Origin of the sequence: Streptomyces sp. NPDC059832 (genome assembly GCF_042731715.1) — a bacterium.
GTDB lineage: Bacteria > Actinomycetota > Actinomycetes > Streptomycetales > Streptomycetaceae > Streptomyces.
Map to the genome: position 1 here is coordinate 115,344 of NZ_JBHWIY010000009.1, position 46,890 is coordinate 162,233.

Genomic DNA, 46,890 nt, shown 5'->3' on the forward strand with positions numbered 1-46,890 from the left:
GGTGATGTCGGGGATGTTGCCCTTGACGCGCTCGATGATGCCGTGCGCCACCGGGGAGTCCGCGGCGGCCAGCTCCCTGGCCTCCCGGACGAGCGCGTTGCCGGAGCTGTACTGCTCCCAGCAGCCGCGGTTCCCGCAGGGGCAGCGGTGCCCGCCGGGCACCACCTGCATGTGGCCGAACTCACCGGCGACGCCGTACTTGCCGCGCTTGACCTGGCCGTCCTCCAGGATCGCGCCGCCGATGCCGGTGCCGAGCGTGATCATGACGAGGTGGTCCTCGCCGCGGCCCGCGCCGAAACGCCACTCCGCCCAGGCGGCGGTGTTGGCGTCGTTGTCGACCATGACGGGGACGACGAGGCGGGAGGCGAGGGCGTCGCGCAGCGGCTCGTCGCGCCAGGCGAGGTGCGGGGCGAAGAGCACCTTGGAGCGGTCCGCGTCGACCCAGCCGGCCGCCCCGATGCCGACGGCGTGCACATCGTGCCGGTCGGAGAGGTCCAGGACCAGCTCGACGATGGTGTCCTCGACGACCTTGGGGCTCTTGGACTTGTCCGGCGTCTCGGTGCGCAGCTGCTCCAGGATGTTGCCGTCGGCGTCGACGACGCCCGCCATCACCTTCGTACCGCCGATGTCGATGCCGACGGTGGGTACCCGCGGTGCCGTGAGGTGCGAGCGCCGCTCCCTGGTGCCCACGGTCCGCAGGACGGTGGCGCGGGCGGAGCCGCGGTGTGTGAAGTCGCGGTACGTGCTCATCGTCCCTGCGGGGTCTGGGGGAGCCGGGGGCGGTGCTCCCGGCGGCGGACTGCGCCCGTCGGGCTCGATTCTGCCACTGCCGGGGCACCGGGGCTGGCGGACCGGTGCGCAGGGGGCCGGTCCCGGCCGGGGCTACTCGGGCTTGCCGGGGAGCGGGTGGCCGCCGAGACGGGTCGGTGCGGGGGCCCGTTCCAGCTCGTGGCTGAGCTCCTCCAGCTCGCTGCCGCCCGCCATCTGGCGGGTCAGCTCGTCCAGAGTGATGCTCGCGCTGGTGTGGCTGCCGGACATGGCGCCCCGCTTCAGCAGCACGAAACGGTCACCGACGAGATACGCGTGGTGCGGGTTGTGCGTGATGAGGACCACGCCGAGACCCGCGTCGCGGGCGGCCGCGACGTACTTGAGCACGACCCCGGACTGCTTGACGCCCAGTGCGGCGGTGGGCTCGTCCAGGACGAGCACCTTGGCGCCGAAGTAGACGGCCCGCGCGATGGCGACGCACTGGCGCTCACCGCCGGAGAGGGTGCCGATCGGCTGGTCGACGTCGCGCAGGTCGATGCCCATGCGCAGCAGCTCGGAGCGGGTCGTCTCGCGCATCAGCCGCACGTCGAGGCGCTTGAAGGGGCCGGCGCCGGTGGTCGGCTCGGAGCCGAGGAAGAAGTTGCGCCAGACCGGCATCAGGGGGACGACGGCCAGGTCCTGGTAGACCGTGGCGATACCGCGGTCCAGGGCGTCGCGCGGGTTGGCGAGGGTGGTCTCCTCGCCGTCGATGAGGAAGGTCCCGGCATCGTGCCGGTGCAGCCCCGCGATGATCTTGATCAGGGTGGACTTGCCGGCGCCGTTGTCGCCGAGCACACAGGAGATCTCGCCGGCGTGGACCACCAGCGAGACGTCCGTCAGGGCCTTGATGTTGCCGTAGAACTTGCTGACGTGGTCCAGCTCGACGAGCGCCCGGTGGGGCGCCTCCGGGTCGGCCGGTGCCTTGGGGGCCGTCATTTCGTCGCCTCCGCGCGCTTGCGTACCCATGCGTTGAGCAGGGTGGCCAGGAGCAGCATGGCTCCGAGGAAGAACTTGAACCAGTCCGGGTTCCACTCCGCGTACACGATGCCCTTGCTGGTCATGCCGAAGATGAAGGCACCGACCGCGGAGCCGATCGCGGAGCCGTAGCCGCCGGTGATCAGACAGCCGCCGATGACGGCCGCGATGATGTAGATCAGTTCGTTGCCGACGCCCTCGCCGGACTGCACCACGTCGAACGAGAACAGCAGATGCTGGCCGGAGACCCAGGCGGCGAAGGCGACCCCGAGGTAGAGCCCGATCTTGGTACGGATCACCGGGACGCCGACCGCGCGGGCCGCGTCGGCCTCGCCGCCGACCGCGAAGATCCAGTTGCCGAAGCGGGTACGGAGCAGGATCCAGGTGGCCACCGCGACGAGTACGGCCCACCACAGGATGGTGACCTTGAACTCGACGCCGCCGATGGTCCACTGCGAGGCGAACACCTGGCGGGCCGAGTCGAAGCCCTCCATGTCGCCGATGGCCTTGGTGGACACGGTCCCGCTGATCAGCTTGGTGAAGCCCAGATTGAGGCCGGTCAGCATCAGGAACGTACCGAGCGTGATGATGAAGCTCGGCAGTCTGGTCCGGGTCAGCATGAAGCCGTTGAACGCCCCGATGGCCAGGGTGACCAGCAGCGACACGAAGACGCCGACCCAGACGTTGGCCGTCATCTGATAGCTGAACATCGACGAGACCAGCGCGGAGCTGGTGACCAGCACACCGGCGGAGAGGTCGAACTCGCCGCCGATCATCAGCAGCGCCACCGGCGCGGCCATGATCCCGATCGTCGAGGCCGCGTACAGCACCGTGCCGAGGCTGGAGGCGCGCAGGAAACTGTCGGCGACGATCGAGAAGAAGATGAAGACGGCCGCGGCGCCGACCACCGAGCCGAGCTCGGGGCGGCCGAGCAGTCTGCGCAGCGGCGAGGTGCGCATCAGCCGCTCGTCCGCCCCGGTGGGGGCGGACGGTCCGGCGATCGTGCTCATCGGGTCCCCCGCTTCGTGTACTGGGCGAGTTCGGCGGCGTCCTTCGAGGTGATGATCTGCGGTCCGGTGAGGACCGGGCGTCCGCCACCGAGCACATTGCCGTTGAAGCGGTAGAGCCAGAGCAGGTCGACCGCCTCGTACCCCTGGAGGTACGGCTGCTGGTCGACCGCGAAGCCGAGGGTCTTGTCCTGGAGGGCCGTGGCGACCTTGGCGTTCAGGTCGAAGGTGTCGATCTCGGCCTTGCTGCCCGCGGTCCTCTTCGCCTTGACGGCGGCGTCCGCGAACGGCGCGCCCAGGGTGACGACCGCGTCGATGTTCTTGTCGGCCTGGAGCTTCGCCTCGATGGACGCCTGGACGTCGGGCATGTTGGTGCCCTCGACGTACAGGTTCTGCAGTTGTCCGTCGAAGGTCTTCTTCGCTCCGGCGCAGCGCTGCTCGTGGCCGACGTTGCCCTGCTCGTGCAGGATGCACAGCGCCTTCTTGCGGCCCCGTGCGTTGAGCTCCTCGCCGACCGCCTCGCCCGCGATGGACTCGTCCTGGCCGATGTGGGTCAGCGCGCCGAACCGCTTGGACTCCGCGGAGCCCGAGTTCACCGTGATCACCGGGATTCCGGCCTTGGTGGCCTTGGTCACGACGTCCTTCATCGCGTCCGGCTTGGCGAGGGTGACGATCAGCCCGTCGACCTTCTGGTCGATGGCGGCCTGCACGAGCTGGGCCTGCTGCTGCGCCTCGTCGTTGTGCGAGTACAGGAACTTGATGTTGTCCTTGCCGGCCGCCTGCTCGGCGCCCCGCTGGACGATGTCCCAGAAGGTGTCGCCGTCGCCCGAGTGGGTGACCATGGCGAAGGTCCAGCGGGGTGTGTCCACCGCGGCCCGGCCCTCGGCGGCGGCACGGGCCGCGCGCTCCTCCGCCCGCTTGCCACCGGTGCTGCTGCATCCCACGAGGGAAGCCCCGAGCACCGCCGCAAGCACGGCGCCCATCGCACGTACCCCTGTCCGAACCCTTGCCACGACGCCGTGCCCTTCTTGTGCTGCTCGCTGTGCTGCTTGGAGGGGCCGGGGATGATGCACACCCGGCCCGGCTGGCCAAGTATCCCCGAGCGGTCGACGGCATCGCCCGGCAGGGGCGGGACGCGTGTGTCGGCGCCGGGTGCGCGCGGCGGCGTGCGGGAGGTTCACCGGGTACCGCGCGCGGTGTACTTCTCCAGCTGCGGCACGTCGTCGGCGGTGACGATCGCCGGGCCGGTGAGCACCGGCTTTCCGCCGCCGACGACGTTGCCGTTGGTCCTGTTCAGCCAGAGCTCGTCGACGGCGAGGTAGCCCTGGAGGTAGGGCTGCTGGTCGACGGCGAAGCCCACTTCGTGCGCCTTCAGCCTCTTGACGACCTCGGCGTTCAGATCGAAGGTGTCGACCTCCGCCGTGCTGCCGGAGCCCTCCTTGGCCTTGACGGAGGCGGCGGCGAAGGGGGCGCCGAGGGTGACGATCGCGTCGATGTCCTTGCCGGCCTGGAGCTTCGCCTCGATCGAGGAGGTGGCGGCCGGCATGTTGGTGCCCTCGACATTGAGGTTCTCGACCGTGCCGCCGAAGGTCTTCCGCACCCCGGCGCAGCGCTCCTCCAGCGACACATTGCCCTGCTCGTGGATGACGCAGACGGCCTTCTTGCGGCCCCGCGCGTTCAGCTCCTCGCCGACCGCCTCGCCCGCGACCTGCTCGTCCTGCCCGATGTGCCCGAGCGCGCCGATCTCCTTGGAGAACTGCGCGCCCGAATTGATGGTCACCACGGGTATGCCGGCCTTCACGGCCTTGGCGAGGACATCCTTGACGGCCTCCGGTTTGGCAAGGGTGACGACGATCCCGTCGACCTTCTGGTCGATGGCGGCCTGCACGAGCTGGGCCTGTTCCTTGCCCTCCTTGTTCGCCGAGTACAGGAACTCGACGTTGTCCTTGGCCGCCGCCTGTTTCGCGCCGCTCTGCACGATGTCCCAGAAGGTGTCGCCCTCCCCCGAGTGCGTGACCATCGCGATCTTCATCCGGGCGGTGGTGACGGCCGCGCCCGCGCCGCCGCTTCCTCCCGCGGGCTTCTCCTCGGCGCTCCTGCCGCCGGAGCCGCTGCAGCCGGCGAGAGCGGCACCGAGGGCCGCGACGGTGATCAGGGTTGCTGCCTTGCGAGAGGTACGCATGGTGGGTCCGCCTTCTCTCCCGGCCGCCCGAGTGCGGCTGGAGGAGTTCTAGCGGTGGGCGTACGAGACGTCAACGGGGCCGTGCGGCCGTCGTCACCGTACGAGCAGCTGGAAGTCGAAGGTGTAGCGCGAGGCCCGGTAGATGTGGGAGCCGAACTCGACGGCCCGTCCGGTGTCGTCGAAGGTGGTGCGCTCCATCGTCAGCAGGGCGGCCCCCTCCGGCTCGGCGAGCCCGGCCGCCTCGTCGGCGGTGGCGAGCCGGGCGCCGACTGTCTGGCGGGCGCTGTGCAGGGTGATGCCCGCGCCGCGCATCATCCGGTACAGGCCGGTGGCCTCCAGCCGTCCGGTGTCCAGGTCGACGATCCCGGGCGGCAGGTGGTTGCGCAGGAGTGCCAGCGGCTCGCCGTGGGCGTACCGCAGCCGTTCGACGAGGTGTACGTCGGTGCCTTCGGCGACCGCCAGGGCGTCGGCCACCCCGGGGTCGGCGGGCTCGACGGTGTTGCGCAGGACGCGGGTCGTGGGGTGCCCGCCCGCGGCCTCCAGGTCGTCGTAGAGGCTGCTCAGTTCGAGCGGGCGCCGGACCGTGCTGTGCACGACCTGGGTGCCGACGCCGCGACGGCGGACCATCAGTCCCTTGTCCACCAGCGACTGGATGGCCTGGCGGACCGTGGGCCGGGACAGGCCGAGCCGGGCCGCGAGCTCGATCTCGTTGCCGAGGAGGCTGCCGGGGGCGAGCCGGCCCTGCTCGATGGCCGCTTCCAGCTGCTGGGCCAGCTGGAAGTACAGGGGGATCGGGCTGGTGCGGTCCACGCCGAGTTCGAGTGCGTCGGGGTCGGTGGTGGGTTTGGGCACGCGTGGAGGGTATCCCTCACGTCAGAACCTCCGGTAGTCCGGTCGTCCTGTTGTCCGGACAGCATGACCAATGAACAAGCCGCACCTTGTCAGGACATATGGTTGACAGCGCAGCCGGCGGACGGGCACGTTGGGTCCATGCGTATCGGACTCATCGGCACCGGCCGGATCGGTTCCTTCCACGCGGGCGTGCTGGCCCGCCATCCCGAGGTGGACGCCCTGGTGGTGACGGACACCGACGGGGCGCGGGCCGCCGAGGTCGCGCGGCGCACCGGCGCGACGGCCGTCCCGGACGCCGCCGAGGTGTTCGGCGCGGGTGTGGACGCCGTGGTGATCGCCTCGGCCACCTCGGCGCACGCGGAGCTGATCGGCCGGGCGGCACGGGCGGGGCTCCCGGTGTTCTGCGAGAAGCCGATCGCCCTGGACCTGCCGGGGACCCTGGGCGCGCTGCGCGAGGTCGACCGGGCCGGGAGCGTGCTCCAACTGGGCTTCATGCGCAGGTTCGACGCGGGCTTCCGGGCGGCCCGTACCGCCGTGCGGGCCGGTGCGCTGGGCAGGCTGCACACCGTGCGGGCGGTGACGATGGACCCCGCCCCGCCGCCCGCCGCGTATCTGCCCCTCTCCGGGGGGCTGTACCGGGACTGCCTGGTCCATGACTTCGACATGCTGCGGTGGGTGACGGGCCGTGAGGTGGCGGAGGTGTACGCCGCCGGATCGGATGCCGGGCCCGGGATGTTCCGGGCGGCGGGCGACGTCGACACGGCGGCGGTCCTGCTGACCCTCGACGACGGCACCCTGGCCACGGCGGCGGCCACTCGCTGCAACGGCGCCGGTTACGACGTACGGATGGAACTGGCGGGCGATCTGGACCAGGTCACGGTCGGCCTGGACGGCCGGACACCGGTCACCTCGGCCGAACCCGAGGGCCCGCCGGCTCCCGCCAGCCCCTGGCCCGGTTTCCTGGAGCGGTTCGCTCCGGCGTACGAGGCCGAACTGGACGCGTTCGTACAGGTGGTGCGGGGCGAGCTGCCCAATCCGTGCGACGGCCGGGAGGCGTGGCACGCGCTGCTGATCGCGGAGGCGTGCGAGGTGTCGCGCCGGGAGCGGCGCCCCGTGACGATCGCGGAGATCACCGACGGCACGGCACCGCGGTCCTAGGCCCTGCCGTCGTCCGGTTCAGGAGGACTGCGGGGCGGCCGACAGCACGGTCCCCTGCGCGACCGCGCAGAGCGTCCGCTCCCCGTCCTCCTCCGCGGCGAACAGCTCGCAGCGGACCACCGCCTGGCGGCGGCCGGTGTGCGCGACCTCTGCGTGGGCGACGAGGGTGCTCCCGGTGGCGGGCCGCACGTACTGGATGGAGAAACCACCGGTCAGTACGGCCGGGCCGAGCGTCGTACCGGCGGCGAAGGTGATCGCGTTGTCGGCGGCGTAGGCCAGCACCCCGCCGTGCAGAAAGCCGTTCTGCTGCTGGAGTTCCTGGCGGATGTCCACTTCGAGGGTGGCCGCGCCGTCCCCGAAGGCGGTAATCCGTGCCCCCACGAGTCCGCTGAACGGCTGGCTGTCGAGCACCTTCCGCGCCATCCGCAGGTCAAGTCCGGTCATGACAGAGCTCCTTGTCTCACCAGCGGACGGGCAGCCCGCGTACCCCGCGGATCAGCATCCCGGGAATCCAGTCCAGCTCCCCGCCCTCCGCGTCCGATGCGAGGGAGGGGCACCGCTCCAGCAGCGTACGGATCGCGATCCGGCCCTCCATGCGGGCCAGCGGCGCACCCACGCAGAAGTGGACGCCGTGCCCGAAGGCCAGGTGTCCCTGGGCGTCGCGGCGGATGTCGAAGGTGTCCGGTTCCGGGTAGCGGCCGCGGTCCCGGTCGGCGCCCGCCAGGGACACCAGGACCGGGGCGCCCGCCGGAACGACCCGCCGCCCGATCTCGACCTGCTCGCGGGGGTAGCGGAAGGTGGCGGTCTCCACCGGACCGTCGTAACGCAGCATCTCCTCGACCGCACCGCCGATCAGCTCCGGGTCGTCCCTCAGGGCCGCCAGTTGGCGGGGGTGGTCGAGCAGTGCCCGTACCCCGTTGGCGATCAGGTTGACCGTGGTCTCGTGGCCGGCCACCAGCAGCAGGAAGGCCATGCCTACGAGTTCGTCCGGCGACAGGCCGTCGCCCTCCTCGTCGCGCGTCCGGACCAGGGCGCCCAGCAGGTCGTCGCCGGGCGAGCACCGCTTGTCCTCGATGAGTTCGCGCAGGTACTCGTTCATGGCGCGCACCGCCTCGAACTCCTGCTCCGGCGAGGCGGGGGTGACGACGGCGTTCGACAGCCGGCGGAAGGCGTCGCGGTCCAGGTCCGGCACACCGATCAGCTCGCAGATGACGGTCATCGGGAGCGGGAAGGCCAGCGCGTCGACGAGATCGGCGCGTCCGGCGGGCACCATCGCGTCGAGGAGCTCGTCGGTGATCTGCTGGACGCGCGGGCGCAGGGCCTCGACCCGGCGGGCGGTGAACTCCCGGGCGACGAGCTTGCGCAGCCGGGTGTGGTGGGGCGCGTCCAGCTCCAGCATGTTGAGGAAGATGGGGTCGCTCTCGGCGGGTGCGCCGGGCAGGCCCCGCCAGTCCTTGGCGAACCGCTGGTCGGCAAGGACCGCGCGGGCCTCGTCGTATCCCACCACCAGCCAGACGCGCTCGAACTCGTCGGTGCGGACGGTGTGCACCGGGCCCGCGGCCCGCAGCTTCTCGTAGTACGGATACGGGTTCGCGGTGAAGTCCGCGAACCCGCGCAGATCGACATCGACATCGACCTCGGCACGGCCACTGGCATCGGACATGGGATCGCCCTTCCCGGTCTGACGGCTCCTTCGGCCCGATCGCTTCGGACCGGCCGGTTCACCCTACGTCGCCGGCTCCGCGCCGTCGTCGTCGAGCAGACCCGCGTCGTGCACCAACAGCGCGATCTGGACACGGTTGTTGAAGCCGAACTTGGCCAGGACCCGGGACACCTGCGTCTTCACGGTCGCCACACTGAGGTAGAGCGACGCGGCGATCTCGGCGTTGGAACGGCCGCGCGCGACGGCGATCGCGACCTCGCGTTCCCGCTCGGCGAGTGCGGCGATCCGCTGCCGTGCCCGGTCGGCACGGTCCATCCGGTCGTCGCGGGGACCGGTTCCGGCGGCGCGGGCCATGAGTTGGCGCGTCACCGCGGGCGACAGCACCGGGTCCCCGGCCGCCACCCGTCGTACCGAGTCGACGATCTGTGCCGGCGGGGTGTCCTTCAGGACAAATCCGGCCGCCCCGGCGCGGATGGCCCGCAGCACCTGTTCGTCGGCGTGGAACGTCGTCAGGACGACGACCTCCGGAGCGTCGGGGCGGGTGCGCAGGGACTCGGTCGCGGTCAGCCCGTCCATGCCGGGCATCCGGATGTCCATCAGCACCACGTCGGGGCGCAGCCGGTCGACGAGCTCGGCGACCTCGGTGCCGTCCGTCCCCTCTCCCACGATGTCGATGTCGTCGGCGCCACCGAGCATGAGGGCGAGGCCGGCCCGTACGAGCGGGTCGTCGTCGACGATGAGCAGCCGGACGAGCCGTGCCGCGGGATCCATCGGGGCGGAGGTGGTCATGACGACAACCGTAGCCAGGCCCGGACACCGGACGCGCCGGGGACCGTCGGTCCGGGGCGGTGCGACGGTCAGGCCGGCCACGGCAGCGAGGCCCGGACACGGAAGCCGCCGTCCGGTTCCGGCCCGTGGTCGAGGCTGCCCCCGGCCAGGGTGGCGCGTTCCGTGAGGCCGATGAGCCCCTGGCCGGAACCGGGGACCTGCTCGAAGGGTTCGGTGGGCGCCGGATTGCGCACCTCGACGGTGAGCCCCTCGCCCGGGGCGCCGGTGACCATGACGGTGACCTCGGCGCCGGGCGCGTGCTTGCGGGCGTTGGTCAGGCCCTCCTGGGCGATGCGGTAGACGGTGCGGCCGGTGGCGGCGGGGGCCGTGGCGGGGTCGCCGACCCGGTTGTCGAGGGTGACCACCATGCCGGCCAGCCGGGACTCGTCGATCAGCGAGTCCAGGGTGGCGAGGGTGGGCTGCGGCCGGTCGCCGTCGCTCTCGCCGGGGCTGCGCAGCACTCCGATGATCTCGCGGAGGTCCTGGAGCGCCTCGTGCGCGCTGTCCCGGATGACCCCGGCCGCGCGGGCCACCTCGGCCGTCGGTGCGTCGGGGCGGAATTCGAGGGCGCCGGCGTGGACGCTGAGCAGCGTCAGCCGGTGGGCGAGGACGTCGTGCATCTCGCGGGCGATGGCCTCGCGGGCCAGCCGCTGCGCCTGTTCGGCCCGGAGCTCCGCCTCGGTCTCGGCCCGGTGGGCCCGCTCGCGCAGGGTGACGACGAGCTGGCGCCTGGACCGTACGACCATGCCCCAGCTGATCACCAGCAGGGGCAGCAGCACTCCGACGACCGTGGCCCCGGTGAACGAGGTGTCCGGGTCGGGGCGCAGATACGGCTGTACGGGGGCGAGGGCCAGGGCGAGCGCCCCGACGGCCGCGACGGGCCGGAACGGTCGGTGCACGGCCACGCCGAACAGCGCGACGAGCATGGCCCCCGCCGAGACCGGCTCGACCGTCGCGACCAGAACCAGGGCCACCGCGACGCCGACCGGCCACCGCCGCCGCACCCACAGGGCACAGCAGGCCAGGGCACCGATCACGATGTCGGCGAACAGGACGCCGTCAGGGGTGGTGGGGTCGGCTTCGATCGCCGCCGCCGCGAGCATGCCGACCACGGCCGCGCAGAGGAAGGCGGTCAGGTCGACGGCCCAGTCGCGCACGGTGCGTCGCGAGCGGCCGCGCCGGTCGTCGGGCAGCTCGGGGTCGGCCATCGCCGAGGGCAGCAGCCAGCGGTACTCCGTACGCGTCATGCCACAAAACTACCCAGGCCGGACGGATGCCCCCGGCCGCACGGACACGTCGGGCGACCAAAGTCGCGGAACACGAGACTTTCGGACGGCCGGCCGGTGGCCGCCGGCCGGCTCAGGAGGCGGCCGGGGTCACTGCCCGACGGCCCCAGGCGGTACCGGCCAGGACGAGCAGCGCGCCCACCGCGCCGAGGACGCCGAGCCGTTCACCGCCGATCGCGATGCCCGCGGCGGCGGCCCAGAGCGGCTCCGTGCCGAGCAGCAGGCTGACCCGGGACGGTGAGGTGCGGCGTACCGACCACATCTGTACGAAGAAGGCGAAGAGCGTGCAGAAGACGGAGAGGAAGAGCAGCCCGCCCCACTCCCGGACGCCGAACCCCGCGGCCACCGTCCACGGGGCCTCACCGGTGCCGGGCACGGCCGCGAGCACGGCGAAGACGGCGACCGCGCTGCCGAGCTGGACCGTGGTCAGCGACAGCGAGTCGGCCCCCTGCACGGACTTGATGCGGGCCATCAGCAGCACGTGCACGGTTCGGGCGAGGGCGGCCACCAGCATCAGCAGATCGCCCGCCGACGGGCTGGTGAATCCGCCGCCCTGGGTCAGCAGCACCACGCCGGCGACCGAGAGCGCCGCGGCGGCGAGGAAGGCCCTGGGCGGCCGGACACGTGTCACGGCCGCCTCGGCGAGCGGCGTGAAGATCATGGTGAGGCTGATGATGAGGCCCGCGTTGGTCGCCGAGGTGTGCACGACGCCGTACGTCTCCACGAGGAAGATCGCGCTGAGGACGAGTCCCAGCAGGCCGGCCCCCCGCCACTGTGCCGCGCGGAGCGCCCGCAGCCTGCGCCGTCCGGCCACCACCAGCACGGGCAGCACCACGACGAACCGCAGCACGAGCACGGCGAGGACGGTCTGGGCGGTGGTGATGCCCTTGGCCGCCAGATAGCTCGAACCCCACACGACCGCGACGAGCAGCACGGGCAGATCGGTGAGCCAGGCACGGCGGGACGGGGCGAGTGCGGGCGCGGCGATCGAGGACACCTGGCTGGTTCTCCTGGTTCTCCACAGCGGGAAACGATGTGGAGACCTCGACGGCTCGCACGCGGAACGATCACCGTACCGGGCGTCCCCCGTCCGGAACACCTCTCTCAGACGTCGAAGGAACCGAACCGCGCCCGGCCTGCGGGACGGTAGGTATGGGTCGAGACGCTGCTCGGGGTCTCCCGCGCCCCGATCCGCTCGAAGGCGGCCGGCAGCCCGCCCTCCGGGAAGAGGCGGCCGCCCCGGCCCAGCACGACCGGGGAGCGGAGGAGGTTGTACTCGTCGATCAGGTCGTGCGTCATCAGGGACCGGGCGAGCGCGCCGCTGCCGTGGATCTGGAGCCCGCCGCCCTCCGTGCGCTCCTTGAGGCGGGCGATCTCCTCGGCGACGTCGGTGGAGATGACGAACCGCATCATGGACTCGTCCGCGAACGGCACGGTCCAGCCGCCGTACTCGAATCCGCCGCTGCGGTCCTCGTCGGGGCCGCCCGGTGCCTGCATGACACCGTCGAGCGACAGGAATGCGGTGAGAGTGGCTTCGCCATGGTCCTTCTCCTGATCCGGTCGGTCGTCCTGCTCCTCCGCCCCCGCTGCCACCCGGAACTCATCGGTCCGACCGCGGACGGGCGTCCCGCGTAGGCGTCCGATTCCCGCCGGTGACAGCCGGACGGAAGGGCTTTCCTGGTCCATGTCGAAGCGCACGACGCGTGTCGAAGCGCCCGACGGAACACCGTCGACCTGCAAGGAACCCATCATGACCAGCACCACCACCGGCACGACCCGGACCGCACTCGTCACCGGAGGCAGCCGGGGCATCGGCGCCGCGACCGCCCTGCGGCTCGCCCGGGACGGCGTCGATGTGGCACTGACGTACGTACAGGACGAGGCGGCCGCGCTGGCGGTCGTCGAGAAGATCCGCTCGTACGGCCGGCGCGGCATCGCCCTGCGCGTGGACTCGGCCGACCCCGAGGCGGTCCCGGCGGCCGTGACCGGCGCCGCGGACGCGCTCGGCCGGCTGGACATCCTGGTCAACAACGCGGGCATCGGCGTCCTCGGGCCCATCGGCACCCTCACCCCCGCCGATGTGGACCGGGTGCTGGCGGTCAATGTGCGGGCGGTGTTCCTGGCCTGCCGCACGGCGGCGGAGCTGATGGAGCACGGTGGCCGCATCGTCTCCGTCGGTACGGCCCTGAGCCGGTACGTGGGCGGATCCGGCTCCACCCTCTACGCGATGAGCAAGTCGGCGCTGGCCGGTCTCACCAAGCCGCTCGCCCGTGAACTCGGCCCGCGCGGCATCACGGTCAACCTGGTGCAGCCCGGCCCGGTCGACACGGATCTCAACCCGGCCGACGGCCCGTTCGCCGCCGGCCAGCGCTCGGCGACCGCCCTGGACCGGTTCGGCACGACGGACGAAGTGGCTTCCCTCATCGCCTACTTGGCCGGCGAGGAGGCGGCGTACATCACCGGCACGGAGGTGACGGTGGACGGCGGCCACGCGGCCTGACCGAGCCGCGCGGCCCCGGAGGTGTGCGGGGTCACCGCGAGCGCGGGGTGACCTCCGCCATCCGGGACCAACCCTCGCCCGGCACCTCGACGTTGATGATCTCCGGGGTCTCGGCGACGAGATCCGCCATCAGGTCCATGGCCGAGGCGAAGTGCTCGGACTTCACATGGGCCTCACCGGCCTCGGGGGAGGCGAAGGCCTCCAGCAGGACGAACTGGTCCGGGTTCTCGACGCTGTACGACCACTCGAAGAAGACGTTGCCCGGTTCCTGCCGGGTGGCGAGGGTGAAGGGCTCGACGGTCGGGAGCCAGTTGTCGCGCTCTTCGCTGCGGACGGTGAACTTGACGGCGATGAAGATCATGCGTCCAGGGTCGCATATGCCCTGGACGGGGACTCATCGGGCACACCCGGATGGCGTCGGCCCCGGCCCCGGACTCCTCGTCCGGACCGGGTCCGACGCTAGCCGCCCAGCTCGCGGTGGCGGGCCGCCAGCCGTGCGGCGCCCTCCTCGGTCGGCGAGCCGAACAGCCGCAGCCGGGAGATTCCGCCGTCCGGGAAGATGTCGATCCGGATGTGCGTGGCCCGGACCGGCTCCGGCAGGACGAAGCGGTGGCCGGTGTCGGGCTGCAGCCGGGTCCGGGGCAGCACCTCGGTCCAGTCGCCGCTCTCGCCGTCGCGGGCGGAGAGGCTCGCCCAGCCCGCCGAGTTGCCCTTCAGATACGCGGTGTCGATCTCGACGGCTCGGATCAGTGCCTGCTCGACGAGTTGGTAGCGGATCCAGTCGTTGCCCCGGTCGCGCCGGCGCCGGGTCTCCCAGCCGTCGTCCATCTTGCGGGACCGGCCGGGCCGGATGGTGTTGGTGGCCGGGGAGTAGAAGCGGTCGGAGGCGTCCTCCACCGTGCCGCCGTTCTCCAGGGCGACCAGATCGAAGGTGCCGAGGGCGGCCAGCCAGGCGGGGTCGGGGGCGACCTCGCCGTACACCCGGAGGCGGGCTATTCCGCCGTCGGGGTGCTGGTTGACCCGCAGATGGGTGACGCGCCGCTCGGCGGCTACCACGAAGCCGTTGGCCGCGTGGCCGCCAACGGCCGTACGGGGTACGAGCGTTGTCCACTCGACCTCGGGCGCGAGGAGTTCCTCGGGCGACGGGGAGCCGGGCACGCAGGCCGCCTCGACGGAGACCGCCTGCGGGTAGTTGCCGCGGAAGTGGGCGGTGTCGACGACGATTCCGCGGACGATCCCGGGCGCGCCGAGCCGTATCAGCGCCCAGTCGTGGTCCCCGTCCGCGGGGTGCGGCAGATCCGCGCTCGCACCGCGCCGGCGGCGGGTCTCCCAGCCGTCCATGATCTTGCCCTTGTGGCCGAAGCGCTCGGGGTCGAACTCGGCGGGCTCCGGCTTGAGCAGGTTCTCGCGCTCGGCGAAGAACTCGTCGTTGGCGGCGATCACACCCGCGCCGAGCCGCCGGTCGGCGAGGTCGACGAGATCGGTGAAGGGGAAGTCGGCGGTGCGGTAGTCGGCGTACGGGTCGCCGCCGCCGTACGGGTTCGCGTCACCGGTGAAGCGCTCGGTCGCCGTCATGGTCACTGGTTCCTTTCGAGGAGTCGGCCGGTGGGTCCGGCGACCGTGCCGTCGGCCGCGATCCGTTCGCCGCGCAGCCAGGTCGACTTCACGACGCCGTGCAGGGTCCGGCCGGCGTACGCGGTGACCTGGTTGCGGTGGAAGAGCTCGGCGGGGTCGACGGTGAACGTGTCGTCGGGGGCGAGCACCGCGAAGTCCGCGTCGCGGCCGGCCTCGATGGCACCCTTCCGGGTCAGCCCGGCCAGTTCGGCGGGGGCGGCCGACATCCAGCGGGCGACGTCGTCGAGCGAGTGGCCGCGCTTGCGGGCCTCGGTCCAGATGGCGGGCAGCCCGAGCTGGAGGGAGGAGATCCCGCCCCAGGCGGAGGCGAAGTCCGGCGTCTTCAGGTCGGTGGTGCACGGCGAATGGTCGGAGACGATGCAGTCGATCGTCCCGTCGGCCAGCCCCTCCCACAGCGCGTCCTGGTTGGCGGCCTCGCGGATCGGCGGGCAGCACTTGAACTCCGTGGCGCCGTCCGGGACCTCCTCGGCGGTGAGGGTGAGGAAGTGCGGACAGGACTCCACCGTGATCCGTACGCCTTCTTGCTTGGCGGCGGCGATCATCGGCAGTGCGTCGCCGGAGGAGAGATGCAGGACGTGGACGCGGGCGTTCAGCCGCCCGGCATGCGCGATCAGGCCCTCGATCGCGGTGTTCTCGGCGTCGCGCGGCCGGGAGGCGAGGAAGTCGGCGTACGCGGGGCCGCTGCGCTGCGGGGCGGAGGCCAGGTGGCGCGGGTCCTCGGCGTGCACGATCAGCAGCCCGCCGAACCCGGCGATCTCCGCCATGGACCGGGCCAGCTGTTCCTGGTCGAGCTCGGGGAACTCCTCGACGCCGGAGGGCGAGAGGAAGCACTTGAAGCCGAACACCCCGGCCTCGTACAGCGGCCGCAGGTCCTTGACGTTGGACGGGATCGCACCGCCCCAGAAGCCGGTGTCGATGTGCACCTTGGGAGCGGCCACCTGCTGCTTGGTGCGCAGATGGCCGACGGTGGTGGTCGGCGGCAGGGAGTTGAGCGGCATGTCGAGCAGGGTGGTGATGCCGCCCGCCGCCGCCGCGCGGGTGGCGGTGAAGAAGCCTTCCCACTCCGTGCGGCCCGGGTCGTTCACATGGACATGCGTATCGACGAGTCCGGGCAGCAGGACGTCGTCGCCGAAGTCCTCCAGCCGGACGCCGGCCGGCACCTCGGTGCCGTACGGCAGGACGGCGTCGATCCTCCCGTCGGCGACGGCGACCGCTGCGGGGCGCGTCCCGTCCGGGGTGACGACACGCGTCGAGCGCAGTATCAGTTTCACGTCCGCACCGGACACCCGTGCTCCTCACTTCGGACTTTCGAACGCTGACGAATTCAACGAACTGTTGAAGGAGTCTTCACTCGGGATTCGGGCCCGTCAAGACCCCACTCTCCTCGCCGGACGGCCGGCCGGCCATCCCGCACCCACAACTGGATATTTCCACAAAGTAAAAGACTCATTTCGGAGAGCGGAACGTAACATGGGACCAGTGCGGCCCCGCAGAACTGCCCCGCCGATTGCCGACACCGGGACAAACAGGCTCTGACCGGCCAGGACGCCGCACCCGGAGCAGTGGGCCGATCGGGAACCGCCCGGTAGGCTGCTGGGTGCCTCGCCGGGCGGGGCACCAGCTCTTCCGCCTCGAAAGGACCGTTGACGTGCCGCCGTCCCACGCCAGCACATCCGACTCCAAGCCCGCCGCGTCCAGCGGTGGTGTGCAGTCCCTTGAGCGTGCCTTCGATCTGCTGGAGCGGATGGCGGACGCGGGGGGTGAGGTCGGGCTGAGCGAACTCTCCGCAAGCAGCGGGCTCCCGCTGCCGACCATTCACCGCCTGATGCGCACGCTGGTGCTCTGCGGATACGTGCGCCAGCAGCCCAACCGGCGCTATGCCCTCGGCCCCCGGCTGATCCGGCTCGGCGAGTCCGCGTCCCGGCTCCTCGGCACCTGGGCCCGCCCGTATCTCGCCCGCCTGGTCGAGGAGACCGGCGAGACGGCGAACATGGCGCTGCTCGACGGCGACGAGATCGTGTACGTGGCGCAGGTGCCGTCCAAGCACTCGATGCGCATGTTCACCGAGGTGGGCCGCCGGGTGCTCCCCCACTCCACCGGGGTCGGCAAGGCGCTGCTGGCGCACACGCCGCCGGAGGAGGTGCGGGCCCTGCTCGCCCGTACCGGGATGCCCGCCGCCACCGAGAAAACGATCACCACCCCCGACGGCTTCCTCGACGCCCTGGAGCAGGTCCGCCGGGTCGGCTACGCGGTCGACGACAACGAGCAGGAGATCGGGGTCCGCTGCCTGGCGGTCTCCGTCCCGAACTCCCCCACTTCGGCCGCGATTTCGATCTCCGGTCCGGCGGGCCGGGTGACGGACGCGGCAACGGAGCGGATCGTGCCGATCCTCCAGCAGGCCGCGAAGGAGCTCTCCGACGCGCTGGCGAGCAGCGGCTCCGCCGGCTGAGACACCGGGGACGCGGCAGGAGGGGTGGCCGGGGCCACCCCTCCTGCCGCGTCTCAGACCGGTTTCCCTCCGTGTCTCAGACCGGTTCGGGCACCGTCAGGCGGCCGTCGTCCATCCGGACCGTGCGGTCCACCCGGTCCAGATGGGTCCGGTCGTGCGTGACCAGCACCGTCGCCGTCGACCGTTCCCGGGTCAGCGCGACCAGCAGATCCAGCACCGCCGCGCCCCGCTCGTGATCGAGCGCGCTGGTCGGTTCGTCGACCAGCAGCACCGCCGGGTCGTTCATCAGGGCCCGCGCGATGTTGATCCGCTGCCGCTGTCCGCCCGACAGCTGGTGCGGCCGGCGTCCGGCCTGGTCCGCCAGGCCGACCGCGTCCAGCAGTTCCAGCGCCCGGCCGCGGGCTCCGCGTACGGCGCCGCCCGAGAGGTGGGTCATCACCTGGAGTTGTTCGGCCGCCGTGAGCGACGGCAGCAGATTGGGCTGCTGGAAGACGATGCCGATGTGCTCTCGGCGCAGCTCCGCCTGTTGCGCACGGCCCAGGCCCGCGGTGTCCGTACCGGCGACGATCACCCGGCCCTCGTCCGCGGTGACCAGGGTCGCGGCCACTGCGAGCAGGCTGGACTTGCCGGAGCCGGAGGGGCCCACGACCGCGGTGAGCGTACCCGCGGGCACATCCAGCGAGATCCGGTCGAGGGCGGTGAGCCGGCCGTCGCCGTCCGGGTAGGTGAGGGTGACGTCGGCGAGGGTGAGGGTCATCGGGCACTCCCGAGTGCGGTGAGCGGGTCGACGGCGGTGATCCGCCGGATGGACAGGGCCGCCCCGAGGGCACCGAGGACGATCATGACGGCGGCCGGGACCAGGACGGTCGCCGCGTCGAGGACGAACGGCACGGCCCCGCCGCTGATCAGGGCGCCGAGCCCGGAGGCGAGCGCGGTGCCCACGCCCGTACCGATGGCGAGCATCACGACGGCCTGCCCGAGCGCGTCGCGCAGCAGATACCGGGTGGAGGCGCCGAGCGCCTTGAGCACGGCGACGTCGCCGCTGCGCTGGATCGTCCAGACGGTGAAGAAGGCGCCGATGACCAGGGCGGAGATGGCGAAGAGGAAGCCGCGCATCAGCTGGAGCGAGCCGTTCTCGGCCTGGTAGGAGCCGATGGCGGTGAGGGAGTCGCCGAGCGTGAGCGTGCTGGTGCCGGCCGCCCTGTCGCCCGCGGCGAGATCGGCGCGGTCGGTGGTGGTCAGGGCGACAACCGTGGCATTCCGGGCCCGGCCTTCGCCGGCGCCGCCGAACCGCTGCCAGTCGTCGAGCGAGGTCCACACGACCGGCGTGTGGCTGTACGAGGCGTCCCCCGCGACGGCCGCGACGGTGACCTCGTGGCCGCCGAGCCGCAGCCGGTCACCGGCCCCGGCCGCCAGGTCGTCGGCGGCCTGCCCGGACAGCACCACCTTCCCCGGCCCGACCCGCGCACCGCCGGCGGGCGCCAGGCCCCCGTCCGGCTCGACCCCGAACGCCGACACCGCGGCCGTGCGCCCGCCCCGGACGGCGGCGGCGTCGAGCGTGCGGATACCGAGCGGTTCCGCGCCGCTCACACCGGGCCGCTCCGCCCAGCTCCGCCAGGCACTCTCCTCGACGGACGAGTCGGTGAAGGACACCGACCGGCCGTCGGGCGGGGCGGCGAACGCCAGGTGGTCGGCGTTCAGCCCCGTGACGGCCGAGGTGTTCTCCCGGGCCAGACCGGCGGTGAGTCCGGACAACAGACCCACGAGCAGCGTGATCAGCACCACGACCGTGCCCATGAGTGCGAACCGGCCCTTGGCGAACCGGAGATCTCTCCATGCGACGAACATGCCCCCAGCCTCGCCACCCGGGACGCCGGAAACATCGCTCGGCGGTGGGGCCCGACATCAACCTTTCGATTGACCGGCCCCCACCGCCCCGCGTCTACGCTGGACGAATCATGGATTCCCGCGCCCACCCCCCGGTCACCGCCGCGCTGCGGCTGTGTCTGCACGCGCTGCTGGTGGGGCTGCTCGCACTCGCGGCGGTACGAGCCGTCGGCGACGGCAGCCCGCATGCCACCGCCGTCGTCGTGGTCGCCTGCGTGATGGCCGCCCTGTACGCGGCGGGTGCGCTCGCTCCTGCCGTGCAGCCGCGCACCCGCGCCGCCGCGCTGTGGCTGGCAGCGCTGGGCGCCGTGTGGCTGGCGCTGCTCGTCCTGTCGCCGGACAGCCTGTGGGTGGCCTTCCCGCTCTACTTCCTGCAACTGCATCTGCTGCCGACGCGCTGGGCCCTGCCGGCCGTCGCCGCCACCGCCGTCGCCGCCATCGCCGGCTTCGTGCTGCACGGCCAGGCCGTCAACCCGGGCACCTTCATCGGGCCGCTGCTCGGGGCGGCGGTCGCGGTCGCGACGGTCCTCGGGTACGAGGCGCTGTTCCGGGAGAGCGAACGGCGCCGGGAGCTCATCGAGGAGCTGATGTCGACCCGGGCGGAACTGGCCGAGGCGGAACGCAGCGCGGGCACGCTCGCCGAACGCGAACGGCTGGCCCGCGAGATCCACGACACCCTCGCCCAGGGCCTGTCCAGCATCCAGCTCCTGCTCCGCGCCGCCGAACGCACCCTGCCCGCCGACGACCCCGCCACCGCGCACGTCCGCCGGGCCCGCGAGGCCGCGCAGGAGAATCTCGCCGAGGCCCGCCGCTTCGTCCGCGCCCTGTCGCCGCCGGACCTGGAGAACGGCTCCCTCGCGGCCGCCCTGGAACGCCTCTCGTCCCGCACGACCGGCCCCGGCCTCACGGTGCAGTGCGCGGTGAGCGGCACGCCGGTGGAACTGCCCACGCCGTACGAGGTGGCACTGCTGCGCACCGCCCAGTCGGCGCTGGCCAACACGGTGCGGCACGCCGGGGCCCGGCGCGCGGAGATCACCCTCAGCTTCATGGACACCTCGGTGTCGCTGGACGTCGTCGACGACGGCCGGGGGTTCACCCCGGGGCTCGGCCCGGTCGTCGCGGACCAGGACACCGGCGGCTTCGGGCTGCCCGCGATGCGGGCGCGGGCCCGTTCGCTGGGCGGCACGCTCAGTGTCGAGTCGTCCCCCGGTCAGGGCACCGCCGTCGCCCTCACCCTTCCCCTCCCGATCCCCGACGGCCGGCCAGGACAGGACGCCGCATGACCACTCCCGCCGCCACCCCCATCAGGCTGCTGCTCGCCGACGACCATCCGGTGGTGCGGGCGGGGCTGCGGGCCCTGCTCGACGCCGAGCCCGGCTTCCGGGTGGTCGCCGAGGCGGCCACCGCCGAGCAGGCCGTGGCGCTCGCCGCGACCGGTGGGTTCGACGTCGTCCTCATGGACCTCCAGTTCGGCGCGGGCATGCACGGGTCGCAGGCCACCGCGGCCATCACGGCACAGCCGGGCGCGCCCCGGGTCCTGATCCTCACCACGTACGACTCGGACGCCGACATCCTGGCCGCGGTCGAGGCGGGCGCCGCCGGCTATCTGCTGAAGGACGCCCCGCCGGAGGAGCTGGCGGCGGCGGTCCGCACGGCCGCGGCCGGCCGGTCGGCCCTCGCGCCGGCCGTCGCCCACCGTCTGATGGACCGCATGCGGACGCCCGCGGAGGCGCTGACCAAGCGCGAGCTGGAGGTCCTGCAACTGGTCGGCGAGGGACTGTCGAACCTGCAGATCAGCAAGCGGCTCTTCCTCAGCCAGGCGACGGTCAAGTCCCATCTGGTGCACATCTACGCCAAGCTGGGCGTGGACTCCCGCACCTCGGCGGTCGCGGCGGCGACGGCCCGCAGGCTCATCCGCCGCTGACCCCGGCCGCGTCGTGCCGTCGAACTGCCGTCGTCGCGCGGCAGGCGACAGTCCGGCAACACGACCCGGGCCGCCGGTCAGCCGCGCGGCGGCTCGCCGAAGAGATCGACGGCGACCCGTACGTCCCTGAGCGCGGAGGCCAGGGCGCTCACCGAGCCGATCGCCCCCGCGATCAGCAGCAGCGAACGGCGCAGCCGCGGAATCTCGGGCACACCGCCTGCCGCCATCGCGTCCAGCGCGGCCAGTTCGTCCTCGGCGATCCCCCGGTCCGGGAATTCCGCGGGATGCCCCGCCAGCTCACGGCGGAGCCGGGAGACGGCCGTACGCAGCTCCGTGACCCTCGGATCCTCGCCACTGCCGGTCACCCGCGTCTGCCCCACGCTTCGCAACAAAGCACTCCCCCTCGCACATCCTTGTGCCAGTGTCCCGACCGGCCCCCACGGCATGGTCAAGTATCCGGGCGTGCGCGCAAGTTAACGCCATGAAAGGTGTCGTGCGCCACTCCGCGGACAGAATTCAGGGTGTCCCGTATGGGTGATCTGTTCGTCGCCCGGTGGACGCCGCTCCCGCTCGCGCCCTCTTCCGCTTGCTTGAGCGAAGGGTGCGCTTCCGGGGGCTGCTGGGGTATCCAGACCGCATGACTCCGACAACACCAACCCCCGAGGTCGCCGGACTGCTGCTCGCCGCGGGCGGCGGACGGCGGCTCGGCGGACGGCCCAAGGCGCTGCTCGAACACCATGGCCGGCCGCTGGTCGAGCACGCGGTGCGGGTCCTGCGGGACGGCGGCTGCGGTCTGGTCCAGGTGGTCCTCGGCGCCGCCGCGGACGAGGTCCTGGCCCGCGCCGACCTGAGCGGCTGCACGGTGACCGTCAATCCCGGGTGGACCGAGGGCATGGGCTCGTCACTGCGGGCGGGGCTCGGGGCGCTGGCCGGCACGGGGGCGGACGCGGCGCTCGTCCTCCTGGTCGATCAGCCGGGCATCGGCGCGGACGCGGTGGCACGGGTGCGTTCGGCGTACCGCTCCCGGACGGGTCTCGCGGCCGCCGCGTACGACGGGGAGCGCGGCCATCCGGTGCTGTTCGGGGCGGCCCTGTGGGCGGACATCGCGGCGGGGGCGGTGGGCGACCAGGGCGCCCGCGCCTATCTGCGGGCCCACCGCGATGCGATCACGCTCGTCGAGTGTTCCGATGTGGCTCAGGCGTACGACATCGACACGGTGGAGGACCTGAAACACCTCGGGTGACCGGACTGGCACGCTGCGCCAGCACGGCGCCACTTCTGTCGACCCGGAGAATCTCGACATCAACAAACCATTGAACTTCCACCATGAGGAAACTACTATCCACTGGTCAGAAGCCCTCTGCACCCCGGACGGCGTCCACGCCGGTATCCCGGAGCCCTGGCACGCCGTGCCGTTTCAGGAGACCCGGCGGTCGTGAGAGGCCGCCCGCACCGCCCGCTGAAGGAGTGACAGCTCATGTCCGCACCAGCGCCGTCCCCGCTGGCCATCGTCGATGCCGAGCCCCTGCCCCGGCAGGACGAGGTCCTCAACCACGCGGCCCTCGCGTTCGTGGCCGAGCTGCACCGGCAGTTCACGCCCCGCCGTGACGAGCTGCTCGCCCGCCGCGCCGAGCGCCGCGCCGAGATCGCCCGTACCTCCACGCTGGATTTCCTGCCCGAGACGGCGGCGGTCCGCGCGGACGACTCCTGGAAGGTCGCCCCGGCCCCGGCCGCGCTGAACGACCGCCGGGTGGAGATCACCGGTCCGACCGACCGCAAGATGACCATCAACGCCCTGAACTCGGGCGCGAAGGTCTGGCTCGCCGACTTCGAGGACGCGTCCGCCCCCACGTGGGAGAACGTCGTCCTCGGCCAGCTCAATCTGATCGACGCGTACACCCGCAACATCGACTTCACGGACCCCCGGTCCGGCAAGTCGTACGCCCTGAAGTCCGCCGACGAGCTCGCCACGGTCGTCACCCGCCCCCGCGGCTGGCACCTGAACGAGCGTCACCTCCAGCTCGACGGCACCCCGGTGCCCGGTGCCCTGGTCGACTTCGGCCTCTACTTCTTCCACAACGCCCAGCGCCTCATCGATCTCGGCAAGGGCCCGTACTTCTACCTCCCGAAGACGGAGTCGTACCTGGAGGCCCGTCTCTGGAACGACATCTTCGTCTTCGCCCAGGACTACGTCGGCATCCCGCAGGGCACGGTCCGCGCGACCGTGCTGATCGAGACGATCACCGCCGCGTACGAGATGGAGGAGATCCTGTACGAGCTCCGCGACCACGCCTCCGGGCTGAACGCGGGACGCTGGGACTACCTCTTCTCCATCGTCAAGAACTTCCGTGACGGCGGCTCCAAGTTCGTCCTGCCGGACCGCAACGCGGTGACGATGACCGCCCCGTTCATGCGCGCGTACACCGAACTGCTCGTCCGCACCTGCCACAAGCGCGGTGCGCACGCCATCGGCGGCATGGCCGCCTTCATCCCGTCCCGCCGCGACGCCGAGGTGAACAAGGTCGCCTTCGAGAAGGTCAAGGCCGACAAGGACCGCGAGGCCCACGACGGTTTCGACGGCTCCTGGGTCGCCCACCCGGACCTGGTCCCGATCGCCATGGCTTCCTTCGACGCGGTCCTCGGCGAGAAGCCGAACCAGAAGGAACGCCTGCGCGAGGACGTCTCGGTGGCCGCCGGCGACCTGATCGCCATCGACACCCTGGACGCCAGGCCCACCTACGAGGGCCTGCGCAACGCCGTCGCGGTCGGCATCCGCTACATCGAGGCCTGGCTGCGCGGCATGGGCGCGGTCGCCATCTTCAACCTGATGGAGGACGCGGCCACCGCGGAGATCTCCCGCTCGCAGATCTGGCAGTGGATCAACGCGGACGTGGTCTTCGAGAACGGCGAACACGCCACGGCGGAGCTGGCCCGCAAGGTCGCGGCCGAGGAACTCGCCGCGATCCGCGCCGAGATCGGCGCCGAGGCCTTCGCCGCCGGCAGGTGGCAGCAGGCCCACGACCTCCTGCTCCAGGTCTCCCTGGACCAGGACTACGCGGACTTCCTGACGCTGCCGGCGTACGAGCAGCTGGGCTGAACCCGCTTGCGTATATGACTGCCCCCCCGGTGCCGACGGCACCGGGGGGGCAGCGCCATACCGCGATGAACCCGAAGTCAGAAAGGCGTCAGGAAGGTGTCAGGGTGACAAATCTGACCGGCTCTTCCAGGACGGCCTGTGCGCCCTCAAGGTCGGCAAACCTCGTCGCCAGAGTCGCCTGCGCGAGGCGAGGCGGAAGCGCCTCACCGAACTTCAGCCCCTTTACGGCCCGCTGGTCGACGTCGGGCTGACAGAGCTGGTCCGACACATCGGCCACAGCCTGCTTCCAGTGCTGCCGGTCCACATCCTCCCGAAGCCGAATCCAGCAGTCGTTCACCCGCTGGGCGGGCGCAACAACGGTGCCGAGTGTCGCCGCGAGCGTGGCGTTGGCTCGGTGACCGGCCCAGGTCCACCAGCGGACCTGCCCGCCGGAAGTGCGAGTGATGAGTGTGCCGCCCGAGTGCACAACATCCATGAGACTGAAACCAGCGCTCCTTGCGCGGAGGGCCCGGCTTCGGGGCCGAAGGCGTTCCTGCTGCCGTCACGGTCCGACCTCCGCGGTATCCATCTCGCTCTGTGAACGAACGCACAATCCCGCCCGACCTTACCTCGGGCCTGACCGGCCGCACCCGCCCCCATCGGCTGGGCATCCGGCCTGCGGTGACTTCGCCGAGGCGTTGATTCGCCTCTCCGACCGTGCGATAGCGTTGCTGTGCGCCGCGCGCCCTCCCCGGAGGGTGTACGGGGTACGGTCCTGCGCTGCACGCGATTTCGGTGGTCCGGTGGCCTCACTTCGGTGAGTACGGAGAGTTCCCGGTTGGGAGCCTTCCCTTCCGCCCGACTCCCGAAGGAGATGCTCTCCGCATGCCCCACCCCAAGTACACGCCCGCACGCCGCACCTGGGTACGCGACATCCTCATCGGCGTCGCCGCGAGCTTCGGCTCGGACCTGGTGTGGAATGCCGTGCAGGCGGCAGCGCACCTTCTCGGCTAGCCGAGGGGCGGCGGGTCCGGGGACCCGCCATCACCCGTGTGCCGGGAGCCCGCGCGCGCGGGAGGCGATACAGCAGCGGGACGCGTCCATACAGCGCGCTGCAGGAAACCCGACACGAGGGCCGTCCTCGGATCAATCGATTGTTGTTCACGATCGGCCAAGTCCGGCTAGGGTACGTCGAAAGTCATTGCGGCCCGACGGGCTTCCGTTCAGGAAACGCCCCCACCCGCACGAGATCCATCGTGCCTGTGGGGAACTCCCTATGTTGCTCCGGAAGTCGGCTGCTGAACTGAGCCCGCTCATTACTCCCGTCGGCCGAGAGCATCTGCCTCTCACCGAACGGTTGATCAACGAGTACGTACAGTCCCACCCCAACAAGAAGCAGCCGAACAATGGCCTGATCGCTTCCTGGGACCACAGCCTGCCGGAAGTCATCCACGTACTCGTCGCCCTCGGCCTCCATTCGGTCGAGGTGCTCATCGAGTACTCCACCCCTGGAATGGCCGGTGACGCCGATGTCATCCTTGCCGGGCAGCATCCGACGTCCGAAGATCTGTCGTACGTCGTCATCGAACTGAAGCAGTGGCACAAGGCAGTGGTGTCGTCGACGAACCCGATTGCGGTCGATGCCGGCTACGACAAGCCGAAGCTCCATCCCGTACGCCAGGTGCAGCGCTATTGCGAGTACCTCGTCCAGCACCTCGCACCGCTGCGCGGCGCCCGCCAACGGATCGCCGGCGTCGCGTTGCTCCACAACGCCAGCCATGAGGTCGATTCACTCTTCGACTTGCCACAGAACGACCACGGCCGTCTGTATACGAGAGACCGACTCGGGGAGTTCAAAGCATTCATCGCGTCACGACTGGCTCAAGGATTCTCCGGAAGCCACGCGGCCGATGTGCTGTGTCAGGCCCAGCAGTACGAAGCTCCGTCGTCGAGCGAAGCATTCAGCCGGGTCGGGAGTCCGCACCCAGTTTTCGCTCTCCAGAAGGAGCAGGAGATCGCCTTCCAGGAGGTCCGGCAAAAAGTGCGTGCCGGTGGTTCGAAGAGCGGTCGCAAGAAGGTCGTCATCATCCAGGGTGGCCCCGGCAGCGGGAAGACCGCTGTTGCCGTGGAACTCCTGCGCTCTCTCAAGCAGGAGGGACACCACGTCGTGCATGCCAGTGGTTCCCGTTCCTTCACCAGCAACCTGCGTCAGGCAGCCGTCGACGCCGCGCCTTACGGTAAGCGGGGAGCCGTCGCCAAACAGGCGCGAAAAGACTACCGGTACTTTCAGCAGTTCGGCGAATTGGAGGAGAACTCGCTGGAGGTTCTCATCTGCGACGAGGCCCATCGGGTGCGTGAGAAGTCGGACGGCCGGGACGTCAAGAGATGGGTCAAGGAACGAGGCCTTCCGCAGGCCGACGAACTGATCCGCGTCGCCGAGATGCCTGTCTTCCTGCTCGACGACTGGCAGTCCCTTCGCCCGGACGAGGTCGGCACCGTCGACTATCTCGTTGAGCGGGCCATCGCTTGCGGCTGTGACTACGAGGTTGTCGAGCTGCCCGGAATGTTCCGCGCGGAAGGCAGTATCGCCTTCCGCGAATGGGTGACGAAGCTACTCAGCCTCAAAGCGACCAGCGCCCCCGCGTGGGTACCGGACGGCCGCATCGACGTGCGGTTGGCGGAAAGCCCGGAGGACATGGAGACCTTCCTCATAGAGCGCATGGAGAAGGACGGATCCCGTGCGCGCATGACGGCAGGTTTCTGCTGGGAGTGGAAGACACCCCTGGATGGCCGGCTGCGGGTCGAGGTCCAGATCGGTGACTGGCACAGACCCTGGAACGCCAAGGACGGTGTCCAGCTCGACAACGTGCCGGAGTCGAGTCAATGGGCGACCGATCCGAGAGGTTTCGGACAGATCGGATGCATCTACACCGCGCAGAACTTCGAGTTCGACTGGACCGGCGTCATCATCGGTCCGGACCTCGTCTGGCAGGACGGCCGCTTCACCGTGGACCGGACCAAAACCCATGACGGCAAGCTCAAGCGGAAGACAGTGAGCGACGCGCAGGTGGACCGCTTGGTTCGGCATGCCTACCACGTCCTGCTGACGCGAGCACGGAGCGGGATCGTCATCTATTCCGAGAACGAGGACACCCGTAACGCCCTACGCACTCTGATTTCCGGCACAGTCGCCGACTCGCCTCTGGCCAAACCCAAGAAGAGGAAGCTCCCGCCCCTGGTCACAGAGGCCGAGCAAGCCCTTGCACAGCAGCTCACGATAGAGTTCGACTAATTGCCATTGCGGCCCGACGGGCTTCCGCTCCGCTCCGGCGGGGTCTCGAAGGACACGCCCCCACCCGCACGAGTTCCTTCGTGCTGCCTGGGAGCATCCGTTGCTGTTCCGCGAGTCCGCCGCCACGGTCGCCGCCGAGTGTCTGTCCGGCTCTCTCTTCCTCCGGCTGGCTGAGCAGTTCGTCCACGTGCACGGCTACCGCCCCAGCACTTCCGAGGCACGGTCCTGGGAGCACAGCATCCCCGTGCTGGCCAACGCACTCAACGAAGCCGGTCTCGACCAGGTGGAAATCCTCCTAGAGTACGGATTGCCGCTCAACAGCAAGCGTGCTGACGCAGTGCTGGCGGGTGTGCATCCCAAGACTGGAGAGCCGTCGTACGTTGTCGTCGAACTCAAACAGTGGAGCAGCGCCGAGCCGGATGACGAGGATCCATCGCTGTGCCGCATCGACGCGTACGCCCGTCCCGTGCTCAATCCTGTCGACCAAGTGCGCGCCTACTGCCAGTACCTGGTCTCCTTCAACGGCGTACTGGCCGCGCACCCTCATCGCATCTCCGGAGCCGCGTATCTGCACAACGCGACCGAGTTCGGGGTCAGTGGGCTGTTCGAGGCCGAGCAGGATGCATTCGGTCAACTCTTCATCGGTGCGAGGCGCGGTGAGTTCATCGACTACCTGCGTACGAGGTTGGGGACGGACTCCGGAGCGTCCGCAGCCGACGAGTTGCTGGCCGGAAAAGTCGGCCCTTCCCGACAGCTGATGGCCTTGGCTGCACAAGAGGTGCGCGAGCGGGAACAGTTCGTGTTGCTGGACGAGCAGCAGGTCGCGTACCGGACGGTACTCAACGCTGTGCGCCGGTCAAGGCGGTCCGACCACAAGGAGGTCGTGGTCGTCACCGGTGGTCCCGGCACCGGCAAGAGTGTTATCGCGCTCTCGTTGCTCGGCGAGCTGTATCGCCAAGAAATCACAGCTCTGCACGCGACCGGGTCGAACTCCTTCACCACTACCATGCGCAAGGTCGCCGGGGCCCGGAAGCGCGAAGTGCAGGAGCTCTTCAAGTATTTCAACAGCTTCATGACAGCCGAGCGAAACAGCCTCGACGTGCTGATCTGTGACGAGGCACATCGCATGAGGCAAACCTCGGCAAACCGCTACACCCCAGCAGCAGGCCGTACGGGCAAGGCCCAGATCGAAGAACTCATCGATGCGGCACGAGTGCCGGTCTTCCTGCTCGATGAACACCAGGTTGTACGGCCCGGAGAGATGGGAACCGTTACAGAGATCAGAGCGGCGGCAGCCGCCAGAGGGCTGCAATGCCAGGTGGTGCCTCTGGACAGTCAGTTCAGGTGCGGAGGCAGCGATGCATATCTGCGATGGACTGTCCGTCTGTTGGGACTGGAACCGGGAGGCCCCGTGCGGTGGGAACCGGACGACAAGATGCAACTCATTGTCGCGGATAGTCCATGGGAAATGGAGGAGTTTCTCGAGGCCCGCCGAGCTCAGGGTTTCGGGGCACGCATATCGGCGGGCTACTGCTGGAAGTGGTCCAGGAAGGTTCCGCCCGGGCAGCCCCTGCCCGCGGATGTCGTCATCGGGGACTGGGAACGGCCCTGGAACGTCTTCGGTGAGAGGGCGGTCGCGGGCGCACCTCCGGCCGCGCTCTGGGCAACCGACCCGGCCGGCTTCGGACAGGTTGGATGCGTCTACACCGCTCAAGGATTTGAGTACGACTGGAGCGGTGTGATCCTGGGACCTGACCTGGTATGGCGTGAGGATCGCTGGGTCACTGACCGGACGGCGTCCAAGGATCCCGTTTTCAAGAAGTCCACGCCTGACGCAGATGTGGACCGCCTTATCCGCAACACGTACAAAGTGCTCCTGACACGTGGCATGGTGGGGACGGTGGTGTATTCCACCGACACCGCTACGCGTGCGAAGCTGCGCCAGTTGGTCCGGGCCGGAGAAGACAGCACAGTCTCCACGCACCAATCAGGCGCCGCGCACTACACCCAGCAGGCCTCCTCTGCACCATAACCGGGACGGTGATCATTCGCGGTCCCCAGTTTGTCCTGGTTTGCGCTGCAGACCATCGATTGTCAGCGATCATTGCCTGGCGCTGTCGCCAGCATGCCGTCGGATAATCTCCCGACGTAGTTCCTGGTCCCAGATCTGATCTCCTGCCTCGCGTGGCCGACGCCAGTACTGCACTGGTACCGGGGCAGTCGGCTGACCGTACCCGGGACGGATCAGCGACGCGATCCGCCCGGCCTCACATTCTGCGCACACACCCGCACCAGCCACTTCGCAGCACTTTGCCCCGTCGAGCTCATGCTCGACGGGGCAAAGCAGGACCAGCCTCCGAATTACCCAACAGCGTCCCGCACAGCGCCGGGGGCGGAGGTCCGTCCGCGTCCAGCGACGGGCGTCAGGCGGTCGCCGCCTCCATGTCCGCCTTGACGGCCGACTCGTCCAGCGAGGTGAGTACGGACCGGGGGTCGCCGCCCTTCATCACCGCCTGGCTCATATCGGTGCGGATCGCGCCCCGGACGGCGGGCCAGGAACGCATGTTGACCGGTGCGAACTGGGCGTTCGACAGCTGCTCGATGAACGGCGAGAGCGGCTGTTCGGCGGGCTTCCCGGTCGCCGCGTCGGAGGCGGAGTACGTCACGGGCAGCGCGGACTGGCTGCCGCCGTAGGTCAGGGCGGACTTCCCGCTGTAGAGGAACGAGAGGAAGGTGCCGCACTCCTTGCGGTGGCCGTTGCGCCGGAACGCCATCAGCCAGTCGCTGATCCCCACCGGAGGGGCGGCCCCGCCGTCCTTCTTGGGGAACGCGGCGTGCGCATAAGGGAGTTTGGCCTGGTCGGCCGCGCCCATCAGCATGGGGTGGGCGATCATCATGCCGATCTCGCCCCGCAGGAACCGGGTGTACGCGTCGGTCCGGTCGAGCTGCGCGGGGTCGGCACCGGCCAGTCCCCCGGCGACCAGCTCGTCCCGCAGCCAGGCCAGGGCCTCGGCGTTCTCCGGCTTCATGAAGTCGTACTCCCCGAGCTCCCCCGTGTAGCCGCCGCCGGCCGCGAGGAACCAGGACAAGGCCTCGTCCTCGGCCGCCTCGGGGCCGAACTGGAGCCCGTACGGCGTCTTCACGCCGATCGCCCTCAGCGCCTGGGCGGACGCCCGCAATTCGTCCCACGACGTGGGGGCACCGCTGACGCGGGCCCGCCGGAAGAGCTCCTTGTTGTAGAAGAGCCGGGGCGTGCTGGCCAGGAACGGAATGCCGTAGGTGGCGTCGTCGACCGTGCCCGCGTCGGTGAAGGACCGGATGAAGTCGGCCTGCGTGGCGATGTCGAACAGCTGGGTCATGTCGTGGAGACGGCCGTCCTCGGCGTACGGCGCGAAGACGTTCGACTGCGCGATGTCGGGCGCCCGGCCCTCCTCGACCCGCTGGGCGAGCGTCTTGTCGATCTTGGTGTAGGAGACCCGCTCCAGCTCGATCCTGATCCCGGCGTGCTGCTTCTCGAAAGCGGCGACGACGTCGTCCCACTGGTCGCCGAGCGAAGCGCCGATGCTCTTGTCGTAACTGGCCACGAGCAGGTGGAGCTTCACATCCTTGCTCGTCGAGCAGCCGGTGAGCCCCAGGGCGGCCGTGGCGCCGGCGAGGCCGGCCGTCTGAAGAAGGAATTGCCGCCGACGCACCGCTCTTGCCACCTCTTGCTAGCCCAACACATTCACTTCTGGCAGATTCTGCCACATGGGCAATAACTGCCTTTCGGGCGCGGTGACTCCAGGGCATAACCTGATCCGCATGCAAGGTGGCTCGTTGACGGAGCGGCGCAAGGCCGCGACCCGACTGGATATCGCCCGTACGGCGGCGGCGCTCTTCGTGGAGCACGGCCTGCGGACCACGCGCGCCGAGGACATCGCGCGCGCCGCGGGCGTCGCCCCGCGCACCTTCTACCGCTACTTCGCGACCAAGGAGGAGGCCATCACCCCGCTGCTCGCCGTCGGCGCCCGGCAGTGGGTGGAGGCGGTACGGGACGCCCCGGGCACCCTGTCGGTGCCGGATGCGCTGCGGCACGCGGCGGCGCGCGCGCTGACTCCGGCTCCCGGTGACACGGCGGCCTCGGAGTCCCTGGAGTGGGTGCGGTCGCTGTTGAGGATGGCGGCGGACAGCCCGGCCCTCCAGTCGGAGTGGAACGACGCGTGCCACGACGCGGACGCCACCCTGGCCGTGGTGCTCGCGGCGCGCGCCGGGCTCCCGGACGGGGCGGACTCGCTGGAGATCCGGCTGACGGCCGGGGTCGCCGGCGCGGCGGTGCGGGCGGCGGTGGAGACCTGGGCGGCCGGCGACGCCCCGGCGACGGGGCCGGAGGGGCCCGCGGCGCTGGCGGAGCGCTGCCTGACCTCTGCCGAAGGCGCGTTGAGGGGCACCTGATCCCGGATGCCGTACGACCGGTTCGCGGGGCCCCTCGGAGCTCCGCGAACCGGCCGGTCGTCCCCGGGCCCGCTACTTCAGGCCGGTGTCCAGTGCGTTCATCAAGGTGCCCTGTGACGTGTCACCGGACATCTCCCAGACCATCACTCCCAACAGCCCCTTGGACTTCACGTAGTCGGTCTTCTTGCCGATGGACCAGGTGTCGTCGAAGGACCACCACTGACTGCCGGTGTAGCCGTACGTCGACACCGACTGTTCGTCGTGATGGACCGTCATCGTCGGATAGGCGCCGATGAGGTTGGAGTAGCCGCGGGTACCGGCCTCCTCCGCGAACTGGCCGGGAGCGGCGCCGCCCGCGCTCTGCCACTCGCCGGCGGCGCCGCCGTCGGCGACGTTCTGCCAGCCCCGGCCGTAGAACGGGATGCCGAGGGTCAGCTTGCGGGGCTCGACGCCCGCGTCGGTGTACGCCTTGATGGCGGTGTCGGCGCTGAAGTGGAAGTCGTAGGGGTCCTGGTCGTCCGTATAGAGGTTGGCCTGGTGGCCGGTGCGGTTCGGCTCCCAGGAGTTGTCGCTCCCGGAACCGTGGAAGTCGTAGCCCTGGACGTTCGCCACGTCGAGGGAGTCGAAGACCTTGCTCAGGTCCCAGCCGTCGCCGATCTTCTGCGGGTCGGCCGGAGTGAAGGCGGTGAGGAGGCGGTGGCCGCCGCCGAGGGCGTCCATCTGCTTGCGGAACTCGGCGAGCAGCAGAGTCAGATTTCCCTTGTCGTCGGGCGAGTAGTGGTTGCCGGGGTGCCCGGTGCCCGTGCCCGGCCACTCCCAGTCGACGTCGAAGCCGTCGAAGATCCCGGCGGCGGTGCCGGGGCCGCCCGCGCCGTTGTACTCGGGCAGGTTGCCCTTGATGTACATGTCGATGCAGGAGGAGACGAACTTCTTGCGGGAGGCGTCGGTGGCCGCCACGTCGGAGAAGTACTTGGAGTACGTCCAGCCGCCGAGCGAGACCACGATCTTCAGGTTCGGATGGAGTTTCTTGAGCTTCTTCAACTGGTTGAAGTTTCCGCGCAGTTTGCCCCAGCCGTCGTCCGCGACGCCGTCGACGGACTGGGCGGCGCTGAACGGACGTCCGTAGTCGGCGTCGGCGTCACCGGCGCCGGTGCCCTGCTCGGGGTCCTCGGGGTCGGCGGTGGTGCCCTTGGTGACACCGTTCAGGCAGGTGAGGTTGTTGGGGTCGATGTTGGCGAAGGCGTAGTTGACGATGTCGAGCTTGCCGGCGGCACCCGAGTCATGGAGGTTCTTGACGAAGTACTGGCGGCCGTAGATGCCCCACTGGACGAAGTAGCCGACCTTCGCGTAGTTGCCCGCGCCGACGATGTCGTCGGTCTTGACCGTGAGCGCGTTGCCGGCCGGGGAGGCATTGTCCGCCGCGTCACGGGCCTTGACGGTGAAGGTGTACGAGGTCGACGGCGAGAGCCCGCCGATGGTGGCGGTGGTCGTGGTGCCCGAGACCGTGGCGGCCGGTGCCCCGTCCCGGTAGATGTCGTAGGCGGCGACGCGCTGGTTGTCCGTCGCGGCGGTCCAGGCCAGAGTGACGGACGAGGAGTCGGTGGCAGTGGCGTGCAGCGAGCCCGGCGCGGTCGGCGGGGAGGTGTCGGTGGCCGGGTCGACGGTGGTGACGGCCAGCGGCGCGCTCTCGGCGGAGGTGTTGCCCCGGGTGTCCTTGGCCCGGACCGTGAAGGAGTAGGCGGTGGCCGGGGTGAGACCGGTGACCGTGGCGGAGGTCGTCGCGGTGGCCGAGCCCACTACCTTGCCACCGGCCAGGATGTCGTACGACGCCACGGGGAAGTCGCCGGCCGTCGCCGCCGTCCAGGACAGCGACGCGGTGCGGGCGGTGACGTCGGTCTGCTTCAGCCCGCCGGGCGCACCCGGGGGCGCGTCCGCGGAGCCGTCGCACTTGTCGCCGTTGATCCGGCAGCCGGTCGGCGCGGCGATCGGCCCGGTCGCGACGAACCAGAAGCTGTACGGCTCGGTGGTGCCGTGCGCGGCGACCGTACCGTTGTAGTGGGCGTTGACCGCGGTGATGTGGCTGCCCTGGGTGGTGACGGTGCCGTTGTAGGAAGTGTCGATCGCGACCCCGGCCGGCAGATCGAATTCGAGGTTCCAGCCGGTCACGGCGGTGTCGGTGTCGTTGTGCAGGACGTAAGTCCCTTTCCACCACGACCCGTTGTCGGCCGAGGTGAAGGTGGCCGTCAGCTTGCCCGCCGCGTGCGCGGGCGCGGCCTGCAAGGACAGCAGTGCGAGGAGCAGCCCGAGAACGGCGACGAGGGCGGTCGCCGTTCTCCGTCCGAATGTCATGTGCTCGAACATGGATTTCTCCCTTGCGGCAGGGACCGGTGAGGCGGTCCTGGGGGAGCCGGATTCCTTTGGTGCCATGGAGCACGGGGGAAACTAAGAGGTCTGGACCAACTCGTCAATAGGTACAGACCAATCACACGTAAAGTCCGCCTGCCCGGACCTGGACCGGCAGCAGCCGCGCCCGAGCGCGCCCCGGGCCCGCGAACCCGTCAGTCACCGAGGACGACCGTGCGCTGGGCGGAGAAGTCGCCCCACTTCCCGTCGGGCAGCCTGGCGCGGATCTTCATCGAGTAGCGGGTGCCGCGCGGGTCGTCGACGGTGAGGCGGTAGCTCGCCCGGCCTGCGGGCGGGGTGGCGCCCCACACGATCGTGGTGGTCAGCCGGCCGCCGATGTAGAGCTGGTACGCGGGGATCTCGCCGCCCGTCTCCGGCTGCCTCCAGTCCAGGTCGATGGCGTACTCCTTGCCCTGGACGCGGTTGCTGATCCGCAGGTCGGTGGGGGCGGTGCTCGCCGGTGCTCCCGGGGCGGAGGCGGTGGTGAGATCGATGGCGTTGCTGTCCGGCGAGGAGGTGTCGGCGGCGTCGCGGGCGCGGACGGTGAAGGTGTAGACGGTGCCGGGGCGCAGTCCGGTCAGATGTGCCGTGGTCCGCGTGCCGGGCACGCTGTGGATCCGGGAGTCCTCCTGGTAGATGTCGTACGAGGTGACGCCGATGTCATCCGTCGAGCCTCCCCAGGAGAGGTTCACCGCCCGGCTGCCGTCCACCGTGCCGCGCAGCCGCACCGGGCGGGTCGGCGCCTCGTGGTCGGCGGGGGTCGGGGCGGGTGTGGTGACGCTCGCGGCGGCGCTCGGCGCGGAGAGGTTCCCGGCGGCGTCGCGGGCGCGGACGGTGAAGGTGTAGGCGGTCGACGCGGTGAGCCCGCCGACGTCGGTCATCACCTTGGCCGCCGGGACCGATTCGACCCGCTTCCCCTCGCGGTAGATCTCGTAGCCGGTGACCGCCCTGTCGTCGGAGGCCCGCTCCCACATGACGTGCACGGAGGTGGCGCTGCTCGCCTGCGCCGTCACATGGCCGGGCACCGTCGGTCTGCGGGTGTCGGCCTCGGGAGCGGAATCGCAGGCGGTGAGCGCGGCGAGGAGCAGGGCGGCGGAACAGGCCAACGCGGCGCTTGCGTGGGGGCGTTGCACGGTCGTGCCTTCCATCCGGCAGCAATGGTCCAGACCTGTATCGCATGGTGCGGGGGTCTCCGACAAGGGGGTGGAGCGGAACCTTCCGCAATATGCCGATGTGTGCGTCGGCCGGCGGTGGGGCGGCGCGCCGGTGTGCGTCGGCCGGCGGTGGGGCGGCGCGCCGGTGTGCGTCGGCCGGTCGGCGGGTGCCCGAGATGCCGTACGGTCGGCTGGTGTTGTGCATACGAGGTGTGGTGCTGCCCGAGCGCGAGGAACGCACGTTCTGGATCGACGGGGAGGTGCTCCGCGCGGGCCCTCCGCCCGGCGGGCCCGCCGGCCGGGACGCCGAGACGGTCGTCGACGGCGGCTGGCTGCTGCCCGGTCTCGTCGACGTGCACACGCATCCGGGCGCGTCGGCGCCGGGCGAACCGTTCGACGAGGAGCTGCTGCGCAGGCAGTTGGGCGAGCACCGGGACGCCGGGGTACTCGCGGTGCGCACCCCCGGCACCGCGCAGCGGATGCCGGCCTGGGTGGCGAAGGACCCGGAGCTGCCGCATGTCATGTCGGCGGGACGGTGGCTGGCCACACCGGGCCGGTTCTTCCCCGGTTTCGGACGCGATGTGAGCGAGGCCGAGTTGGCGCGGGCGGCCGTGGAGGAGGCGGCGGCCTCGTCCGGGTGGTGCAAGGTCATCGGTGACTGGGCCGCCGACGAACCCGCCGTTCCCCTCCCGCTGTTGACCTCGGTGGTGACGGCGGTGCACGCGGCGGGCGGCAAGGTGGCGGTGCACTGCCAGACCGCCGAGGGCAGCCGCAATGCCGTACTGGCGGGCGCCGACAGCCTGGAGCACGGCATGCATCTCGACCCGGCCCTGCTGGACCGGATGGCCGCGCAGGGCACGGCGCTCGTGCCGACGCTGAGCGTCTTCGGTGCCAAGGCGGACGCGATGCGGGCGCGGGAACCGGGCGTGCGCCGTGATCTGTGGCTGGCCGGCTGGGACACCATGCTCGACCATGTGCGCGCGGCCCACGAGGCGGAGGTGACGGTGCTGGCGGGGACGGACTCCTTCCCGTGCGGGACGGTCGCGGGCGAGATGGAATGGCTGGTACGGGCCGGTCTGCCGGCCCACGCGGCACTCGGCGCCGCGTCCTGGACGGCACGGGCCTGGCTCGGGCTGCCGGGCCTCGTGGACGGCGCGCCCGCCGACGTGGTCGCGTACGCCACCGACCCGACCCTGGACCCCGGCGCGCTGAATCACCCGAGCCGGATCGTGCTCCGTGGACGCATCGTGCGATGAGCGATGAGTTCGGGATGCGGGAGGAGTCGGCACTGTATGGACACGCACACGAAAACCACTCCCACGATCGATCTCGAACCCGCGGCACGGCACCTCGCCGCCCTGCTCGACGGCATCGACGAGCAGCAGCTGGACGATCCGACGCCCTGTCCCGACTACGCGGTACGCGAGCTGCTCGCCCATGTGGCCGGGCTGAGCGCGGCCTTCTGCGACACGGCGCGGAAGGACTTCGGCCCGATGACCGACACCGCTCCGGACGCGGGGCTTCCGGTCCTCGCCGACGACTGGCGCGAAACCCTGCCGCCGCTGCTGGAAGAGGTGGTCAAGGCCTGGCGCGATCCTGCCGCCCGGCAGGGAATGACCAGGGCGGGCGGCGTGGATCTGCCGGGTGAGGTGGCGCTGGTGATCGCGCTGGACGAGCTGGTGATCCACGGCTGGGACCTGGCTCGGGCGACCGGCCGGCGGTACGAGGCGGACGAGGCGGACCTTCGCCTCGCGCTGGACATGCTGACCCCCGGCGACGGCAAGCCCCGGGCGGACAGCATCTTCGGCCCGCCGGTTCCGGTCCCGGCCGACGCGCCCCTCGTCGACCGGGCCGTCGCGATGAGCGGTCGCCGCCCGGACTGGAGGCCGGGCGACTGAGCTGAGCCGCGCGGCGGGCCGGTGCGCCTTTGAGCCGTACGCCTCCCAGCGGTGACGGTCGGGACAGGCCCGGTCAGGTCAGCCTTCGCGCCGCCTCGCGTGCCTGTTCCCGCAGCCGTTCGTCGGCCGGGGCTATGCCGGGCTCCACGCCCGAGGCCCGCACCCGGAGGTCCCGTTCGGCCAGGGCGGTCAAGCGGCGGTGATGGTCCGCGGTGAGGGCAGCGGGTCCGAGCGCGACCAGTGCCTCCAGCGCGGTCACCGCGTCGTCGTCCTGCTCCGCGGCGCCCAGGAGCAGTTCGGCCGTGCGGGGGCCGTCGAGGGACTCGGGCGCGATCGTGCGGAGGGCGAGCAGCACGGACGGGATCTGCACCCGGTCGGCGAGCAGGCCCTCCAGCGCGGGGACCAGCGGCCGGGCCGCGTCGCCGATGCGGCCCGCCGCCCGCGCGGCACGGCCGAGCGTCCGGCGCAGCCACGTCGGCTCCGCCGCCGCGAGCACACCGGCCAGCACCGGCACCGCTTCCTCCGGGTCACCGGTGATCCGCCACAGGGCCGAGGCGATCTCGACATCGGCGTCCAGCTGCGGGGAGTTGCGGGCGCCCTCGGAATCACTGAGCGCGGACCGCAGAGCGGGCACCAGGCCGAGCGCCGCCGGGCCCAGCTCCGCGGCGAGACGCGCGGCCTCCCGCACGGCCGGACCGCCGGGGGCGAGCCGGTCGGCGACGGCCACCAGCAGCGGGCCCGTGTCCCCCGTCAGCTCGCGCACCGCCGTCGCCGCAGCAAGCCGGCCGTCCACCGGACCGGTGCGGGCGGCGGCGGTCAGGAGCTCCGCGGTCGCCTCCCGGTGCTCCGGCGGGCAGATCGCGGCCAGCGCCTTCGGCACGGCCCTCGGGGATCCGGGCAGCGCGGACCGCAGTTCGGGCAGGGCGGCCGATGCCCGGCTCCCCCACGCGCCGAGCAGGAGGGCGAGCCGGATGGTCTCGTCGGCGCCGAGGTCCTCCGCACCCAGCCGGGTACGGATCGCGTCCAGCAACGCCGGGTCGTACGGGAGAGACGTCCCGGCCGTCCCTCCGTTCAGGAGGCCGCACGCCGCACCGAGTGCGCGTGGACGCCGCCCCAGGTCACGGGCCAGGAGCGGCGCGGCCCGGTCGGGGGCCACGGCGACGAGTACTTCCAGCGCGCGATCCGCCGGATCGCCCTCGCCCGCGGCGAGCCGGGCCAGCACCGGGACGGCCGGCTCGGATCGGGCACCCAGCTTCGCGAGCAGCGCATACGCCTCGGGCACAGCGGCGGGGTCGGCGATCAGCGCCTCCACGGCGCCGGCCAGGCGCTCCGGCGCGCTGCGCGAGAGCAGGCAGGCCGTCTCGGCCGCCCACGTCGCCTCCTCCCGCGCCTCGGGGACCGCACTGCGCAGGGCGGCATCGAGCAGGGTGTACGCGGCGTCGCGGTCCGCGGCGGTGTCGCGGAGCAGCAGCGCCTCGACCACGTACTGCAGCGGTTCGTTGCGCTCCAGGTCCAGCCGGCCCTCGACGAGGACGTTCGCGGGCAGGAGGGACAGCATCGCCCCGTGGTGCGCGGGTCCCCAGGGCAGTCCGCCGTCCACGCAGGCCAGCAGCGCCGCGATCCGGACCTCGCCGGGCTCGTCCGCGCCGATGGCCCCGGTCGCCTCGGCGGCCGCACCCGGCGGGTCCAGATGCGCCGTCGCCCCCAGGAGTTCGGCCCGTACCAGAGGGTCCGTCTCGGTCCTCCCGCGCAGACGGAGCACCGGAAGCACCCGGTCCGCCGCGCCGGTCATCGCGGCGGCCCAGACCGCGGCCCGCCGGAGCCCCGGATCCTCGGCGTCGACCGTGGCGAGAATCAGTGGCAGCTGACCGACGACGGCTGCCCGGCAGGCGGCTTCGTCGCTGTCGCCGTCGTCCGCCCCGCCCTCCGCTATGCCGCCGAGCAGCACCAGCAGGTCCTCCGTGCGGTACCCCGCTCCGGCGAGCCGGGCGAGGCACGGAACGGCGCGGGCCGTGGCCCCGTAGACCGAGCCCTGGTGCAGGATGCTGCCGTACAGCTCGGAGATCGCCTCGGACGCGGCCTCCTCGCTCTCCCCGGCGAGCGCCCGCAGGTGGCCGGGGACGTCGGCCGCGCTCCCGTAGGCATGCCGCAGATCCGCCCACGGCTGGGCGTCGACTTCGGCGAAGAACCGTGTGAGATCCATGAGCGGATCATGGCATCCGGCACTGACAGCGCCCCGGGCCGTCGGCCCGCAACCGGCCCCGGACCGGCTTCGGCCGGCCCCCGGACGGCCCGAGCCGGTCCTCGGCGGATCCTCCGGCAGGCCCACAGTTGGCCCTCAGCAGGTCCTCAGCAGGTCCTCAGCTGGTGAAGAACTCCGTGATCTGCTGGGCAACCTGGTCGGGGTGGATCTCGTGCACCCGGTGGCCGCCCCCGATCGTGATCAGCCGGCAGTCCGGGATCAGCGAGGCCATGTCCTGCAGGCGCCCCTGGGGCATGGTGGACTCCGGGCCGCCCGAGATCATCAGCGTCGGCGCGACGATCTCGCCGAGGCCGGCCGCCCACTCGGGGTCGGGGTCGGCCACCTCGGCCCGGATGGGAGCGACGGCAGCCCAGTCGTAGTCCACCGGCCCCTCCGGCTCCGCGGCCGGCTTCGGCTCGCTCGGGAACGGCGGCGGGGTCTCCACCAGCACCAGTCGCTCCACCCGGTCCGCGTGCTCCTGGGCGAGCAGACGGGCGACGACACCACCCATGGAGTGGCCGACCAGGCCGACCCGGTCGAGCTCGCACTCGTCCAGGAAACCGAGGACGTCGTCCCGCATCAGCTCGAAGGAGTATTCGTCCGGCCAGTCGCTCTCGCCGTGACCGCGCAGGTCGAGGGCGTACACCCGCCACTCCTCGCCGAGCAGGCCGGCGACCGCCTCCCAGCTCGCGGCGGAGCCGCCGAGGCCGTGCAGCAGGACCACGGGCGAGCCGAAGGGGTCGCCCCAGGTCCGGTACGCGAGCCGTACGTCGCCGACATCCACTACAGACTGATCTTCCATACCCATGACGCTACAGGCGCACGGGCGTAGATCGTTCCGCCGCCTCCGCGGTGGCCGCCGTCCGGCTCGGGTGCGACGCGTGTCCGACGTACGCCCGGCGGCGGTTACCGGATCCGGTCCTCCTCAAACCCATGACCGGCGGGCGCGGGAAGCGTCCGCCCGCTGCCTGCGCACGCCGGTGCGCACGTCATATGACCTGCGCTTTCACTCCTGTTCGAAGACCGGTCCGGACCCGTGACCGGCCGGTCGGCAACTCCGTTGGGGCTGGCGGACGGCTCACGCCGACGTGGGCCGGATTACGGAGGAGAGATTCGCATGATCAAGAAGATGATGCTGGCCGCGATGGTGCTGACCGCCGGTCTCGGGCTGGCCATGAGCCCCGCCGCCCAGGCCGCGCAGAGTCCCGCCGCCGCGCAGGCCGCGAAGGCACCGGCAGCGGTCTGCACCGTCAACGACAACGGGGTGAACTTCCGCGGCGGGCCGGGCACCGAGTTCCCGGTCCTGGGCCAGGTGAACAAGGGTCAGAACCTGAACGCCCGAGGTCAGCAGGGAAACTGGATCATGGGTGACCTGTGGGGCGGCCCCACGGGCGTCTGGATCCACGTGGCCTACCTGAACTGCTGAGGCCGCAACGCCCGGGGAGGCCCCGCATCGCGCGCTCCGCGCGGTGCGGGGCCTCCCGCGTTCCGGGAGAACTTCTCAACTCCCCGGCGCCGGAGGGGTGTACGACACCCTCCCACTCTGATAGGAAAGCTTCCTAACAGACCGATGGAACGAAGAACTCCCCTTGGAGGACTGGTGCACGCTCCCCATAAGCGCGCCGCACGTCGCAGTACCCGCCCCGTGCGCATCACGGTCATCGCGGTCGGATTGGCCCTCACGGCGATTCCCGTCGCCGCCTACGCCGGTGGCCCCACGCACCAGGCGGCCCCTCAGTCGGCGGCAGCGGCTGCGAAGGCCGCCGCCGCGACCGGGCTGGACGATCCGGCGAAGAAGGAGATCGCCATGCAACTGGTCTCCAGCGCCGAGAACTCCTCCCTCAACTGGAAGTCCCAGTACAAGTACATCGAGGACATCGACGACGACCGCGGCTACACCGGCGGCATCATCGGTTTCTGTTCCGGAACGGGCGACATGCTCGACCTCGTCGAGCTGTACACCGAGCGCAAGCCGGACAACGTCCTCGCGAAGTACCTCCCCGCGCTGCGGAAGGTCAACGGCACCCCCTCGCACAGCGGTCTCGACCCGAACTTCACCAAGGACTGGGCGAAGGCCGGCTCCGACTCGGCGTTCAAGAAGGCGCAGGACGACGAGCGGGACCGGGTGTACTTCAACCCGGCCGTCAAGCAGGGCAAGGCCGACGGCATCGGCACGCTGGGCCAGTTCGCGTACTACGACGCCATCGTCATGCACGGTGACGGCGACGACAGCACCGGCTTCAGCGCCATCCGCAAGCGGGCCCTCTCGAAGGCGAAGCCGCCGTCCCAGGGCGGCAACGAGGTCACGTACCTCAACGCCTTCCTCGACGCCCGCGTCTGGGCGATGAAGCAGGAGGAGGCCCACGAGGACACCAGCCGGGTGGACACCGCCCAGCGGGTCTTCCTGCAGAAGGGCAACCTGAACCTGGACCCGCCGCTCGACTGGAAGGTGTACGGCGACAGCTACCACATCGGCTGACGCATCCGGGCGACACGACTGCGGCGCGTACGGCAGCACCCGCGAGGGTCGCCGTACGCGCCGCGGTGCCGACCCGCCCGATACCGGCCGGGTCGGGTCAGTGCGCGGCCACCGGGTCCGCGGCCGGGCTGTTCTCCCGCTCCGACGGTTCCGGATCCGGCTTCCTGCCGAGGTGGTTGAAGGCCAGGTTGAGCACGATCGCCACCACGCAGCCGGTCGAGATCCCGGAGTCGAGCACCACGAGCAGATCCTTCGGGAACGAGTGGTAGAACTCCGGCGCGGCGATCGGGATCAGGCCGATGCCCACGGCCGCGGCCACGATCAACGCGTTCTCACCCTTCTCCAGCGCGGCGGTCGCCAGGGTCTGGATGCCGCTCGCGGCGACCGAACCGAAGAGCACGATGCCCGCGCCGCCGAGGACCGGCAGCGGGACCAGCGCGATGACGGACGCCGCGACGGGGACCAGCCCGAGCACGATCAGGATGCCGCCACCGGCGGCCACCACGAAGCGGCTGCGGACCTTCGTCATCGCGACAAGGCCGATGTTCTGGGCGAAGGCACTGCACATGAAGCCGTTGAAGAGGGGGCTGATGGCACTGCCCAGGGTGTCGGCGCGCAGACCGCCCTCGATGGTCCGTTCGTCCGCCGGCCGGCCGACGATCCGGCCGAGGGCGAGCATGTCCGCGGTGGACTCGGTCATGCAGACCAGCATCACGATGCTCATGGAGACGATCGCGGCGATCTCGAACTGCGGCGCCCCGAAGTGGAACGGCGTCGGGAAGCCGACCGGGTCGGCGTCCTTGATGGCGCCGAAGTCGGTGATGCCGACCGGAATCGCGATCAGGGTGCCGACGATCAGCCCGAGCAGGATGGCGATCTGCTGGAGGAACCCGCGCAGCAGTTTGCGCAGCGCGAGGACGATCACCAACGTGACCGCGGCCATGGTGATGTTGGTCGTGGAGCCGTAGTCGGCGGCCTTGGCGTTGCCGCCCTGGGACCAGTTGAAGGCGACCGGCAGCAGCGAGACACCGATCAGGGTGATCACGGTGCCGGTGACCACGGGCGGGAAGAAGCGGACCAGTTTGCAGAAGTACGGGGCCAGCAGGAAGCCGAGCAGGCTGGCGACGATGATCGCGCCGAAGATGACCGCGATGCCGTCGTGCCCGCGGTCCTTGCCGATCGCCACCATCGGCGTGACACCGGCGAACGAGACGCCGTTGACGAACGGCAGCCGGGCGCCTATGCGCCAGAAGCCGAGGGTCTGGAGCAGGGTGGCTATGCCCGCGGTGAACAGGCTCGCCCCCATCAGGAAGGCGGTCTCCTTGGCGGTGAGGCCCACGGCGGGCCCCACGATCATCGGCGGGGCCACCACGCCCGCGTACATCGCGGCCACGTGCTGGAGGCCGCTGGTGAACATCTTCAGTGGGGGGAGCGTTTCGTCGACCGGGTGTTTCCGGTCGGCCGAGGCCGAGTCGGTGGCGGCGCCGGGAAGTCGGGCGGCGTCGGGATGCGGGTCGGCATCGGATGCTGCGTCTGCGTCGTTGCGAAACCTGGGCGTAGCTGCCACGGCGGTTCCTCCGGTCGGGTACACGTCTGCGGTGACGTGGGTGTCAGGGAGGTGGTGCAAGTGGGGCGTTGGTGCAGGTGGGGCAGGTCGTGCAGCTGGTGCGGGCAGCTTCGGTCACCGGTGCGGGGGCGCATGCGTCCAGGCGCGCGCTCCCGCACCGGTTGCCGTGGACCCCGCTCGGGTCCACGGCGGCCGGCCGAGGGCCGTCCCCCTCGGCCGGCCGGTATCGGGGGTACCGCGGAGCGTCAGGCCCCGGCGGCGATCTGTGCGAGGCGGCGGGCCTCGTCGCGGGTGGCGCGGGCGATGGCGTCCTCGTCCGCGGTGATCAGGTGGTTGTCCTCGACGACCGGCTCGCCGTTGACGAGGGAGAGGGTGACGGGGGCCGCCGCGCCGAAGACGAGTGCGGTCACCGGGTCGGCGATGGAGGCATGGGCGAGGGTGTCGAGCTTCCAGAGCACCAGGTCGGCGAGTTTGCCCGGTTCCAGGGAGCCGATCTGGTCGGCGCGGCCGAGGACCTGGGCGCCGCCGTGCGTTCCCAGGCGCAGGGCCTGACGTGCGTTCAGGGCCTTCTCCCGGTGGGGGCCGAGGCGGTTGATGAGGAGGGCGTTGCGCAGCTCGGTGTGGAGTTCGCCGGACTCGTTGGAGGCGGTGCCGTCGACACCCAGGCCGACCGGGACGCCGGCCGCGAGCATGTCGGGGACCCGGGCGATGCCCGCGGCGAGCCGGGCGTTGGAGGAGGGGCAGTGCGCGACGCCGGTTCCGGTGCGGGCGAAGGCGGCGATGTCGGAGTCGTTCATGTGGACGCAGTGCGCCATCCACACGTCGTCGCCGAGCCAGCCGGTGGACTCGAAGTAGTCGGTCGGTCCCATCCCGAACAGCTCGTGGCAGAACTTCTCCTCCTCCACGGTCTCCGAGCCGTGGGTGTGCATGCGCACTCCCTTGCGACGGGCCAACTCCGCCCCCTGCCGCAGCAGTTCGGTGGAGATGGAGAACGGGGAGCAGGGTGCGGCCGCGACCTGGGTCATCGCGTCGAACGACGCGTCGTGGTGTGCGTCGATGGTCGCCTCGGTGCCGGCGAGCGCCCCGTCAAGAGTCTCCACGGCGAAGTCCGGCGGCAGTCCGCCGTCCTTGACGCTGCGGTCCATGGACCCGCGGGCGAGGGTGAACCGTACACCCATGTCACGGGCGGCCCCGATGATGGCGCCGGACAGATCGCCGGAGCCCCGCGGGTAGACGTAGTGGTGGTCCATGGCGGTGGTGACGCCGCCGCGGGCCATCATGGCGAGGGAGCCCTGGGCGGCGGCGCGGACCATCGGTTCGTCGATGCGCGCCCACGTCGGGTAGAGGGCGACCAGCCAGTCGAACAGGTTGTGGTCGGTGGCGAGGCCCCGGGTGATCCACTGGTAGAAGTGGTGGTGCGTGTTGATCAGGCCGGGGGTGGCCAGGTGCCCGGTGCCGTCGATGCGGCGCACGACGTTCTCCAGGCCCTCGGGGGCCCGGCCTGCGCCGATGGACTCGATCTTGTTGCCTGCGACGACGACGTGACCCGAGGCGTACTCGGTGTCGTGGGCGTCGACCGTGGCGATGGCCACGTTCTCGATGACGATGCGGGATACGGGGTCTGCCGAAGGTGCCATGGTGCTTCCTTCCGGAGTGAGTGGCGATGCGGGCACGGCAGGACCCTAGGAGGATTTGAGTGCCGGGGCGGACGCGCCGCCACGGGTGCCGAGATGGTGGAAGAACAGGTTCAGCGACACGGCTACCAGGGCGCCCGCGCTGATGCCGGAGCCGAGCACGGTCTGCGCCCAGGCCGGGAAGTCGGCGTAGAAGGTGGGCGCGGCGAGCGGGATGATGCCCGCGCCGAGCGAGACGGCGACCAGGATGATGTTGGAGCTGTCGTCGAGACCGGCCTCCGAGAGCGTGCGGATGCCGCTGACCGCGATGGAGCCGAAGAGGACGATGCCCGCACCGCCGAGTACCGGCATCGGCACCGCGGAGACCACCGCCCCGAGCACCGGGAAGACGCCGAGGACCAGGAGAGCGCCTCCCGCGGCGGCGACGACGTAGCGGCTGCGGACCTTGGTCAGCGAGACGACGCCGACGTTCTGGGCGAAGGCGGAGGTGGGGAAGCCACCGAAGACGGGGCCGAGGAGCGTGGCGATGCCGTCGGTGCGCAGGCCCCGGGTGATGGTCCTGCCGTCGGTCTCGCGTTCGCAGATCTCGCCGATGGCGAGCATTCCGGCGCTGGACTCCGTCATCAGGACGAGCGTCACCAGGCAGAGCGAGACGATCGCGGCGGGCTGGAACTCGGGCGCCCCGAACGCGAAGGGCGTCGGCAGCGCGGCGACCGGGGCCGAGCCGAGCGCCCCGAAGTCCGCCATGCCGAACGGGATCGCGGCGAGTGTTCCGGTCAACAGCCCCAGAAGCAGGGCGACTTGTTTGACGAAGCCGCGGCCGAAGCGCTGGATCAGCAGGATGACGACGAGCGTGAAGGCGGCGAGTGCCAGGTACTTCATGTTCCCGAAGTCGGCGGCGGTCCTGTCGCCGCCCTGCGCCCAGGCGACCGGCACCGGCATCAGGGTCACCCCGATGAGGGTGATGACGACGCCTGTGACGAGCGGCGGGAAGAAGCGCAGGAGCTTGCCGAAGAACGGTCCGATGGCGAGACAGAAGAAACCGGCGACCATCACCGCGCCGTAGATGGCCGGGAGCTGGTCGCCCGTGGCGTTGGTCTCGGCGATGGCGAGCATCGGCGCGATTCCGGCCGAGGAGGCGGCGTTGACGAAGGGCAGCCGGTTGCCGACGAAGCCCTTGACCCCGAGGGTCTGCAGGAGGGTGGCCACACCGGCGATGAGCAGACTCGCGGCGATGAGCCGGGTCCGGCCCGCGGTGTCGAGGCGGACGGCCTGGCCGATGATGAGCGGGGGCGTGACCACGCCCGCGTACATGGCGGCAATGTGCTGGAGCGCGGCGGGGACGAGCCGCGAGGGGTGGAGCTTCTGGTCGACCGGGTGGACCTCGGGTCCTTCCGGTGGGGTGGAACACGGGCCTTCTGCCGGCCCTTTTGCAGGCGTTGCCATGGCTAGCTGTTCCCTCCGGTGTGGCGGACCCCCCCCCACCCCCGGCGGGGGGGGGGGGGCCGGCCCCGTTTCCGTACCGCCGTGATCATGGCCGGCCGTCAGCCGAAGAGCAGAA

Annotated in this window: 42 protein-coding genes (1 of these 42 cut by a window edge); 15 read left to right on the forward strand and 27 right to left on the reverse strand. The window is 71.0% G+C overall.

Features of this window, described 5'->3' with window-relative positions; translation table 11 throughout:
* The 6 genes from ACFV8T_RS17980 to ACFV8T_RS18005 form a co-directional block, all read right to left on the reverse strand.
* Positions 1–750: the 5' portion of an ROK family glucokinase gene (locus ACFV8T_RS17980; RefSeq protein WP_376216758.1), read on the reverse strand. It extends 414 nt beyond the left edge of the window; the window shows 750 of its 1,164 coding nt (coding positions 1–750); its start codon is at positions 748–750; its stop codon lies off the left edge, out of view.
* 132 nt (positions 751–882) lie between these two features.
* Positions 883–1,743 (reverse strand): ATP-binding cassette domain-containing protein, encoded by an 861-nt coding sequence (locus tag ACFV8T_RS17985; RefSeq protein WP_385328492.1) that lies wholly within the window; start codon positions 1,741–1,743, stop codon positions 883–885.
* Positions 1,740–2,792: an ABC transporter permease gene (locus ACFV8T_RS17990; protein WP_385328494.1), complete on the reverse strand. Its 1,053-nt coding sequence runs from the start codon at positions 2,790–2,792 to the stop codon at positions 1,740–1,742. The genes ACFV8T_RS17985 and ACFV8T_RS17990 overlap by 4 nt, the downstream gene beginning before the upstream one ends.
* The gene (locus ACFV8T_RS17995; protein ID WP_385328496.1) at positions 2,789–3,772 is read right to left on the reverse strand and encodes a sugar ABC transporter substrate-binding protein; all 984 of its coding nucleotides are present in this window, start codon (positions 3,770–3,772) and stop codon (positions 2,789–2,791) included. The genes ACFV8T_RS17990 and ACFV8T_RS17995 overlap by 4 nt, the downstream gene beginning before the upstream one ends.
* A 194-nt stretch (positions 3,773–3,966) precedes the next feature.
* Entirely contained in the window at positions 3,967–4,971 is a 1,005-nt protein-coding gene (locus ACFV8T_RS18000) for a sugar ABC transporter substrate-binding protein (RefSeq protein ID WP_385328498.1), read from the reverse strand.
* A 93-nt stretch (positions 4,972–5,064) separates the two neighbouring features.
* Positions 5,065–5,823, reverse strand: coding sequence for a GntR family transcriptional regulator (locus ACFV8T_RS18005; protein WP_385328500.1), 759 nt, complete (start codon positions 5,821–5,823; stop codon positions 5,065–5,067).
* Positions 5,824–5,961: 138 nt separating this feature from the next.
* Here ACFV8T_RS18005 and ACFV8T_RS18010 point away from each other — a divergent pair, with 138 nt between their 5' ends.
* Positions 5,962–6,981, forward strand: coding sequence for a Gfo/Idh/MocA family oxidoreductase (locus ACFV8T_RS18010; RefSeq protein WP_385328502.1), 1,020 nt, complete (start codon positions 5,962–5,964; stop codon positions 6,979–6,981).
* 18 nt (positions 6,982–6,999) lie between these two features.
* On the opposite strand, the gene ACFV8T_RS18015 is transcribed toward ACFV8T_RS18010, so the two are convergent.
* The 6 genes from ACFV8T_RS18015 to ACFV8T_RS18040 all read right to left on the reverse strand — a co-directional run bounded on the left by ACFV8T_RS18015 (position 7,000) and on the right by ACFV8T_RS18040 (position 12,255).
* Positions 7,000–7,425, reverse strand: coding sequence for a PaaI family thioesterase (locus tag ACFV8T_RS18015; protein ID WP_266428834.1), 426 nt, complete (start codon positions 7,423–7,425; stop codon positions 7,000–7,002).
* A 16-nt stretch (positions 7,426–7,441) separates the two neighbouring features.
* On the reverse strand, positions 7,442–8,644 hold the full coding sequence (locus tag ACFV8T_RS18020; RefSeq protein ID WP_385328504.1) for a cytochrome P450: 1,203 nt from the start codon (positions 8,642–8,644) through the stop codon (positions 7,442–7,444).
* A 63-nt stretch (positions 8,645–8,707) separates the two neighbouring features.
* Entirely contained in the window at positions 8,708–9,433 is a 726-nt protein-coding gene (locus tag ACFV8T_RS18025; protein WP_385328506.1) for a response regulator, read from the reverse strand.
* A gap of 68 nt (positions 9,434–9,501) precedes the next feature.
* Entirely contained in the window at positions 9,502–10,719 is a 1,218-nt protein-coding gene (locus ACFV8T_RS18030; protein ID WP_385328508.1) for a sensor histidine kinase, read from the reverse strand.
* 112 nt (positions 10,720–10,831) lie between these two features.
* Positions 10,832–11,755: a DMT family transporter gene (locus tag ACFV8T_RS18035; RefSeq protein ID WP_385328510.1), complete on the reverse strand. Its 924-nt coding sequence runs from the start codon at positions 11,753–11,755 to the stop codon at positions 10,832–10,834.
* 107 nt (positions 11,756–11,862) lie between these two features.
* Positions 11,863–12,255, reverse strand: coding sequence for a dihydrofolate reductase family protein (locus ACFV8T_RS18040; RefSeq protein ID WP_385328795.1), 393 nt, complete (start codon positions 12,253–12,255; stop codon positions 11,863–11,865).
* Between the two features lie 253 nt (positions 12,256–12,508).
* Between ACFV8T_RS18040 and ACFV8T_RS18045 the strand changes: the two genes are divergently transcribed.
* The gene (locus tag ACFV8T_RS18045) at positions 12,509–13,258 is read left to right on the forward strand and encodes an SDR family NAD(P)-dependent oxidoreductase (RefSeq protein ID WP_385328512.1); all 750 of its coding nucleotides are present in this window, start codon (positions 12,509–12,511) and stop codon (positions 13,256–13,258) included.
* A 31-nt stretch (positions 13,259–13,289) separates the two neighbouring features.
* Here the strand turns inward: ACFV8T_RS18045 and ACFV8T_RS18050 are convergent, their stop codons facing one another.
* The 3 genes from ACFV8T_RS18050 to allB form a co-directional block, all read right to left on the reverse strand.
* Positions 13,290–13,619, reverse strand: coding sequence for a putative quinol monooxygenase (locus ACFV8T_RS18050; RefSeq protein ID WP_385328514.1), 330 nt, complete (start codon positions 13,617–13,619; stop codon positions 13,290–13,292).
* A 98-nt stretch (positions 13,620–13,717) separates the two neighbouring features.
* Positions 13,718–14,833 (reverse strand): allantoicase, encoded by a 1,116-nt coding sequence (gene alc, locus ACFV8T_RS18055; RefSeq protein ID WP_385328515.1) that lies wholly within the window; start codon positions 14,831–14,833, stop codon positions 13,718–13,720.
* 2 nt (positions 14,834–14,835) lie between these two features.
* On the reverse strand, positions 14,836–16,179 hold the full coding sequence (gene allB / locus ACFV8T_RS18060; protein ID WP_385328517.1) for an allantoinase AllB: 1,344 nt from the start codon (positions 16,177–16,179) through the stop codon (positions 14,836–14,838).
* Positions 16,180–16,541: 362 nt separating this feature from the next.
* Between allB and ACFV8T_RS18065 the strand changes: the two genes are divergently transcribed.
* The gene (locus ACFV8T_RS18065; RefSeq protein WP_266428814.1) at positions 16,542–17,342 is read left to right on the forward strand and encodes an IclR family transcriptional regulator; all 801 of its coding nucleotides are present in this window, start codon (positions 16,542–16,544) and stop codon (positions 17,340–17,342) included.
* Positions 17,343–17,418: 76 nt separating this feature from the next.
* On the opposite strand, the gene ACFV8T_RS18070 is transcribed toward ACFV8T_RS18065, so the two are convergent.
* Together ACFV8T_RS18070 and ACFV8T_RS18075 are read right to left on the reverse strand one after the other, a co-directional pair.
* Positions 17,419–18,099: an ABC transporter ATP-binding protein gene (locus ACFV8T_RS18070; RefSeq protein ID WP_385328520.1), complete on the reverse strand. Its 681-nt coding sequence runs from the start codon at positions 18,097–18,099 to the stop codon at positions 17,419–17,421.
* Positions 18,096–19,190, reverse strand: coding sequence for an ABC transporter permease (locus ACFV8T_RS18075; RefSeq protein WP_385328522.1), 1,095 nt, complete (start codon positions 19,188–19,190; stop codon positions 18,096–18,098). Before ACFV8T_RS18075 ends, ACFV8T_RS18070 begins: the two co-directional genes overlap by 4 nt.
* A gap of 110 nt (positions 19,191–19,300) precedes the next feature.
* On the opposite strand from ACFV8T_RS18075, the gene ACFV8T_RS18080 reads away from it, so the two are divergent.
* Both ACFV8T_RS18080 and ACFV8T_RS18085 read left to right on the forward strand, forming a co-directional pair.
* Positions 19,301–20,512: a sensor histidine kinase gene (locus tag ACFV8T_RS18080; RefSeq protein WP_385328524.1), complete on the forward strand. Its 1,212-nt coding sequence runs from the start codon at positions 19,301–19,303 to the stop codon at positions 20,510–20,512.
* Positions 20,509–21,153, forward strand: a complete 645-nt coding sequence (locus tag ACFV8T_RS18085) for a response regulator (protein ID WP_385328525.1) — start codon at positions 20,509–20,511, stop codon at positions 21,151–21,153. The genes ACFV8T_RS18080 and ACFV8T_RS18085 overlap by 4 nt, the downstream gene beginning before the upstream one ends.
* 77 nt (positions 21,154–21,230) lie before the next feature.
* On the opposite strand, the gene ACFV8T_RS18090 is transcribed toward ACFV8T_RS18085, so the two are convergent.
* A complete protein-coding gene (locus ACFV8T_RS18090; RefSeq protein WP_266428800.1) occupies positions 21,231–21,533 on the reverse strand; it encodes a DUF5955 family protein in 303 nt (100 codons plus the stop codon).
* Between the two features lie 257 nt (positions 21,534–21,790).
* On the opposite strand from ACFV8T_RS18090, the gene ACFV8T_RS18095 reads away from it, so the two are divergent.
* Positions 21,791–22,396, forward strand: coding sequence for an NTP transferase domain-containing protein (locus ACFV8T_RS18095; protein ID WP_385328527.1), 606 nt, complete (start codon positions 21,791–21,793; stop codon positions 22,394–22,396).
* A gap of 234 nt (positions 22,397–22,630) precedes the next feature.
* Positions 22,631–24,250: a malate synthase A gene (aceB, locus tag ACFV8T_RS18100; protein ID WP_385328529.1), complete on the forward strand. Its 1,620-nt coding sequence runs from the start codon at positions 22,631–22,633 to the stop codon at positions 24,248–24,250.
* A gap of 88 nt (positions 24,251–24,338) precedes the next feature.
* On the opposite strand, the gene ACFV8T_RS18105 is transcribed toward aceB, so the two are convergent.
* A complete protein-coding gene (locus ACFV8T_RS18105) occupies positions 24,339–24,716 on the reverse strand; it encodes a hypothetical protein (protein WP_385328530.1) in 378 nt (125 codons plus the stop codon).
* A gap of 398 nt (positions 24,717–25,114) precedes the next feature.
* On the opposite strand from ACFV8T_RS18105, the gene ACFV8T_RS18110 reads away from it, so the two are divergent.
* From ACFV8T_RS18110 to ACFV8T_RS18120, 3 genes are all read left to right on the forward strand, one after another.
* Positions 25,115–25,243, forward strand: a complete 129-nt coding sequence (locus ACFV8T_RS18110) for a DUF6408 family protein (protein ID WP_329831903.1) — start codon at positions 25,115–25,117, stop codon at positions 25,241–25,243.
* A 262-nt stretch (positions 25,244–25,505) separates the two neighbouring features.
* The gene (locus ACFV8T_RS18115; protein WP_385328531.1) at positions 25,506–27,521 is read left to right on the forward strand and encodes a DNA/RNA helicase domain-containing protein; all 2,016 of its coding nucleotides are present in this window, start codon (positions 25,506–25,508) and stop codon (positions 27,519–27,521) included.
* Positions 27,522–27,621: 100 nt separating this feature from the next.
* The gene (locus tag ACFV8T_RS18120) at positions 27,622–29,553 is read left to right on the forward strand and encodes a DNA/RNA helicase domain-containing protein (RefSeq protein WP_385328533.1); all 1,932 of its coding nucleotides are present in this window, start codon (positions 27,622–27,624) and stop codon (positions 29,551–29,553) included.
* Between the two features lie 391 nt (positions 29,554–29,944).
* Here ACFV8T_RS18120 and ACFV8T_RS18125 read toward each other — a convergent pair whose 3' ends face one another.
* Positions 29,945–31,213 (reverse strand): extracellular solute-binding protein, encoded by a 1,269-nt coding sequence (locus tag ACFV8T_RS18125; RefSeq protein ID WP_385328535.1) that lies wholly within the window; start codon positions 31,211–31,213, stop codon positions 29,945–29,947.
* 109 nt (positions 31,214–31,322) lie between these two features.
* Between ACFV8T_RS18125 and ACFV8T_RS18130 the strand changes: the two genes are divergently transcribed.
* Complete coding sequence (locus ACFV8T_RS18130; protein ID WP_385328536.1) at positions 31,323–31,952, forward strand: TetR/AcrR family transcriptional regulator; 630 nt, start codon at positions 31,323–31,325, stop codon at positions 31,950–31,952.
* 72 nt (positions 31,953–32,024) lie between these two features.
* Here the strand turns inward: ACFV8T_RS18130 and ACFV8T_RS18135 are convergent, their stop codons facing one another.
* Complete coding sequence (locus ACFV8T_RS18135) at positions 32,025–34,313, reverse strand: glycosyl hydrolase family 18 protein (RefSeq protein ID WP_385328537.1); 2,289 nt, start codon at positions 34,311–34,313, stop codon at positions 32,025–32,027.
* Between the two features lie 197 nt (positions 34,314–34,510).
* Positions 34,511–35,503, reverse strand: coding sequence for a fibronectin type III domain-containing protein (locus tag ACFV8T_RS18140; RefSeq protein WP_385328539.1), 993 nt, complete (start codon positions 35,501–35,503; stop codon positions 34,511–34,513).
* Positions 35,504–35,703: 200 nt separating this feature from the next.
* Here ACFV8T_RS18140 and ACFV8T_RS18145 point away from each other — a divergent pair, with 200 nt between their 5' ends.
* Both ACFV8T_RS18145 and ACFV8T_RS18150 read left to right on the forward strand, forming a co-directional pair.
* Positions 35,704–36,765, forward strand: coding sequence for an amidohydrolase family protein (locus ACFV8T_RS18145; protein ID WP_385328541.1), 1,062 nt, complete (start codon positions 35,704–35,706; stop codon positions 36,763–36,765).
* A 36-nt stretch (positions 36,766–36,801) separates the two neighbouring features.
* On the forward strand, positions 36,802–37,407 hold the full coding sequence (locus tag ACFV8T_RS18150; RefSeq protein ID WP_385328542.1) for a TIGR03086 family metal-binding protein: 606 nt from the start codon (positions 36,802–36,804) through the stop codon (positions 37,405–37,407).
* Positions 37,408–37,480: 73 nt separating this feature from the next.
* Here ACFV8T_RS18150 and ACFV8T_RS18155 read toward each other — a convergent pair whose 3' ends face one another.
* Positions 37,481–39,610, reverse strand: a complete 2,130-nt coding sequence (locus tag ACFV8T_RS18155; RefSeq protein ID WP_385328544.1) for a hypothetical protein — start codon at positions 39,608–39,610, stop codon at positions 37,481–37,483.
* A gap of 157 nt (positions 39,611–39,767) precedes the next feature.
* A complete protein-coding gene (locus ACFV8T_RS18160) occupies positions 39,768–40,451 on the reverse strand; it encodes an alpha/beta fold hydrolase (protein ID WP_385328546.1) in 684 nt (227 codons plus the stop codon).
* Between the two features lie 315 nt (positions 40,452–40,766).
* Here ACFV8T_RS18160 and ACFV8T_RS18165 point away from each other — a divergent pair, with 315 nt between their 5' ends.
* Together ACFV8T_RS18165 and ACFV8T_RS18170 are read left to right on the forward strand one after the other, a co-directional pair.
* The gene (locus ACFV8T_RS18165) at positions 40,767–41,075 is read left to right on the forward strand and encodes an SH3 domain-containing protein (protein ID WP_266428771.1); all 309 of its coding nucleotides are present in this window, start codon (positions 40,767–40,769) and stop codon (positions 41,073–41,075) included.
* Between the two features lie 174 nt (positions 41,076–41,249).
* A complete protein-coding gene (locus ACFV8T_RS18170) occupies positions 41,250–42,128 on the forward strand; it encodes a chitosanase (protein ID WP_385328547.1) in 879 nt (292 codons plus the stop codon).
* A gap of 97 nt (positions 42,129–42,225) precedes the next feature.
* On the opposite strand, the gene ACFV8T_RS18175 is transcribed toward ACFV8T_RS18170, so the two are convergent.
* The 3 genes from ACFV8T_RS18175 to ACFV8T_RS18185 form a co-directional block, all read right to left on the reverse strand.
* Positions 42,226–43,695 (reverse strand): nucleobase:cation symporter-2 family protein, encoded by a 1,470-nt coding sequence (locus ACFV8T_RS18175; protein ID WP_385328549.1) that lies wholly within the window; start codon positions 43,693–43,695, stop codon positions 42,226–42,228.
* A 245-nt stretch (positions 43,696–43,940) separates the two neighbouring features.
* Complete coding sequence (locus tag ACFV8T_RS18180) at positions 43,941–45,332, reverse strand: 8-oxoguanine deaminase (protein WP_385328551.1); 1,392 nt, start codon at positions 45,330–45,332, stop codon at positions 43,941–43,943.
* A 45-nt stretch (positions 45,333–45,377) separates the two neighbouring features.
* Positions 45,378–46,775 carry a nucleobase:cation symporter-2 family protein gene (locus tag ACFV8T_RS18185; RefSeq protein WP_385328552.1) on the reverse strand — a complete coding sequence of 466 codons (1,398 nt, stop codon included), beginning with the start codon at positions 46,773–46,775 and terminating at the stop codon, positions 45,378–45,380.
* Positions 46,776–46,890 lie beyond the last annotated feature (115 nt).

Excerpts from the sequence above, each read along its gene's own strand:
- ACFV8T_RS17985 (WP_385328492.1), bottom strand. The coding sequence starts at position 1,743 with ATGACGGCCCCCAAGGCACCGGCCGACCCGGAGGCGCCCCACCGGGCG.
- ACFV8T_RS17990 (WP_385328494.1), bottom strand. The coding sequence starts at position 2,792 with ATGAGCACGATCGCCGGACCGTCCGCCCCCACCGGGGCGGACGAGCGG.
- ACFV8T_RS17995 (WP_385328496.1), bottom strand. The coding sequence starts at position 3,772 with ATGGGCGCCGTGCTTGCGGCGGTGCTCGGGGCTTCCCTCGTGGGATGC.
- ACFV8T_RS18000 (WP_385328498.1), bottom strand. The coding sequence starts at position 4,971 with ATGCGTACCTCTCGCAAGGCAGCAACCCTGATCACCGTCGCGGCCCTC.
- ACFV8T_RS18010 (WP_385328502.1), top strand. The coding sequence starts at position 5,962 with ATGCGTATCGGACTCATCGGCACCGGCCGGATCGGTTCCTTCCACGCG.
- ACFV8T_RS18015 (WP_266428834.1), bottom strand. The coding sequence starts at position 7,425 with ATGACCGGACTTGACCTGCGGATGGCGCGGAAGGTGCTCGACAGCCAG.
- ACFV8T_RS18020 (WP_385328504.1), bottom strand. The coding sequence starts at position 8,644 with ATGTCCGATGCCAGTGGCCGTGCCGAGGTCGATGTCGATGTCGATCTG.
- ACFV8T_RS18025 (WP_385328506.1), bottom strand. The coding sequence starts at position 9,433 with ATGACCACCTCCGCCCCGATGGATCCCGCGGCACGGCTCGTCCGGCTG.
- ACFV8T_RS18030 (WP_385328508.1), bottom strand. The coding sequence starts at position 10,719 with ATGACGCGTACGGAGTACCGCTGGCTGCTGCCCTCGGCGATGGCCGAC.
- ACFV8T_RS18040 (WP_385328795.1), bottom strand. The coding sequence starts at position 12,255 with ATGCAGGCACCGGGCGGCCCCGACGAGGACCGCAGCGGCGGATTCGAG.
- ACFV8T_RS18045 (WP_385328512.1), top strand. The coding sequence starts at position 12,509 with ATGACCAGCACCACCACCGGCACGACCCGGACCGCACTCGTCACCGGA.
- ACFV8T_RS18050 (WP_385328514.1), bottom strand. The coding sequence starts at position 13,619 with ATGATCTTCATCGCCGTCAAGTTCACCGTCCGCAGCGAAGAGCGCGAC.
- alc (WP_385328515.1), bottom strand. The coding sequence starts at position 14,833 with ATGACGGCGACCGAGCGCTTCACCGGTGACGCGAACCCGTACGGCGGC.
- ACFV8T_RS18070 (WP_385328520.1), bottom strand. The coding sequence starts at position 18,099 with ATGACCCTCACCCTCGCCGACGTCACCCTCACCTACCCGGACGGCGAC.
- ACFV8T_RS18075 (WP_385328522.1), bottom strand. The coding sequence starts at position 19,190 with ATGTTCGTCGCATGGAGAGATCTCCGGTTCGCCAAGGGCCGGTTCGCA.
- ACFV8T_RS18080 (WP_385328524.1), top strand. The coding sequence starts at position 19,301 with ATGGATTCCCGCGCCCACCCCCCGGTCACCGCCGCGCTGCGGCTGTGT.
- ACFV8T_RS18085 (WP_385328525.1), top strand. The coding sequence starts at position 20,509 with ATGACCACTCCCGCCGCCACCCCCATCAGGCTGCTGCTCGCCGACGAC.
- ACFV8T_RS18095 (WP_385328527.1), top strand. The coding sequence starts at position 21,791 with ATGACTCCGACAACACCAACCCCCGAGGTCGCCGGACTGCTGCTCGCC.
- aceB (WP_385328529.1), top strand. The coding sequence starts at position 22,631 with ATGTCCGCACCAGCGCCGTCCCCGCTGGCCATCGTCGATGCCGAGCCC.
- ACFV8T_RS18110 (WP_329831903.1), top strand. The coding sequence starts at position 25,115 with ATGCCCCACCCCAAGTACACGCCCGCACGCCGCACCTGGGTACGCGAC.
- ACFV8T_RS18115 (WP_385328531.1), top strand. The coding sequence starts at position 25,506 with ATGTTGCTCCGGAAGTCGGCTGCTGAACTGAGCCCGCTCATTACTCCC.
- ACFV8T_RS18130 (WP_385328536.1), top strand. The coding sequence starts at position 31,323 with ATGCAAGGTGGCTCGTTGACGGAGCGGCGCAAGGCCGCGACCCGACTG.
- ACFV8T_RS18135 (WP_385328537.1), bottom strand. The coding sequence starts at position 34,313 with ATGTTCGAGCACATGACATTCGGACGGAGAACGGCGACCGCCCTCGTC.
- ACFV8T_RS18140 (WP_385328539.1), bottom strand. The coding sequence starts at position 35,503 with ATGGAAGGCACGACCGTGCAACGCCCCCACGCAAGCGCCGCGTTGGCC.
- ACFV8T_RS18150 (WP_385328542.1), top strand. The coding sequence starts at position 36,802 with ATGGACACGCACACGAAAACCACTCCCACGATCGATCTCGAACCCGCG.
- ACFV8T_RS18155 (WP_385328544.1), bottom strand. The coding sequence starts at position 39,610 with ATGGATCTCACACGGTTCTTCGCCGAAGTCGACGCCCAGCCGTGGGCG.
- ACFV8T_RS18160 (WP_385328546.1), bottom strand. The coding sequence starts at position 40,451 with ATGGAAGATCAGTCTGTAGTGGATGTCGGCGACGTACGGCTCGCGTAC.
- ACFV8T_RS18165 (WP_266428771.1), top strand. The coding sequence starts at position 40,767 with ATGATCAAGAAGATGATGCTGGCCGCGATGGTGCTGACCGCCGGTCTC.
- ACFV8T_RS18180 (WP_385328551.1), bottom strand. The coding sequence starts at position 45,332 with ATGGCACCTTCGGCAGACCCCGTATCCCGCATCGTCATCGAGAACGTG.
- ACFV8T_RS18185 (WP_385328552.1), bottom strand. The coding sequence starts at position 46,775 with ATGGCAACGCCTGCAAAAGGGCCGGCAGAAGGCCCGTGTTCCACCCCA.